The following is a 57,671-nucleotide window of genomic DNA, read 5'->3' as shown; positions in this document are numbered from 1 at the left end:
AGGAGATAAAAGGTTCCTCTGAGTGAATTTGTCTCTCTTTGAGAGATTTCTGAGGAAATAATTTCATTGCTTAGCAATATCGCTGTCGAACCTTCGATTTCCACTAGCTGTCGCCAGAGAGAACAAAGTTCCTCGAATATACTTATCGGTAAGGCTCGACGTAAAATAGAGGCTTGGGAAGAATTCATCAGCTTGGTGACGGCGAGAGGAAAACGGATACAATCTTTCATAGAATCTCTCGATTTCCCTATCCTATCCTGAAACCTAATATTTTTTAAAGAAAAGGAGTCTCAATGCACCGAATTGCTGCTACCCCTGGAGGTTGGAATCCTGAACAAGAAGGTGTTATCTTTATTGAACAAAATCCGGCTCCCATTGTTTTCCTAACAGCAGCAGATACGGATATTCAAAGTTTAGCTGCTTCTCTCCCCCATTTACCTGCTAAATTTCCCCAAATACGAGCAACTAATCTTTTACAATTACAACAACAATTGAGTATTGATAGTTATGCTGAGACGGTATTATCTCAGGCTAATGTGATTATTTTACGCTTATTAGGAGGCCGTTCTTATTGGTCTTATGGGTTGGAAGTTATTAAAGAAATTGCTGAATTAAATCAGATAACACTGTTTATTTTACCAGGGGATGACCGTCTTGATCCAGAATTAATGAGTCAGGCAACTGTCTCCTTAACTCAAAGTCATCAATTATGGAATTATTTGACTCAAGGAGGACAAGAAAACTGGCTCAATGGCTTAAAGTTTATTTCTGATCTTTCCTGGCATACTAATTATCATCCTCCTGGCCCTAAAAAGGTTCCTGATTTTGGTATTTATCAGCCTGAGATGATTCACTCTGAATCATCTAAAATGGTGGTAATTGTTTTTTATCGTTCCCATTATTTAGCAGGTAATTTATCACCGATTGATGCTTTATGTAAAAGCTTAGTTACCCAAAATTTAAGCCCTTTACCCTTATTTGTTTCTTCTCTCCGTGATCCAGGAGTTCAAGGTGATTTAATTAGTTATCTTCAATCTTTACCGACTAATTCTCTACAACTTGTGCTGAATACAACCAGTTTTTCTTTGGCTAAAATTGACCAGGATTCTGAGCATCACAATTTGACTAATTTATGGCAAAAATTAGATGTTCCTATTTTACAAGTTATCTTAAGTAGTGGAACCTTTGAACAATGGCAAAATAGTTTTCAAGGCTTACAGCCAAGAGATGTAGCGATGAATGTTGCTTTACCAGAAGTAGATGGTAAAATCATTACTCGTGCGGTTTCTTTTAAGTCAGTCAAAACGTGGAATGAGCAGTTAGAAACTGATGTCATTATTTATGAACCATCCCCAGATAGAATTAACTTTGTTACAGAATTAGCAGCAAATTTTATTAAGCTTAAAAATACTCCAATTTCCCAAAGAAAAATAGCTTTAATTTTAGCAAATTATCCCAATAAAAATGGCAGAATAGCGAATGGAGTTGGTTTAGATACTCCTGCAAGCTGTCTAGAAATTCTTAAGGCTTTACAATTAGCCGGTTATGAAGTTACAGAACTTCCAGAAACCGGAGATGAACTAATTAAACAGTTAACAAAAGGAATTACTAATGATCCTGAAGGGCAAGAGTTACGTCCCATTTATCAAGCAGTTTCTCATGAAGAATATAGCCACTATTTTCAAACTTTACCCCCTCAAATTCAAGAAGCAGTTACCAAGCGTTGGGACAAAATTTCAGAATTTAAAAATTGTTCATCTTTTCCTGTTTCTGGTATTCAATTAGGTAATATATTTATTGGCATTCAACCCTCAAGAGGTTATGATTTTGATCCCCGTTTAAATTATCATGCCCCCGACTTAGAACCCACTCCCCACTATTTAGCTTATTATTATTGGCTTAAACATCAATTTAAAGCCTCAGCAATTATTCATGTTGGTAAACATGGTAACTTAGAATGGCTACCCGGAAAAAGCTTGGCTTTATCATCAACTTGCTACCCCGAAATTACCCTAGGAACAATCCCTAATTTTTATCCCTTTATTGTTAATGATCCAGGGGAAGGATCACAAGCAAAACGTCGTTCCCATGCCATCATTTTAGACCATCTTACCCCACCTTTGACTCGTGCTGAATTATACGGTGATTTAGAACAATTAGAAACCCTTATTGATGAATATTATGAAGCACAAACTTTAGACCCCAAACGCTTAACAATTATCGGTGATCGCATCACCCAATTAGTCACTCAAACTAACCTAAACCAAGACTTAGAAATTAATACCTTAAATAGTGACTCTCTATCTCAATTTCTCACCCTCGCAGACGGTTATTTATGTGAACTTAAAGAGGCACAAATTCGAGACGGTTTACATATCTTTGGTCAATATCCTCAAGGTACTCAATTAAGAGACTTAATTATAGCAATTTCTCGTTCTCCAAGCTTAAATCGTCTCGGTTTAACAACTGCGATCACTCAAGATTTTAACCTAGATTTTAACCCCCTGACTGCCAACGCTAGTGAATCATTTTCTTGCTCAAATTTTTCTCAATTAATACCAGCAGAAATCTGTATAAAATTAAAACAGTGTCGTCTGATCGGTGATGTAATAGAAATCTTAGAAACTTATGTACAAAGTTTAGTTGAAACTCTCATCAATAATCAGGAAATTGAACAGATAAACCATTTACCTAGGACACAAAAAGAACTAAATTGGATACAAACTTTCTTACTGCCTAAACTGTATCAAACCCCTCAAGAAATCAGCAATTTACTGAGAGGATTAGATGGTAAATACATCCCCAGTGGTGCATCTGGGGCCCCCACCAGAGGCAGACCCGAAGTCCTCCCCACTGGACGTAATTTCTACTCAGTAGACATCCGTGCCATACCCACCCAAACCGCTTGGGATGTAGGCAGAAAAGCCGCAGAAGCTCTGATTGAACGCTATACTCAAGATAAAGGTGAATATCCCCAAACCCTCGCTATTTCCATCTGGGGAACCTCTACCATGCGAACGGGAGGCGATGACGTGGCGCAAGTTTTGGCTTTATTGGGAGTACAACCGATTTGGGATGGGATGTCCCGTCGAGTCGTGGACTATGAAATTCTTAGCCCGTCAGTGTTAGGGCGACCCCGTGTGGATGTAACGGTACGGGTATCGGGCTTTTTTAGGGACAGCTTCCCTAACCTACTACATCTAATGTACAACGCGATCGCTGATGTGTCAAGCCTAAATGAAGAAAAAGACATCAATCCTTTAGCGGCGAAAGTGCAAGAAGAACAGATATTTTGGCAGGAACAAGGGTTAACAGAAGACCAAGCAAAACTGAAGTCATGTTATAGAATATTTGGCTCAAAACCGGGTGCTTATGGGGCAGGTTTACAGGGATTAATTGAAGCACAAAATTGGCAAAATGATGATGATTTAGCTAAAGCTTATCTTAATTGGAGTTGTTATGCTTATGATAATAAAGGGGTAGGTCATGCTGTTCCTGAAGTGTTTCAAAAACGCTTAAAACAGTTACAAATTGTCTTACATAATCAAGATAATCGAGAGCATGATTTATTAGATTCTGATGATTATTATCAATTTCAAGGGGGTTTAACGGTTGCGGTAAGGGCGTTAAGTGGCAAAAATCCTCAAGTTTATTTTGGGGATAATTCTATTGCTTCTAATCCTAAAGTTAGGTTATTAAAAGAAGAAATTACTAAGGTATATCGTTCCCGTGTTATTAACCCAAAATGGATTAAAGGTGTTATGAGACATGGTTATAAAGGTGCTTTTGAAATGGCCGCAACGGTAGACTATTTATTTGCTTATGATGCAACAGCAAATTGTGTGGAAGATTTCATGTATCAAGGAGTGGCAGAAGCTTATTTATTTGATGAAGCTGTACAACAATTTATTCAAGACAAAAATCCTTGGGCTTTACGAGATATGGCAGAACGATTATTAGAAGCAAATCAACGGGGTTTATGGCAAACTGTTGATAGTAAAACCTTGGATAATTTACGGGATATTGTGCATCATGCAGAGGGTAAAATTGAGGGACAATAATTAATCGTCAAAGGATAGATTTGATGATTCCGAAACTATCAACGTTAATTGTAACCCCAAAGTCTCTAATAAATCAATAAAAGCGTAAATTTCTTGACCATCAGTTTGACTTAGAATTTCTGCTAATTTTTCATAAGCTAATTGAGCAGATTTACTTAGGTTATTTGTATTTTTGCGGGCGTTTATAATATCTTCGATGGTTAGTTTTAAAAGTCCAGTTAATCGCTCTTTTTCTTCTAATGCCATTTGAATATTTCCTGCTGCTCTTTGGGGGTCATTAAGGGCAATGTTTAGATAGTCTTGATAGTTTTTACTGGTTGGTGTTGTGACGTTTTGCATAGTCTTTCCAATAATTTTTAGCTTGATTAATGTCTTTCTTTTGAGTGCTTTTATCTCCACCACAAAGGAGTAAAATAATTGTTGTACCCAGTTGACTAAAATAGATACGATATCCAGAACCATAATCAATTCTGAGTTCAAAAACACCATCACCAACTGATTTATAGTCGCCCAAGTTTCCTAAACGAACTCGTCTTAGACGATGATCTATTTTGAGGATTGCTTTTTGATCGTTCAAACTGTTTAGCCATTCTTCAAAAGGACTTATTCCCTTTCGTGTGAGATAGAGTTGTATTTCTTTCGGTTGAACCTCCATTAATTTCTTAATATTATTACTAGGATTTACTGAATCTGTTTTTAATTATAACTAAAAATTCCTGATTTGAAGTAAGAAATATTTGTTAATGGTGGGCATTGCCCACCCTACCTGCAAAATTTTATTCAATTTTTTGGAGAAGATAATTCCCTGCTGCGAGTCCCGATAAAGTCGCTTTTTCTAAATTTAGGGACAAGTCAAGGGATGGCATAGCTGAAAATACATCTCCTGCCATTATTAATAAACCAGGTTGATCTAGTGGCAAATACAATTCTCCATAGACGGTTTTAGGGTGACTATAACGCCATCGATGAACTTGATAGTCAACCACTGTTGAACCTAACCAAGAAGTTGCTACTTTTAACAACTTTTCGACAACTAAAGAGTCCTCTGTATCCCAATTATTTTGACTAAATTCGGGTGTAGAATGCAAGGTAACAGCAAAACCTTCGGGAGAAATACCTTTCTTGTGATTACAAGCTATCCAAGCTAAAGAATAATCCTTAAGTCGTAACCCTCCTGGTTTTGGAATTAAACTCAATTTATCGAGTAATAATAAAACAGTCATACAAGGATAATAAGTAACTTGTTCAAGACGGGATTTTATTGGGGATGGTAAAGTTATGTCAGAGTCTTCAAGTAATGCTAAAGATTGGGGAATAGGAGGTGTCATGATGAGAATATTTGCTTGAAAACCATGTCCTTTTTCTGTTTCAATAGTCCAAGAGTCAGCTTCCCAGATAATCTTAATTACTCTTGTTTGAAGATGAACATCTAAGTCTTTAGCTAAATATTGTGCCAAATTACGATTACTTTCAACACCGCAATAGCAAGGCTTTTCAATATTAGTTAATTGTTTTGACCATTCCTTTATTATACCCTGTTCAAGCCATTGATCTACCCATTTTTGAAATTGGGGGTCACTGACAGTAAAAAACTGCGCCCCGTAGTCAAAAACGCCTTGACCATAGGATTCATTACGAATGCGACGAGTAGCTAAACGTCCACCAATTCCTCGTCCCTTGTCTAGAATTGTAACTTTTATTCCCTGACGTTGCAGCATATTTCCTGCAATTAATCCTGAAATGCCACCACCAATAATGAGGCATGATTTTTGTTCGTTAGTTGTAGATTTCATTTCTTTTATTTGACAAATGGGTTTATGATCAGGTAAAGCAATAATGATAATATCACCACAGGCAAGATGATTAGCTTGGGTCATTTTTATCCCCAATTATAGTTAATCCTTGATTTTTTAAGTATCTCTAAAGATATAGGCTGATTATCCGATGGTGCGTTATACTAAAGCTACAATATTATATCTTTATCTCGATATTTCTATTCTTAAACCTCAAGAATTTTTGACTCGCTATTTTAGTCAATAAACAAATTCTGGTGGGTTACGATGGATTTTAAACAATCAGTTATTTTCATAAATTCTTGCCACCTAACCCACCCTACTTGTTAATGAGAAACCGAATAAATTATGAGAAAACCAATTATTGGAGTTATGGGGCCAGGAGAATTAGCAACAGAGACAGACATTAAAAACGCCTACGAATTAGGAAAATTAATTGCTCAAGAAGGCTGGATATTATTAACAGGTGGACGCAATGTAGGGGTAATGGATGCAGCAAGCAAAGGGGCCAAAGAATTCGGGGGGTTAACTATCGGAATTTTACCTGATAATAATACTAAAAATCTCTCTGAGTTTATTGATATTCCTATTGTGACTGATTTAGGTAACGCTCGAAATAACATTAATGTATTATCTTCTGATGTTATAATTGCTTGTGGAATGGGGTTAGGAACTGCATCAGAAATAGCTTTAGCATTGAAAAATAATAAACCTGTTATTTTCTTAAATGAAAACCCAGAAAGTAAACATTTTTTTAAACAACTATCGCCTAATTTAGTAACTTTAGCAATTAATCCTCAAAAAGCTATTAATAATGTTCAAAAAATGCTTAATGACAATCATTATTCTTGATATTTCTTATCTTATTAAACTAAAATCAACCTAGTTTATCTCTAAGTTTATATATAGCAATCAGGTTTGGCGTTATGAGAAAATTAGGAGGATTTAACAGTGTTAAATCCCTACAAGGGTATATTGGTAGGGACATAATACCATTATGTCCTAGTATGTTTTTGCTTCTCACATATCATTACTGATTGCTATATAATCTAGATGATAGAATGAGCTATAATGGTTTTAGGGAAGGTCAAGAATAACGGTAAGGCATCATGAATATATCAACAGTACATAATCTCAAAGAATTGTATGAAATTGACGATTATCTATGGATCAGAGAAACCCTAAAATTGTTAAGAGAAAAAAGGTTTAATGAATTAGATTTAGAAAATTTAATTGAGGAGTTAGATGATTTAGGAAGCGAAAAAAAGCATAAAATAGAAAGCCTATTAGAACAGATTATTCGTCATTTGCTGATGATAGAATATTGGCATAATGAGAATGAAATAAATTATCGAAACTGGTGTGCGGAAGTGATCGGTTTTCGTACTCAAATTAATAGACGTATGACAACGAATTTCTATAATTATCTTGAGGAGAATCTTTCTATTATTTATAAGAAAGCACGTAAATATGTTTCAGTTAAATCAGGATTAGATACTTTCCCCCAAGAATGCCCCTATACAATACAACAATTGTTAGATGAAGATTGGTTCTGTGAAAAAATAAATCAAATGTAAGGATAAACACCAAAATCTAGAAAGTATATCTACTTAATTTGGATTCGGTAACGTTTTAAGCTAAGATCTAAGTATTAAGTTTTATTGCAGTCAGCCTCAGACCGTATTCATACGCAAAAGTCTGAGCAATGACAAACATAACTTAATAAATAATGATTAATCGAAGCAATCGACAGAGGATTGAACACCCATGGCTTACGAACTTCCTACATTACCTTTCGACTATACTGCATTAGAACCCCATATTTCTAAAAGTACCTTAGAATTCCATCACGATAAGCATCATGCAGCTTACGTCACTAACTACAATAATGCAGTTAAAGGGACTGATTTAGACAGTAAAACCCTTGAAGAAGTTATCAAACATATTGCGGGTGATGCTTCTAAACAAGGACTATTTAATAATGCTGCCCAAGCATGGAATCATTCCTTTTATTGGAATTGTATCAAACCTAATGGTGGTGGCACTCCAACTGGCGCATTAGCTGATAAAATTAAAGCTGATTTTGGTAGCTTTGAAAAGTTTGTTGAAGCCTTCAAAAGTGCAGGTGCTACTCAATTTGGTAGCGGTTGGGCTTGGTTAGTATTAGATAATGGTACCTTAAAAGTTACCAAAACCCCTAATGCAGACAACCCCATGACGGCTGGACAAATTCCCTTATTAACAATGGATGTTTGGGAACACGCCTATTATTTAGATTACCAAAATAAGCGTCCTGCTTACATGGATACTTTTGTTAGTAGCTTAATAAATTGGGACTTTGTGGCAGCTAATTATGCCAAAGTTGCCTAATTCTCTTAATTAAAAAGTCTCTTAGTAGGGTGGGCAATGCCCACCCTTATTTTTGGGGTAGGATTATGTTTATATAGCTAGTCTAAATTATTCGCGCACAAGTAAAATACATCCTGCCGGTGACAAGCTAGAAGATTGTTCCACATCAGCATAAAAATTACTATATACAACCGTTTATGACTAATTTACCAGATCCTAACACCCCAATGGGTTTATCCGATCTAGAGGCTGCCCAAAGACTCAAACAAGACGGTTACAACGAACTCCCCACCAGTAAACGAGGTGGCTTATTGGCGATCGCCTTAGAAGTCCTCAGCGAACCCATTTTCTTATTATTAGTCGCTTGTGGCATCATTTATTGGTTACTCGGAGACAGACAAGAAGCCTTGATATTGCTAGGTTTCATCTTCTTTATTATGGGGATCACCCTCTATCAAGACCAAAAAACCGAAAGTGCCTTAGACGCATTACGAGATCTCTCTAGTCCTCGCGCTTCCGTCATCAGAGATGGACAAAAACAACGCATTGCCGGACGGGAAGTGGTACGAGGGGATATTTTAATATTATCAGAAGGCGACCGTGTGCCAGCCGATGCCCTCCTATTCTCGTCTACTAATATAACCGCCGATGAATCCTTATTAACCGGAGAATCTCTCCCCGTTAGAAAAGTATCAGGAAACTCTCAAACCCCCATAGACCACCCAGGAGGGGATGACTTACCCTTTGTTTATTCCGGGACTTTGATCGTTCAGGGCCAAGGTATGGCCGAAGTTAAAGCCATCGGTCCTCAAACAGAATTAGGTAAAATTGGCAAAGCGTTACAAACCGTTACCACCGAAGACACCCCCTTACAACGGGAAACTAAAGATTTAGTTAATAAATTAATTTGGATTGCGATCGCCATTTGTCTGGCCGTAATTGTCATTTATGGTCTAACCAGAGGTAATTGGTTACAGGGATTTTTAGCCGGAATTGCCCTAGCAATGGCGATTTTGCCCAATGAATTCCCCGTTGTCTTGACCATTTTTCTGGCGTTAGGGGCCTGGCGAATTTCTCAAAATCGCGTTTTAACCCGCAGAATGCCGGCCGTTGAAACCTTGGGTTCTGCAACTGTTCTTTGTGTCGATAAAACAGGAACCCTAACCTTAAATCAAATGTCTGTGCATCAGATGGTTGCGTTTAAGGACTCCCCCTTTAATGCTTATAACTATGATTTGACCCTTCATGAACGAGAAGCTTTACCGGAAGCGGTTCATGGGTTAATTGAGTTTAGTATTTTAGCCAGTCAGAAAGATCCTTTTGATCCGATGGAAAAGGCATTTAAACAGCTAGGGGATGATTATTTAGCCAATACTGAGCATATTCATAAGAATTGGACTCTGGTGCATGAATATCCTCTCTCTCCTGAATTATTAGCCATGTCTAGGGTTTGGCAGTCATCAGATAACTCAAATTATGTCATTGCCGCAAAAGGGGCCCCCGAAGCGATCGCCGATTTGTGTCATTTTGATCCTAACTTGCGAGAAGAACTCTCTCAACACATTCAATGCCTTGCAAATCAAGGGTTACGGGTTTTAGGGGTAGCTAGAGGAAAAGGGGTTCATCCTGATGTTTTAGTCAAAAATGACCTTCCTCAACAACAACATGACTTTCAATTTGAATTTTTAGGATTAATTGGATTAGCTGATCCAGTACGTCCTACCGTAGCACAATCTATTAAAGAATGTTACACCGCAGGAATTCGAGTAGTGATGATTACGGGAGACTATCCAGGAACAGCCCAGAAAATTGCGCGAGAAATAGGGTTAAATGCCAGTAATTCAGTCATTACAGGGCAAGAACTGCAAGAAATGGGGGATAACGAATTACTCGGACGCATCCAAACGGTGAATATCTTTGCACGTATGGTTCCTGAACAGAAACTCCGTCTCGTCAATGCGTTGAAGAAAAACGGCGAAATCGTTGCTATGACAGGAGATGGGGTCAATGATGCCCCGGCCTTGAAGTCTGCTCAAATTGGTATTGCGATGGGTGGTAGAGGCACAGATGTCGCCAGGGAATCAGCAGATTTAGTGTTATTAGATGATGATTTTGCTTCTATAGTCCAATCAGTAAAATTAGGGCGGCGTATCTTCGACAATCTTAAAAAAGCGATGGCTTACACCTTAGCCATTCATGTTCCTATTGCTGGAATGTCTTTAATTCCGGTTTTATTAAAATGGCCCCTGGTTTTACTTCCTATTCATATTGCTTTTTTGCATTTAATCATTGATCCTGCCTGTTCCATCGTTTTTGAAGCTGAATCAGCCGAATACAATGTGATGAAGCGTCCCCCCCGTGACCCCAAAATTCCCCTATTTAGTCGTGAGATGTTGGGGTTAAGTGTGTTGCAAGGGGTTGGGGTATTGTTAATTCTTGTGATTATCTTTGCGATCGCCCTTTATCGAGGACAGGGAGAACAAGAGGCCCGCGCTTTTGCCTTTACTACCCTAATTGTGGCAAATTTAAGCTTAATTCTCACTAACCGATCTTGGTCAAGAACCATTGTAGAAACAGTACAAGCCCCGAATCCCGCTCTCTGGTGGGTTATTGGCGGTGCGATCGTGTTTATGGGGTTGGTGTTATATATTCCTTTTTTGCGTCACCTCTTTCGTTTTTCGACGCTTCATCCTCTAGATTTAGGGATTTGTTTAGTAGGAGGGATGATTAGTATATTGTGGTTTGAGTGGCTTAAAACTAGCAAAAAATCAAAATAATTACTATCAATAACAACAGGAAAGCAGAAAAGTAAACCAATCAATATAGTCGTTAAAGTTGCTTTTTGCACCTTCATTATCATTGATTTATTCTCCTATAAATCACAATTTAACTCTAAGGATGAATGGTTCCATCAGGCAAAATTGCCCCCCTTAAAATTGTCCCCGTTAACTTCACTAAAATTCGATTACCTGCACTCACTTTTGCCCCTGATAAATCCGCCTCACTTAAATCTGCCCCACTCAAATCCGCCCCGATTAAATTAACTTCCTGTAAATTAGCTTGACGTAAATTAGCTTGAAGTAAATTAGCCCGAAATAAATTAGCCCGAAACAAATTAGCCTGTTCTAAATTAACTTTATGCAAAAAAGTATCACTCAAATCCGCATAACTTAAATTCGCTTGAATGAGTGTTCTACCCGATAAATCTTTTTCTTTTAAATTAGCCCCCCTCAAATCAACTCCCGTTAAATCTCGATAATAAGGGCGTTGTGCTTGACTTTCAGAAGGACGACGATCACGATAAACAGAAGAAGGAGAAGGTTTTTCCTGACTCACTTGAGTACGACTCGACGGTTGAGATAATACTTGAATTGACTTAAGTTGTTCACGAGCGTGATTAATTTCTTGCAGTTTAGCCACCGCTTTAGCTAATAATCGCTCATTATCCTTCGGAAGACGATCAGGATGCCAAATAAACGCCAAGTCTCGATAGGCTTGGTTAATTTCCTCAAGGGATGCGCCTATCTGTAATCCTAACACTTTGTAATACCGTTCTAATTCTTTCATTACCACACTACTAGACTGACAATCTTACCAATGCAGAGGGGGGTTAGGAAGGTTGGGTAATTGGGGCGTGTGATCCCTGAATTGGCTATATCTTTCAGGATAAATGCTGTTTAAGAAAATGGGGCTTAAGAGATCAGAAAAATTTGGGCATTCTAGACTTATGTTAGAAAATGCTGAATTTTAATCATTGTCTTGGTACTAAAGTTCTATTGCACTATTATTCTAACGAATAAAAACCATAGTAATATTTGAGGATTTATTCAATGTTTTCAGAAAAAAGTGTTATCCCCAATGGAGTAAGAAATGAATTAGGGTCAATTATCCCTGAAAATTACTCATCTATAGACAGGCTTCAATCTTTAGTTGCTCAATCCTTTGATACCCTTGAAAGTATTCTTAATAATCCAGAATTTTCGGCACAAGATAAGGCAGCAGTCGCCCTAAAAATCTTAGAGATGGTGGGAACATCACCGCAATTAACCAACAGTCTCTCTCTGCCAAATGCTTGCTGTCAGAAGACTTCATCGCCATCCTCAACCTTGTTGCACTCAAATAATTTACCAGCAAAATACTATCAAATTGATAACTTTTTATCTCCAAAAGAAAACCAAAAATTGTTAGAAATTGCCCTTCAATATTCCGATAATTTTATCGGCTCTACCACCTCAACACAAGCCTCAGATTATCGGAAGTCTGCGGTGCTTTATGCAACATTTTTTCCTGAATTCTATCAAATTATTCGCCAGAAACTTTTGGGGATGATCGGGGGGATACTCAAACAATTAAATCATCCTTCATTTTCTATCAGTGAAGTTGAAATGCAGCTAACGGCGCACAATGATGGTTGTTATTATAAAATTCATAATGATTCTGGTTCCCCAGAAACTTGTACTCGTGAATTCACCTATGTCTACTACTTTTATCGAGAACCAAAATCTTTCTCTGGTGGAGAATTAAGGATTTATGAAACTGACTTACAAGAGACTTCTCTAGAAAGACATGAAAATTTCCAAATTGTTGAACCCCGTAATAATAGTATTGTCTTTTTTGATAGTCGCAGTAAACATGAAGTAATGCCCGTAAGTTGTTCTTCTCGAATCTTTGCAAATAGTCGCTTTACTATTAATGGATGGTTGCGCCGTGGAGAATAATTTATGTTCGCACTCCCTTAAAAATAGCTATATAATCGGTGACGAGATCGATTTATAAGGTTAAGCGAATGAATGTAAAAAATCTCGATACAGTCTGGGCGAAACGATTACTATGGGTGGGTATCGGGATTACCTTAACGATTTTTTTGGTTAATTTTTATTTGGTGGGGTTTGGAGTCTATGGGGACGGTATTGGTTATTATACGCCCCTCCGTTCCCTGGTTTTCGATGGCGATCTCAAAATTTCTAATGAATATGAATACTTATCTCACTCTGCCTCTAATTTTGGGGGTGGTGTGCGAGTGGATAAAGAAATCCCCGAATATAGTAAATATACTTTAGGTCTGGGCTTAGTCCTTTCTCCCTTCTTTGCTGTGGGACATTTCGCCACCTTGATCTTAAATGCTTTAGGGGTAGATGTGGCTGTCAATGGTTTATCTTGGCCTTATGAATTATTTTATTGTTTAGGTAGCATTGGGTTAGGCATTACGGGACTGGTAATTTGTTACAAAGGGGCCCGACGTTTTTTTAGTCATAATGCTTGTATTTTAGGGGTGGCAGGGGTTTGGTTTGCTTCTCCCCTCAGTTTTTACCTGACTTTAGAAACTTCGATGTCTCATGCTGTATCGCAGTTTTTGATTTCTATGTTTTTTTACATCTGGATAGCAACCCCTTGGCTTAAACAACGCCGTCAACAGGTTTTAATGGGACTGATTTTAGGGTTAGCAGGGTTTGTTCGTCCTCAAGATATTCTATTTGCTATTGTGCCTATTTTAACGGTGGTTTGGGGGCTGATTTCTCGATGGGTTTCTCAAAAGAGTGGAGGAAGTGTGGGAAGACAAGAAGGAATTTCAAAGACTAAGTTAATTTGGCCAGGGTTGAGTCCTTTAATGATTATTGGGTTGGTAGCAATTTTGATGCAGTTGCCCCAATTTTTGATCTATCAGTGGCAATTTGGCAGTTTTTTTGATATACCCTATTTACAGGAAGGAACAGCAGAAGGCCATCAAGGGAGTTTTCAATTTAGTAACCCCCAAATTCTCAATGTCCTATTTTCGGGGTTTCATGGCTTGTTTTCCTGGCACCCCTTACTATTGGTGTCAATTATTGGCTTAATCTTAGTTAGCCGCAAATTTCCTCAGTTAGTTGGCATTATGTTAACCGCTTTTGCCATGCAAGTGTATTTGGTCGCTGCTTGGTGGTGTTGGTGGCAAGGTTCGAGTTTTGGAGGGAGAATGTTTGCCAACTGTAGCTTTATTTTTGTGATGGGGTTGGCGGCCTTTTGGGATTATTTTCCCCGTCCGAGTTGGCAACGTTTCGGTTTAATCTCAACAGTATTTTTTATGATTTGGAATGGTCTATTGGGGTTACAGTATGACTCAGGGATGATTCCCTCAGAAGCTCCGGTAACGATGGGACAAATTATCCAGAATCAACTGTTTGTCCTTCCCTATTTCCTCAATCATGTCTTTAATCGTTAGGAAAAATACAATTTAATTTAATTTTGTCAATTTTTTGATACACTAGAGACGCAAGTAATTTTAGGAAATTCTTAAGATGGAAAGCGTCGCTTATATCTTAGTTTTAACCATGGCCCTCGCTGTGTTGTTCTTCGCCATTGCGTTTCGGGAACCCCCCCGCATCGAAAAATAAATTTCGATTATCAATTCAATTAAAGTTAACCCCTTTAATATACCTCTGAGCCGCGACTATTTTCCTGATTTGATTTCAAGCAGGAGAATAAAAACGGCTCAGACTCTTGTATTTTTTGTTACTCCGTTGAATTTTGAATTTTCGTCTTACTCTCCTCCCTCCTAATTTTCCGTTGCTACGGATAGTCTTATGGAATGTCCCTATTGTCAGCATACCAATAGTCGTGTTTTAGAATCTCGTTCTTCTGAAGGTGGACAAAGTATTCGTCGTCGTCGGGAATGTTTAAAGTGTAAACATCGCTTTACCACTTATGAGCGTATTGAATTTGTTCCCATTACTGTTATTAAACATGATGGCAAAAAAGAATCTTTTGATTCCTCGAAACTTCTGCGGGGAATGGTGAGAGCTTGTGAAAAAACAGGAATTTCTCATCAGCGTCTTGAAACCATTGTGGATGATATTGAAGCACAACTACAACAGCGTCCCCAACGAGAAGTGAGCAGTCAAGAAATTGGAGAGTTAGTGTTGAAATATCTACGGCAAGAAAATGAGGTTGCTTACATTCGTTTTGCCTCTGTTTATGGCCGGTTTCAAGGTATTAAAGATTTCGTCGCTACCCTTCATCAACTTCAGGAAGAAACACCCCCATCTAGCATTGCCCAATGGTCTAAAGCTGGTTCTCAAGCTTCCGAACCTGACCTTTCTCCTGCTTCCTATTTAACCTTAACTCATCACGGGTCAGATAACTCTATTTAAGCTGAATCATTTCTTTTTTGAGCCGCCAAACTAAAGTTTAGTGGTTGATTAGGGTTGATCCTATGGTAAGGTGATAGGTCAATCAGTCTAATAACATGATTCTAACATACTATGACGATTGCTCGGACGATTTGTTTGGGTTTTCTGGCGGTAATTGCTGTGGGAACCTTACTATTAATGTTACCATTTTCCAGCCATGATGGGAGTTGGACAAATCCGATTATTGCTTTATTTACCTCGACTTCTGCTGTCTGTGTCACGGGGTTAATTGTGGTTGATACGGGGACTTATTTTTCCTTTTGGGGTCAACTGATTATAATGCTTTTAATTCAAGTGGGTGGGTTAGGTTATATGACTACAACCACATTTTTAATTTTACTGGTGGGAAGACGCTTTGATTTGCGGCAAAAATTAGCCATTAAAGAATCTTTTGATCGCCCTTTTCTTCAAGGAAATAGTCAGAGTTTAATTCGTTCCATTATTGCCACAACTCTGCTGTTTGAGTTGGCAGGAGCAATTATTATGTTGAATGAATTTTCACAAAAACATGAAACTTTAGAGGCACTTTGGTTTGCTGTTTTTCATAGTATAAGTGCTTGGAATAATGCAGGATTCGCACTATTAAAAGATAGTTTAGTGAGTTATCAAAGCTCATTTTCAATTAATTTTGCCATTACAATGCTAATTATTTTTGGAGGAATTGGCTATCAAGTTATTATTGAAATGTATTTGTTTTTGTCTCATAAAATTACCCAAAAACAAGAAAGAATGATTTTTTCCCTTAATTTTAAAGTTGTCACCAGTACCACTCTACTATTATTGATTTCTGGAACTATTGTTTTTTTATTAATTGAATATAATAATACTGATACCTTAGCCCCCCTCAATTTTAAAGATAAACTATTAGCTGCTTGGTTTCAATCTGTGACCACAAGAACAGCAGGTTTTAACAGCATTGATATTAGTCAAATGACTATCGCTGGATTATTTATTACCATGGGATTAATGTTTGTTGGAGCGAGTCCTAGCGGTACGGGTGGCGGCATTAAAACGACAACCCTTCGCATTTTAAGTGACTGCACTCGCTCAGTTTTACGAGGCAATGATGAAGTGGTAATGTATAAGCGAGAAGTTCCTATTTCCTTAGTATTAAAGGCTGTTGCTGTGGTCTTTGGTTCAACCAATCTTGTTGTTTTAATCACCTTTTCTATTTCCTTCATTGAAGCAAGTTTAAACCCTGATTTTTTTGAGGTTAATTTTAACTCTCTCCAAGTCTTATTTGAGGTGATTTCTGCTTTTGCGACTGTGGGACTTTCAACGGGAATTACTGCTAGTCTTTCCCCATTCTCTCAACTTTTATTAGTCCTAACCATGTATACTGGAAGGGTAGGAGTTCTCTTGTTAATGGCGGCGATTGTGGGTGATAGTCGTCCGAGGGTAATTCAATATCCTGAAGAAACTTTGCTTGTGGGATAATTACTCACCCTAATCATCTCGATCAAAAAGTAATTCTCATACCATAAACATGAAAAATAAGCAAGTAATTATAAGTTTTAAAATGAAGATAGGGGGGTTAATTTGAAATCCTTAAAATTTTTAGGTAGTCTTCGTCAAGAAAGTCGTCAATTTGCTGTCATTGGTTTAGGACGTTTTGGACGTGCTGTTTGCCAAACCCTTCATAAACTGGGGTATGAAGTGTTAGGAACTGATATTAAAGAGTCTCTAGTGGCGCAGGTTTTAGCAGAAAAAATGGCCTCTAGTGCTATTGAATTAGATTCTACTAAACCCAATGCTTTAAAAGAAGCAGGAATCTTTGAATTTGATACGGTAATTATTGCCATTGGCAACTATTTAGAGGAAAGTATTATTACAACTTTAAATGCAAAGGAAGGTGGTGTTAAACACGTTATTGCTAAAGCATCCTCTGATATTCATGGTAAACTATTAAAGCGAGTTGGGGCTGATATGGTGGTTTTTCCTGAATATGATGCGGGTTGTGAATTAGCCTATAAATTGACGAAACCTGCTATCTTAGAAAGGTTCGATCTTGATCCCGATCATAGTATTGTTGAAACTCGTATTCCTGAAGAATTTCATGGGAAAAGTATCGAAGAATTAAAACTTCGGAGTCGTTATCGAATTAGTGTTTTAGCAATTGGGAAAGAAGATAAATTTAAGATTAATCCTGAACCTCAAGAAAAACTTAATAAAGATTTAGTCATGGTAGTTATTGGTAATAATAAAGATATTCAAAGATTACCAATTTAAGGGTCTAATTTTTCCCTAGCAATGGAGGTAGTATTTAAAAGAAATAAGGCAGCATTTTTGGCTATTTCTTCTGATAACTTAATTTTAGTTAAAGTAACTAACCCATCTTCGAGGAAAGAATCTCTTACTAAAACTTTGTCTCCTTTGTTGAATTCTGTTTCATAAAAAACCTCTTTGATACCCGCAGAAATGATTAATTTCAAACAAGAAATACAGGGTTCTAAGGTAACATAAATAACGGCTCCATTGGTAGAAATTCCGTGTTTTGCTGCTTGTGCGATCGCGTTTGCTTCTGCATGAACTGCACGGGAAGGTAAGCTACTCGAAGCATCACAACTACTTAACCCAGGATAGCAGAAACCTTGGGCTGTACAATGTGCCGAACCTGATGGAGAACCATTATATCCTGTGGCCAATAATTGTCTATCTTTGACGATAACAGCACCCACAGGAAAGGCCAAACAAGTTGACCTGGTGGCAGCCAATTTAGCTATCATGATAAAGTATTCGTCCCAGGTAGGTCTTTGTTCTTCTAGAAATGTCATTGATATTTTTAAATAGGTAGTTATTTAGGTTAAGGCAAAAATTTATCGACAGTCTTTTGTTGAGGAAAAACAACTTTGGCATCATCCCACATTTCGTCAGGAATAGGCTGACTATCTGGATCTTCTAGGGCATTTTTTTCAATTTCCTCATTGGTCATCCCTTTAACTTTATCCCAATCAGTTTGACCCTTCATTGTTGCCCATTCTTGACGGGACACTCTGGTAATATTTTCTTTTTTCACGCTGGTTAGCCCTCCTAGCACTGATAATTCTAATCAACCACAAGATTACTGATCTTGAATATACTGTTTACCAATCTTAATACATTGATAAGCTTTCTGTAATTCAATTCCTAAATATCCAATATGATCAGGTTGTATTGCAGGAGAAGCAGCGCAAATTTCTCGAATTAACTTGCTCGAATTTTTGCCAGAATAACAAGCAACAATTTCCCCACTTCCTGGAGTTGTTTGCTTAACCATAATTTGCCCATCTTCCACTTCAATTAAAAAGTTACCTGATGGATCAAAATAGTCTCGTTGACTAATAATTTTATTATATTGATTAGCAATTAATTTATCAACATTTTCCCAAGTATCATCATAAATATGTGCGCTTTGACTAATAGTAATTAATGGCCCCATCTGTAAATTATAGTCGGAACGCTTAGCAATTTCATCACGAATATGTTGTTGTAATGCTCTTAAACCCATTGCATTTGCAGGCCAAGCAGCAAACATATCATTACTGCGTAAAGTAGCAGTTAAAGACAATTCATTCTCCACAACTCTCATCCAAATATGATTTAAACAAGGACTTCCTCCTTTATCATGATCATTAACATCCCAAAGAGACATTACCCCGCTTGCTGCATCAATTTCACCAATCAATTTATTAATAACTTGTTCAATTTGATCCTTTTTAAACCAAGATCTTAAACGTTGACCATAAGTATATTTTACCCCTTCAGTATAAGGTGCATCATCTAAGATTTGGGGGATATATTCTTGAAGAAAAGAACGATCAATAGGTAAATAATTAGGATCAGGAAAATAAAACTCAGTAGGTTCATTAGTAATGACTGCTGTTAAGTCAATTAATTCTTGCCATTTTCCATCATAACCTGTCGGTCTAATAGTTCCGGTTGTTTTAATTCGATGTAATATTTTAACCCAAGTTTCTGCAATAGTTTTCCCTTCAATACGATGGCCATATCTTGGCCCAGGTAAAACCGTTGGAGTAGTTTCTAACTGAGGAAAAATTAAAGGACTTCCCCAAGGTTGCTTATTAGTTTGATGACTAAACTCTTTAATATAATTAACCGCTTCACTGATTAATTTTGCCTCTTTATATTCCAAAGATTGACGCAAAGTTTCTAACGCATCGGCAGATATTTCAATATCAATATATCCAGTAATATCAGAATTAATAACCCATGTATCTCTCCCTGTATCACTCTTTCCTTGACTAAACCCCTGTTGTAAAAAGTCTAATAAACATTGACATCCTCCTGCATTTTTGTCTTCTTTTGTTGCTTGTAAAATGACTAAAAACCTAACATGAGGATTAGCTAATAAATTACGAATTAAAGGACTAATTCCTCTGGTTGGACTATATAAATTACCAATAACTGCATAATCTTCGGGGTTTAAATGTTTAGCAACTGACTGTTTAACTGTCCATCCGGTAATAATAGCTGTTTGTCCATAACCACAAATTAATTGATTGGGTTTATAATGGGGGGTATAAGTAAATTGATAATTAGATGATGTAATAGTCATAGTTTTTCAATAGTCTGTACAATAATGTTAAGGGGTAAGGTGGGTTAGATGGCATAATTTTTTAACCCAATGAGCTTCATTATAATTTATTTTAACCCATCAATGACTAGCCGTAATTTTGTTTTAAGTAGGGGCAATTCATGAATTACTTTTACCCATAGCGTCTGTGGGTAAGTCCTATTAAGCTTTGTTTTATGATACTTTCTAATTATTGTCATCTTCAGGGAGATAGTCAGGGGTTAAAATTTCAGTTTTAGTAAAGGGACAAACTTCAGGAAAAGTATTAAGATTTAAACCAGTTTCTGCTTTAGCATATTTTCTTGAATTTTGATAACACTTGTCAAAAATATCATCAAAATACGGGTTAAAACTCGGACTGTCTTCTAAGTCTTCTAAAATTCTATTCCGATGTTCAAGAATAGAACATTCCCAACTTCCTGATCGTTTATTAGGTTGATATTTCCATTTTAACAGGTGCATCAATAATTGCTCTAAATTACTGCGAAATCCCTTTTTTTCACTTCTTCCCATTGCTTCAATTTCTTCTATTAAGTTATCAATATCTAATTGATCTAATTTTTTTTGTTTTAGCAATTTAACTGTTTCCTCTAACCAGAGATTAAAATCAGTTTCATAAAGGTTTTTAACTGCTTTCATATTTATTTATTCCCATTTAATATTAAATTGATTGTAGCATGATTACTTCTAAGGTTTGGCATTGGTGGGTTACGACGGATATTTAATTAAATAGTTTTTGTTTTAAGTTGTTCCCGTCTAACCCACCCTACAGAATACCTTAAATAAAATTCTTTTCAAGATAAGTAATAATTTCTTGCTGAATACTCTCTATTGTATTCTGTCCGTCCAATTTTAACATTTCACCATCGTAATTTTGAAAAATCTTATGATAATTTTCTCTCACTTGTTTTAATTTTTCTTCGGTTTCATAAACTTCGAGATAGGAATAATTATAAAGGCGAAATAAAGCAACATCTAAAGCAATATCAATATATATAACTAAATCTGGGTTAGGAAAGCGTTGATTTAATCCATAAACAAAGTCAAATTCTTCCTGATTATTACAATTATAAGCGAGGGATGAAAAATAGTAACGGGTGGCAATCACATGACTATTATCCTGTTGAATAAGTTTATAAACTCCATCGACATCATTGTATAAATGATAGTGTCTATCCGCAGCAAACAAGTAAGCCATTTGTTCATCAAATTTGGCTTGTTTTTTGATGGAAATACTTTGACTTTGCATCGCTTCACGGATTAATTTACCGATCACTCCATCTGTGGGTTCAGAACTAATAATTGCGGAATTTCCTTGATTAATTAAATAGGTTTTAAGGAGTTCTGCTTGAGTGGATTTTCCCGCTTTGTCAATTCCTTCTAAAACAATAAATAATGGTTTCATTATTTTTAAAATTTAAAACTGAGGTTTGTTTTTGTAGGGTTAATTCATGAATTCACTCTACAGGTAACATCTATGAGTACATCCTGAATATAATCTTTTGTGTAACTCAAGAATTTAAGATGGTGGGCAATGTTGATTAATCTATACAATATCTGTGAAAAAAGGTGAGTATTGCCCACCCGACAATTATTTTAGATTAGGCAGAAAATTGTTTACTTAAAACTAAAATCATCCCGACTAATGAACCAATTAATAATACCAAACTACTTAAAGAAGCAATAGCAAAACCGATCATTCTTTTTTCGGCAGCTTGATAGTATCCCCAAGCATATAAAATACGGCCAATAATCCAAAATGCCCCAACCCCAGATCCCCAAATAGGGTTAATATAGTAACAGAAAATCCATAATAAGGGCAGGAAAAAAATCATCTGTTCTAAGGTATTTTGTTGAACCCTTAACGCTCTTTCAAAGTTGGGATCACCGCTTGTTGCGGGTGGTTTAACATTATACTTAAATCTAGCACGACCCACATTAAGGGTGATAATGAAATAGACTGCTAATGCACCAACTGTCACTAAACTGGGGTAAATTTCCATGATTTTTTCAGGATAATTAAAGATGGATTCAATTTATATTTTACTACAATTTATGGGATTATTCAGAATTCAAAATAAAATAGCCTATAAACTTAGGCTTATAGACTATATCTTAAACTCTCCAATTTTTCTAATCCTGAATATATTCAATTCCCTGAATTAAAGCCATCTCAGCCCTCATAAATTCCCGTCCTAAATAGGCAGCATGGTCTAACATAGTAATAGGACAATCAGGATTTTCTTCAATAACTTTGATACATAATTCCTTAGCACTGCGTCCCTTAAACAGGGTTTCAGCCGTTCGGTTAACTTTCCCTTTTGCGGGAATAACTTTTCCGGTTGCTGGATCAACTGCTAACCCTTGATCATTAATTACATTCGTAAAATGTTTAGCACAAATTAACTGATTTTCTCGATCTACATAGATAATATAATAGCCCCCAGGATCAAGATCAATATGGCGTTTAGAAAATTCGTCATCAATTTGTTTAATTTTTTGTTGTAAGTCAGTCATAAACTTTTTGAGGGAATAGGGAATAGAGACTACTAATATTACTCGGTTTTACGGGCTACAGGGGGCGCAGGGGGTGCTGCTTCAGCGACAGGAGCCGCTACAGGTTCAGCAACTGGCGCAGGAGCAGTCTCAGGGGCTGCTTGAGGAGCAGTTGCCCTAGGGGAACGAGTGGGGGCCGAACGAGACGCTACTGAGCGTCTACGGGGGGCTGAGGTTTGTTCAGATGGTTCTGTATTACGACGACGACGGGAACGACGGGAGGAACGTCTTTCTTCACGGTTGGTATTAGACTGGGTTTCTTTTTCCGTTTCCGGCGGTTTAACCACTTGATAGTAAGCCTTTTTCGGTTTGAGGGGTTCTGCCTTAATGCTGCCTTTACGTCCATTTAAATGGGGTAATTTGGGAAAAGATTCAATTTCCATATGTTCCGTAGCTTCCTTCATAAACTCACCCCAAACGATGGCCGCAGTGGTACTTGCACCCCAAGTGGGCCGGTTATTATCATTCCCTAACCAAACCCCGGTTACTAATTGAGGAATATAGCCCACAAACCACAAATCTCTCGCTTTATCTGAGGTTCCGGTTTTGCCCGCGACGGGTCGGTTTCCTAGTTGGGCCGGAGTTCCTGTTCCCGACGTAACCACACCCCGTAACATCCAAGTCATAATGGCGGTAGTGTTGGCATCAATGGCTTGTGTAGGGGTAAACTTGGCTTGATAGAGTACCTTACCATGTCGATCTAAAATACGACTGATGCCATAAGCTTCTTGATGAACCCCCTTATTAGCCAAGGTTCCGTAAGCATTGGTTAATTCTAATAAATTGACTTCCCAAGCTCCCAATGCCAAGGAATAAGTCGGTTTTAGCTCAGATTTAATGCCCATACGATGAGCAATTCTGATAATAGGGTTCCAACCCACATTAACTAAGGTTTGAACAGCCACCACATTCAGAGAAGACGCGAGGGCCTGCTCCATGGTAACTTGTCCCCCACTATACTTGTCCCCATAGTTTTCCGGTTGGTAGCCGTCTACGATATAGGGAGCATTGGTATAGGAACGATAGGGAGAAAATCCTGCCGCGATCGCAGTAGTATAGACAAAAGCCTTAAAAGTTGAGCCTGGTTGCCGTTGAGCTTGAGTAACTCGGTTATATTGATGATTTTCGTAATCATTACCCCCCACCATCACCTTAATTTGTCCATTACGGGGGTCAACTGCCGTTAAAGCAGCTTGTTTATAGCCTTGCCAACGGCCATAACGGATGGCATTATCAATGGCTTTTTCCGCCGCTTCTTGCCATTGAGTATTGAGGGTAGTTTCAACGGTAATGCCTCCCGCTTTTAAAACATCTTCTGAGACGTATTTAGGCAGTTCTTTTTGAATATAATCGGTAAAATAAGGGGCTGTTCGCTCAAACCGTTTCGGTTGACTGGGTTTGAGGACAATGGGAGCCGCGATCGCCGTTTTTAATTCTGCTTGACTAATAAATTTCTGTTCTGCCATCCTTTGTAATACTAGGTTTCGTCTGGTGGTGGCAGCTTGTTTATTTTCTAGGGGAGAATAAACACTAGGTGCGGGAACAATACCTGCTAAGGTAGCGGCTTCTGATACGGTTAATTGGTCAACGGGCTTACTAAAATAGACCCAAGCGGCATCTCCTAAGCCATAGGCTCCCGATCCCAGATAAACTAAATTAAGATATCTTTCTAAGATTTGTTCTTTTTGTAGATTATTTTCGATTTTCTGAGCGAGGCGCATTTCTTTAAATTTACGGGTAAAACTGCGCTCTTGACTCAAAAATACAATGCGGGCTACCTGTTGAGTAATGGTACTACCGCCTTCTACCACTTCCCCCGCTTGGAGGTTAGAAAACGCCGCCCGCACAATACCCTGAATGTCTACCCCGTGATGATTTTCAAACCGACTATCCTCACTAGCGATGAAAGCGTTAATTACAGGTTGAGGAACTTGCCAAATTTTCAAATTTTCGTGGGTAACGGGACCAATTTCCCGTAAAATTTCCCCATCAGCCCCTTTAATAGTCAGGGTTTCAGGGGGAGCATAGACTAAGACATCTTCGACAGATTCAGTGATACTGCTTTCCAGTTGATAGATACTGTAACTTAAGGCGATCGCACTGGTACTAGCTCCCAATCCGATGCCAAAAAATAGCCAAAATCGAGGATGATGGCGCACTGAAGCGACATTTTTCAGGAAAATAACAGCTTGTTGAGAAAATGCTGTCAGTTGTGATGGTATAGGAGGAAGATTAACGGGAAATTTTCCTCCTTTCTCTCGTCGATATCTGCGTCTTGGCAAGGGTTTCGGCGGTGAGTTAATCTGGTCTAAAGGGTCTTTAGTTTCTTGGGGTGTTTGCTCTTTACTGTCCAATTTGTCCGCTATTGAGTGCAGTAAGTGACTAACCTGCTGCTTAAAATTTGAGCCAAACTGATTAAACACGACAACTCCTCGCACCTTGCTGTTTCGATTAGTTTAGATTGTAGAACAATTTGTTAACTACGCCACCTGATCCGTTTCTCATAGCATAGCAGTGAGGAGCAGAGGAAGTGAGACAATCTTTGCATTACGGCCCCCAAATTAACTATAATCAGTTGGTTTAATGCGTGAAAATTTCCCCCAACTATTTCTTATGGAAACCCTCACATCCCTTGGTTTTTCTACCTATACTCAATGGTCAGGAATTGCAACGATCACCTTTCTCTTTTTAGGGATTCTTGCCTTTATATTTAAGTGGGGAATTCGCTTCCGTTTAGTCGGAATTACGGGTTTTATGGCAGTTTTGACTGTTGGATTATTTGGGTTAGGATTAGGTCTATTTACCCGCACAGAAATTCCTGGAGCAGTTCGCTTTTCCCGTGTTTATGACAATGGAGCAAATCAAATGGTAATTGTGGTTAAACCTTCGATTACTGAAACAGAATTAGAAGCTACTTTAAAACAAGCTGCCAATGATTATTTTTCCTATGGAAGAACCGCAGGAGAAGATAATCAATTAACAATTCGTGTTCGCACTTTAATCCACCCTGAGCCTGGTGTAAGTATCCCTTTATATTTAGGACAAGTTAAGCGTTCTCTATCTGTTAGAGAAGACGAAAATCTCCAAATTGAAGTCTTTCAAGAAAGCTTAGCACAATTACCGAATGAGCAAGCAATTAATTAACTATCTAGGGGTTAATCGTTGATAGTTTAATACGATCTTGATCAAAAGAAATTGTTTGTTTACCCAGTTTGATTTTAGCAGTCATCCCCGAACCTGTAACCATTAATGGGGGTGATTTTCCTTTTTGAACTGTCATGATGATAAAAAATTCATTCCCAGCTGTTGCCATAATTTTACCCCCTGTTTCTGTGGGTTGATAGGTTATTTTTACTTGAGATGGTGCGATAAAAGTTCCTTGCATTGTTGACCCATTTTTACCTTGAATGGTAAATGTATTTGCATTAATTTTTACATTGCCTTTTGTGTGCATTACCCAAATCTTTTCCTTAAATTCTTCTGCTAAAATTGAACCAGTAAACTGATCAACAATGATAAATAAACCAGGAACTCCTGATTTTCCACTATAGTCAACAGCAAAGGAACGTAAACCAGAAATTCCCACAGAAGGCTTACTATTTTTGCGCCAAATTGTATTAGTTTGCAAACTCACAATGCCCGAACCATCAGGGTTTGATGTAAAAAAGATTGGTTTTGAGGAATTCCAGGGAGAACTATTAGGCATAAAAACAACATTTTCCTCTTGCCATTTTCCCTCAGAATTACCAGCGATTGCCCACTGTTCTCCTAACCCTAAAATGCGAAAACTTCCCACATCAGGAAAAGACCAACTTCCCCCAATAGATTGTTTTTTCAAGTAAATATTAGCCACAAAATCATTCTGATCTTGCCATTGATTACGAAAATTATAAAATCCCTTTTGTTGATCAAGAAAAACCCGCTCAAATAAGGCAATAGGATTTTGAGATTGCTCTTGATTTTTCTGGTTATAATAAGCTAAAACAAAAGGAGCTTGATAAGGACTATCCATACCGAAAGTTTGATTTCCCTGATCACCTAAATATTGTTCAAATATCCCCTTAATTCCTGGTAAAAATTCATCAGGAATAATCCCTAAACCTAGGGCAAAAAGAGATCCCCCCGCATAGTAGCGATGTCGTCCATAGGTAGCAACATTTAACTGCTTATTATCCGCTACCATTCGCATAACATAATGAGGTAAAATCCATTGAGCATGAGAACCTGTAACTAGATCTTTTCCCATCACATTGCCATAAGCTTGTAGAAAGGGAAAAACCGTCAAAACTAATGGTTCAGTGGTATAATGATCTCCCTCACTTCCTAACCCATGATCACCAATAGCTATGGTAAAATAACGTTTAAGATTACGCTCAGCCATTCGCATTAAAGGGTAGGTATTATGATTAGGAATAGAAGGTTCATTCATAATAGCTAAAGCTGCCAAACCTGCGGCACCTCTTGCTCTTGCATTCCAATTACTAGCAGCATTACTATTCCAACCCTTACTAGGGGAACTCCCTTTAATTAATTGAGTAGTTTGGCCGGCTAACCACTGAGTAACAATAGTGATTTTTTCTTCATTCCATAGAGGATAACAGAGATCATAAGCTAGGGCAACACCTGCAACAATGGCTGACTGTTCTAACAAACGGGGACTAGGATTTTCCATAGATTTTCTGACCAATTTCCAACCCATCTCTGCTGCTTTTTTATCCTCATTAAGTAGACCCAAAAAACAATATCCAGTGGCATGATATCCCCCATTAGGGACATAACCATCATAATAAATCGGTTGTTCTAATGTCTTTTTTAATTGGGCTAAAATTGCCTTTCCTATTGAGGTTTGAGACGTTTTTCTGAGACTCGATAATTCATGATTACGAAAAATCAAACGGGGATGTTCTTGAGGAGAAAGGGGAAGATGTTCAGCAACTGGAATCGGCCATAATGGGGTAATATTTCCTATCACACTTCCTTGTAAATAACGCTGATTAAAAGTACCTTGATAACTACCAACAATTTGATTTTTATGGGGAACTAATTCAAGATTATAGATCCCTTCTGAGGTTTTCGGTTCCCAAGGATGAAATTGAATTTGTATAGCAATTTTTAACCGCCAAGCATCCAGAGATCTTCTCAGTTCAATCGTTTTAATTTTAGGGGTTTCTAAACTATTACTTTGTAGCTTTCCTTGATGATCAACATCTTGATTAAACTTAGGTGCATATCCCCAGACTTCCGGTTCACATTGACCGCGATCGCAGACTAAATCTAGGGTAATATCTTGATAAACAGGTTTATCTTCCCAGAGTTTCCAAACCCCATGTTTAAGGGTTAAATGAAGATCACCAGAAAGTTGAGTCAGATCAAAGGGTTTAAGAGGAGGTGAATTTGAGCCTTGGAGAAATAAAAGTAAGGGAAATAGGAAAAGATAACGCTGTTTCATGGAAAAGTGTTAAAAGGAATAAGTAAAAAAATCTGGCTCTTCCAGACTGAGTGTGGTAGATTGATAATAAGGGTTTTGAACTTAACTTGACACCAATAATAGTAAACAGCCCCTGCGATCCTGTTTACTGTCTTAACTTTTATTGAAAATTCAGGAGAAATTGCTCCAAAACAGATAAACTCATTTTCAGAGCAATAATGGAGCAATTTTGTAAGTAATTATGGCATATTATTGGTTTAAAGCCTTTCATTTAATCGGTATTGTGGTTTGGTTTGCCGGTTTATTTTATTTAGTACGTTTGTTCGTCTATCATGCCGAAGCATCTGAGCAACCGGAACCTGCTCAGACCATTCTCAAGACTCAGTATGAAATTATGGAGAAACGACTCTACAATATTATTACGACCCCAGGAATGGCGGTGACAGTGGCCATGGCCATTGGCTTAGTTTCCACAGAACCCGATATCTTAAAATCAGGATGGCTGCATATTAAATTAGCATTTGTTGTCTTATTATTGGGTTATCATTTTTACTGTGGACGCATCATGAAGCAGTTAGACAAAGGGGAATGTCAATGGACAGGACAACAGTTTCGAGCCTTAAATGAAGCCCCAACCCTGTTATTAGTTGTTATTGTTTTATTAGCAGTATTCAAGAACAATTTACCTCTAGATTTAACCACCTGGCTAATTTTTGCTTTAGTGATTGCCATGGCAGCTTCCATTCAACTTTATGCCAAAAAGCGTCGCTTAGCGCAAGAGAAGTTAAGCTCATCTGTTGACTAAAATTAAGCAAATTTGAAGCTAATTGTTGATACCTAAGGGTTGATGGCAATTCATTAGAGAATGATTAACCATCAACCCAAATGGTTAGGGATCAGTATAAATACCCTTGACGATGAGATTACCAGAAATTTTATTAGGTTTAATTATTGCCTCAAAACTAATTGTTAAGTTTGGTAAAGAGTTGTCCACAGTTTTCTAAGGTCAGTGCTACTATACGAATAGGCACAAGGAAGTACACCAAACTTCTAAACGGAAAGAATTGATTAGGGTTTGTGCCGCCGCCCACTAATCAACGCAATGGTTTCAAACACCGACATCCTACACGAACAACGATGGTATTACCCGCAGCTTTTGAAAACGAGTTTTTAGGGAGGTGTAAGGGTGAGAACCATAATCAACACCTGAGTCGGCAAAAAGATGTTAGGAATGTGAGAGATTCATTGTGTCTTCAGTGTCAACTTTAGTCACTATCTAACGATTCATTTTAGATTTCTAGGAGTCCATATCCTTTGTACACTGATTAACCCGCCTCCGCAGGCGGGTAACTCGTTGTTTAGGTAAAAGGTGAAATAATTCCTGATCTCTAAGATTAGCTGAAACCATGAAAGTTAAATCTCGATTTAAATTAGATCAAAAAACTTATACCAAACTTTTAATTTCTTTAATTATTGTATTTTTTGTGTCTTCTTTGGTGACTAATAGAATCACAGGTCTGATTCTATCTTTATGTTTCTTACTCAGCAATTTATTCGTCTTAGAAGCTTTATCAATTAATCCCAAATTTTTAACTCTGTTGAGAATCATTGCCGGAACAGGATTTATTTTTGATATTTTTTACTTTCCTCAATATGAATATTTTTCTGAAAAACTATCCCTAATTGCTTATATTTGTTATGCGGCTTTCTGTTTAGCTGCCATTCTTGTTATTAGTAAAAGAATTTTTTCGACTAAAAAAGTCTCTCAGGATATTCTGAGAGGCGGCATCTGTGTTTATCTTTTACTTGGCTTATTTTGGTTTTTACTCTATCGTATTATTTTCCTATTTGATCACCAAGCATTTACCAATTTATCTGGCAATAATGTCGGTTATCAACTCTCCTATTTCAGTTTTACCACCCTAACCACCCTAGGCTATGGTGATATTACTCCAGTTCATAGTGTAGCTATGACCTTAACCAATGCTCAAGCAATCGTCGGACAATTATACCCCGCCATTTTTATTGCCAGATTAGTCAGTTTATATCAACATGATTCAGAGAATACTGATGAAAAACTTTAATTAATCTTAACGGAAAACATCAAAATTTCTTCCTGAATTCCTTTTAATTGTAGAGATTGAATCGGGGTGATTTCTTGAGGGGTTAAAAATTTAGCCACCGTTTCTGATACTAAAATCATGTCACTTTCAGCCACTTCTTGCAACCGAGCCGCAATATTAACCGCTTGCCCAATCGCCGTATAATCAGAGCGTTGTCCCCCTCCAAACATTCCTACCACCGCCATTCCTTGATGAATACCACAGCGAAACTGTACAGGGGACTGGACTAACCCTTGAGACTGCCATTGTTGATTTAAAGAGTCTAACTGATGGTGCATTCCTCTAGCAACCGCAATCGCCCGATGCACTTGTTCAGCAGGGGTTAAGTCTTCTGGCGCACCAAACAACGCCACCACTGCATCCCCAATAAATTTATCCACCGTTCCCCCAGATTGAAAAACTGCCACAGTCATTGCTTCTAAATACTGATTTAAGAGGGTAGCAACTCCTTGAGTTCCCAACTGATGAGACAGAGGAGTAAACCCCACCAAATCAGTAAATAAAATTGTCACTAAACGGGGTTCAGGGGTTAAATCTAAACTTAATTCTCCCGTCGCTACTTTATTAACAATAGAAGGGGGTAAAAACCGTTTTAAAACCGATTCTGTAAGGTATTGATTTAACTGTTTAACTTGTTGTTCACTGTGGCGTAATTGTTCAGCCTGTTGTTTCATTTTTTCGTAAAGTCTGGCCTGTTGAACTGCTATTGCTGCTTGAGAAGCAACTCCTTGAGCTAAACTAATTTCTGAGGATAACCAATGACGGGAACGAGCAATTTGTCTTAAGGAAATACTGCCAATAATTTCCTGATCCACGATTAATGGCACAATTAATAAGGCTTGAGCTTCTTGCCGTAAAGGTAAATCAAATTGATTCATCTCAGGATGGTTATCCATGTTTTCTAAGATGACAGGTTTTAGGGTGTGAAGAAGCTTTTGTAAAACGGGATTATTAGCGATGGGAACAATAGATTGAGGGAGGGGATTAATGCTGCCTTTTTGTCTATCATAAAGGCCAACACATTGCACAAATTGCTCCGTTTTTGTCCATAAAGAAAGGGCGCATCCATCCACTTCTAAGCCATCTCCTAATTCATGAGTAATAGCAGTAAAAATCATTTGGGGATCGAGACTAGAACGAATGGCAGCAGTAATTTTATTAATCAGGGTTTCTTGTCTTGCCAAGTTCCGAACTTGTTGATAAGCTTGAGCTTGGGAAATCGCCAGGATAATTTGTTCAGCCACCATAGCAGCGATTTGTATTTCTTCTTCTCGCCAATCATAGAAAAAACAACAATGATGTAAGCCTAAAACCCCTATCAATTCTTTTTTTAGGGACAGGGGAACCAATAAAGAAGCTCCAATCTTTGTTTGTTGATAGGCAGCTTTTATTTGCTGTTCTTCTTGGGTTTTAGGCTGCCGAAAAGGCTGATGATTACTGATACAAGAAATGATTTCAATACTATCTATTTTTTTTATAGTTTTTTCTAAAATCTCAAAATTAATAGGCACTTGAGATGATTTTGAAGGCCTTAATTTTTGAGAAATAAGACTATGAGTAAATAACCCATCTGACTGAAAGGAACGCAGGAGACACCAATCAACTTTTAACAGTTGCCCTAACTGATTAATCATTCGTTGTAAAGTGTCTTCTAAAGAAGCAGGAGTTAGCTGGTTCATAACAACTTACGCAGCTTTTGATAATCTCAGGCATCCATTAGTTTATCATAAACTTGTTGAAAAATTGCGTTTAAATTTGTGTTAAGATGCTCAAAAATAAAAAAAGCAATGGAAATTTTCATGGGAATTTTAGCCCGGTTGTCTAAATAGAGCAAAAGCCGACGTATAACCATGTAAAAATGTTTGTTTACCCACGGGGCCAATTTCTCCATTACAAAAAAATCCCCCCAAGGAAACCCCAGGAAAATAGTGAGAAAAACGTTCAGAATCAAAATTAGCTGTGCCGTATAAATTTTGACCCCTACCTAAACAAGCAAACATTAATGCCCCTTTAATGGAGGTAGATAAATTAGAGGATGACAGATAATTTTGCAGGAGCAGTTCTAAATCTTCAGCCGAAGTTTGAGCATCTCGTAAATGAAATTGAATCCGTTGTCCAGGACGAACGCGATCGCCAATGGCAATGGCTCCTAATCTGGGATCAACCCCCAATAAATTCCGAATTAAAAAATCACCGGCTTGCAATTCTAGCTGAAATTCATCCCGTACAATACCAATAAATAAAGAGTGTTGAGCTAACTGACGATCCGACTCATTTAAGGTTTCAATTAAGTTTCTCAAAACATCTAAGGGAGGCCGAATATTGCCATCTTGAGACAGTTCTAAAATAATATTCCGTTCCCCCTGCACCACCTGATAAGGTTGACCAATGGGACGACATCCTTGGGCCACAATCGCTTCTACTTCAATATTGCCACTTAAGGCCAGGCCAACCGTTCCTTGATGGTATAACCCTGAGCCTTGATCTCCGGTAGTATAATAAAATAAGGCACTAGGAACCCCCGTCATACTACTACTGGTTAATCCTCCCACTTTAATCGAGTCAGGATAAGCAAAATCCAAGCCCTCCAATAAATCATTAATGCGAGTCGAGAAGGCATCCGCAAGTAAAATAAAATGGGGTCGTTGTTGAGGAGAAACTCCAAGCAACTGATGCCAGGTTTCAGGAGAACTATCGAGATCAGGTAAACTTTCAGCATTCAGCAAAAATGGCTGAAGTGTCACATCCGGTAAATAACCCACACTTAAACTTAAGGCCGGATTATTTTCCAGTTCCTGCGCTTGCTCTTGCCCTCTTTGACCAATAATACCAGCCCCACCACAGCCGATTAAAACCGATAAAGGGAGTTTTTCTAAGATCAGAGGGACTAATCTTGTGTAATCACTGGCATAAGCAGAAGAAATAAAGACAATTCCCAAATCAGGAGGATGAGATAAAGATTGTTGAATTGTTGCAACCACTTCCGTTACGGCCCCCTCTAAAGAAGGACGGGTTGAGAGAGCATTAGTCCACTGCATTGATAAATGATCAGTCATGGAAACTTAAGGAATATAGACAATAAGGACAAACCAGAACCCTAGAGGTAGGGAAACCCGATACCTAAAAATCCTGTTTGACAGTCTAATCTATTCATAGCACGCTAAAATCCGTTAGGATAAATTAGTTTACTGACATCTAAAGTTAAAGTTAGACAGTTAGAGGAATCATGAGTAACATTAACGAACAAATTGAACAGGAATTAAGCAACGCCAGAGAAGTTTGTAGTGTCGAAGGCAGTACATCTGGTGATTGTGCCGCTGCTTGGGATGCTGTTGAAGAACTGCAAGCAGAAGCTGCTCACCAACGCCAAAAACAACCCACCCAGACATCCTTGGAAAAATATTGTGACGATAATCCTGATGCCGTTGAGTGCCGAGTTTATGATGACTAAAGAGGATGGGTTGCTCTAGTTGCCTTTTTTCCTTGTGATTCATCTTAAATCGTGCAGCAGTGAGAATTCCCAAATTTTCACTGCTTTTTTGTCTAGACTTGTTGCAAAAGTCAGGGACGGGGAACGGATTACCCTTTACAATAATTGAAGAATTTTTGAGGAATCCACAAACACCATGGAAGATCTTTGGTTTCGACCGTTAATCTGGACAGATTACCGATTAGCACTCTTATTTAATTTAATTATCCCAATTATCCTGACAATTTGGGCTTTTGTCAGACAAATGGATGCGATCGGACGTTTGCTCGTCATCTATTGGCGAGTGGCCAGTCTGTTAATGATTACTGTTTATCTGATGGCCCCTGGTTGGTTAGGGGAAAATACCCCCTTTCAAGCTTTTTCTGGACAAATGGGTTTTGTCACTGTCCTAGTTGCCCGTATTCTGATTCCTATTTCTTTGTGGTTTTGGGTAGATTTGAATGATGAAATCAAGGATCTACCCCCCAGTTTCCTCAAGTTAGTCTTAACCTCATGGCGTTGGGCAGTTACGGTTTATTCGAGTTTGGGGGCAATGGTTGATGTGCCTTTTCTTTCCTGTGCTGTTTCTCGCAGCACCTTAGAAACGCCATCTTGTCAAGTTTGGCTTCAAGTTCCTGTGGGTTACTGGTCAATTGTTCATCAAGATGCAACACCTGGATTTTTAGCCTTTTTGGGCTTACTGGGACTCTCTATTTATGTTCTTTATTTTGCCTATTTTTTGTTAATTCGACTGGGAAAACAGGGCAGATCGGCTTTAGAACAATAATTTAACAGGGGTTATAAGAATTATTGGGTTTGAAAAGAATTTTGGATCATTTTTTTCTCAACCCTTTCCGTTAGTCGATCAAGTTCTGTCATTTCCCCCTCACTCAGTCGCCAACCCAAAGCTCCTAAATTTTGTTCCATCTGTTGAACGGTTTTTGCTCCAGGAATGGGGATAAAACCCTGACAAATACACCAATTAATCGCCACTTGTGCCATGGTTTTCTGACGAGTTAATGCGATCGCCTTTAACCCATCTAAGAGGGGACGAATTTTCGGCAACATTTGTCGGAAAAATATCCCCCGCAACCCTTTAGGAAACGGCCCTTGTTCTGTATAGTTTCCCGTTAATAATCCTAACGCTAAGGGACTATAAGCGATTAATTGAATGCCCAACTGATCACAAACTTCCTTAAGCCCTAATTCAGTCACAGGATAAGTGGATAATAAGGAATATTGAACCTGTAGGGTGACAATGGGAATATTTCTGGCTGCAAATTTCTCATATACCTGTTTAAGACGTTTTGGCCCATAATTAGATAAGCCCACCCCTTTAACTAACCCTTGTTCATAGAGATCTCCCAAGCCATCTAATAAGGGCCCTTCTTGCCAAGGGGCATAATTTGCTGTTGGCCAGTGCATCTGCACTAAATCAATATTTCTGCCTAAACGCTTAGCTGAGGCTTTTCCTGCCTTTACCATAGCCTGACGAGTCCATCGCCAGGGATAAGCCGCCAATTTCGTTGCTAGACAAATTTTATCCTGATTGGGGCCTTGATAGGCTTGGGCAAATTTTCCTAGTAAACTTTCACTGCGTCCGTTGAGTTTCCCCGTCCCGTAAGAATCCCCTGTATCAAATAAGATAACACCTTGACTCACCGCCAGATTAAATACCTGCTGTAGTGTCTGATCCATAGTTTCATCATAACCCCATAGTAGACGATTTCCCCAGGCCCAAGTGCCACATCCCATGGGAGAAAGAGATAAAGATGGGTTGATAAAAATTGGGGTTTCTTGGTGATTTTCTGATAATTTCGCTGACGGTTGGGTTTCCATCTTGTTGAATCTAGGGGTAATTATTGAGTGACGAAACTCACTTTAAAAGTGTAGCAAGCTCACTGCTTTTAAGATTAAAAAGGCGTAAAATTTTTAAAGATTCTTAAAACAGACCTAGTGAGAGGGCTATGATGATGAATTTATCAGATCGGGAAGTTAGACAAAAGTTTTTACAATGTAACTATTCAGTGCTATCTAGTTGTTTTTGGCATTTTCGTCAAGTACAAGGGGATGGGATGTTAGTAATTATTGTGGATGAATATGATGGAGCAATTAGTTTGGATTATGAAACAGATCTCGCTCAATTATTTTCTGAAAGAACCTTAAAAAACAAAATTACTCCCAAGCTAGAATCCTATAATTACAATCAAGAATTATTAGTAGGTTTTCAGTTAAAACAAGAAAGACAAGCTAATGTTGATAATTGTATCTTACATTCCATTGGCTCAAGTAATTTTCCTGTCAAATTAGCCGCAGAAGTCGCTAATACTTTATTCAAACAACTCTACTCAGAATCTACTTTATGTGCTGCTTAATGCTATGCAAACAAGTGTATAGAATACAGGGACTCAGTTGTTATAGAATATATAGCGTTTCTCAATAAGTATGAGATAGTCCCTAATTTTTTCTCCTGTTTCCTAAAATTAAAAACCTTTGTTCCTCATCTACATAACAACTGCTTTATTTTCAGAAAAAGTACAGGGACTAAACTCATAACCTGTTGTATTCTGGGTAATTACCTGATCTTAATACTGAGGATTTGCAGCTTCTATCAAATAAAAATCTCCATTCTTTTTATAGACTAGAACCCGTTCACCTCGATCAACTGAACTACTGGGATGATGAAATTTTAATTTTGTTTTATCTGCTAATTCCACAAATAAAATACTGCCATAAGGGCCAGAAACAACCCCAACCACTGTCCCGACTAAATAAGGAGAATTACCATTGATTCCTTGGGTAGCTGCTGTTGTTTCTCCCTGAGATTGATTCATGGTTTGGGCTGTGGTTATTTGCACAGCAGAAGTTAGGGCGATAATTGGTATTATCCCGATCAAAAAGCGATTCATTTTAATTCCCTCAATTTGGGATGACTGAGGTATTAAAGTTAATTTTTACCTCAGTTGTGAACAATTCCTTTCTCTACCTCCACTCTAAAAGCAGTCCTTAAAGCCAAGCTATAAAAAGAAAATAAAATCCAGTATTTATCTGTCTATTTTTAAGAGTTAATTCAGTTTTATTTTTACTAATATCTAGTAAGGTAAGTTTTAAGGACACACTTTTATTGCCTCTTCCCTAAAACCCAGAAACTTTGTACCCCATCAATCAATACTACTCGGTTGAGTCCGAAAGCTTTATCATAAGGGGTGTGTGGGAAGTGTGCGAGATGTGGAGGGGGAATTAAACAAATAGCCAGGTTTTTGTCTTTAACCCCTTCCTTCTTCCCCCCTCTTCCCTTCCCCGTCTCAACAGACAACCCGGTTAACCGAGCAGTATTGCCCCATCAAGATGAGATCTACTATATGACTAACAAGTATTTTGCTACCGTTGCCAGAGGGTTAGAAGAAATTGCGGCTCAGGAATTAGAAAATTTGGGGGCAACAGCAGTTAAACCTGAGTTTACTGGCGTTCATTTTCAAGGGGATAAAACTTTACTTTATAAGGTTAATTTATGGTCAAGAATAATTTTTCGAGTTTTAGTTCCTATCCAAACCATACCTAGTGCTGACTCAACTCAACTTTATGACAGTGTTCAACAAATAGATTGGACTGAATATTTACAACCTGATCAAACATTTGCGGTCAATTGTACAGGCAGTAATCAACAATTAAATCATAGTCATTTTACCGCATTACAAATCAAAAATGCCATTATCGATCAACAACAAGATCGGTATAAAGAAAGGTCTGATATTGATATTAGAAATCCTGATATTTTAATCAATGCTCATATTTATGAAAATCATTGTTTTCTTAGTTTAGATAGTTCAGGAGAAAGTTTACATAGAAGAGGATATCGCCCCGCCATGGGACTTGCCCCTTTAAAAGAAACCTTGGCTGCTGCTATTTTAGATCTAGCTAATTGGACACCAGATCTTCCTTTTTTAGATCCGATGTGTGGCTCAGGTATTTTACCCATAGAAGCCACCCTAAAAAGCTTAAATATTGCCCCTGGTTTAGCTAGAGATTCCTTTAGTTTTCAGCATTGGTCTGATTTTGATTCCCAATTATATGATACCATAATTAAAGAAGCGATCAGTCGTCAAAATCATCAATTAGAAGCCCCAATTTTTGGTAGTGATCAAGATTTAGAAGTGCTTCAACAGGCCAAAATAAATGCTAAAAAATGCAACATTGATCATCACATTAAATTAAGACAAATTGCTTTAGAAGAAATTGAAGCACCGACAGATCAAGGTATCATCATTTGTAATCCTCCCTATGGTAAACGCTTGGGAAATACGCAAGAATTAGGAACGTTATATACATTATTAGGAGATGTTTTTAAACAGCGTTTTAAAGGATGGACAGCTTATGTTTTAACAGGAAATAAAGAATTAAGTAAAAAAATTGGATTGAGAACAGCCCGTAGAATTCCTGTTTATAATGGTTCCCTTCCCTGTACCTTGCTTAAGTATGAATTGTATTAAGTATGAATTGTATTAAGTATAAATTGTGTTTTTTGTTGTAGGAGAAATTCATGAATTGCCCTTACTTAACCCAATTAACCGGAGTCATTTTAACCGTTTCCTTAAAATTTGTACAAGATAGTTCTGTTCCTAACCAAGTTCCTAAGAGGGCTAAATCTTGCTCAAAAATTGCTTGAAGTTTATCAATATTTTCAGGGGTTAATTCTGGTTTTTGTTTCATTGTCCAAAGACTTCTTACCCAATTCCGAAAAGTTTTCGGAATCAACCACTGTCGTAGTTGTTTTAACCCTGGTGTTTCAACAATCGCATCTCGCCAACCACTTTTAATCATCCGTTCACTGGACACATTACTCGCATTCAGTTCGACATCCCATTGGGGTTGATTTGGATAGCCAATAAATTGACAAATTCTCTCTAATTCTTCTTGAGGATAGGTTAACATTCGCTCAAAAAAGATCGGTAAAATTTTATCTTGTCCAAAGGTGTCAAAATAGGGTTTTAATTGTTTTGTATATAAACTATAGTCAATTAATTCAGGATGTTTCTCAATGGCCTCATTAATCTCTACTGAAATCACCCGTTGACTCCATTCATGAGTATATTGAGAAACCAACCGATCAATGGGATGACGCATCACATAAATAAACTTAGCATCTGGCAGATATTTTTGTAATCGTTGAATGGTCTGGGGATAAGTCGGTAATTTTGTATAATGGGTACTCGATTCACCACACAAATCATCAGGTTTGGCTTCCTTAAAATGGGACAAATACCAATCAATTCCTTGTTGATATTGATCATCATCACTAAAAAAATTAGGTTCTTTAAGCTCACTCATAAAGATACCCGATTGTAATGCGAGTTGTTCATGTAAAGAACTGGTGGCGCATTTCATGGCACCAATAATAATAAAATCAGGCAGTTTTTTCATGACTACTAGAGGGTAAAATAGGCTGTTTAAAAGGATCTTGCCAATTCATCCAAATATCTTGTTCGGCATACTCACAAATATGGGTGGCCCGATTAAATTCTCTCACCCAAGCAATACACCGTCCGATTAACCAAAAAATATTGGCGATCCATAAGCCAATTTTTCCATAAAATTTGGCAAAATAACGAGAACGAGACGCATATAAATAGGGACGAGGACGCTTACGGGCAGCAACTTCTGCTTTAACGGAACCGCTACCACCGCGCAGATGAACGACCCTAGCCATCGGCCAATGAAGAACTTTCCAGCCCACATCTCTTGCACGACGACAATAGTCCACATCATCAAAATACATGAAATAATCTTCATCCATCAAGCCAATTTGCTCAATGACTTCCCGTCGAATTAACACACAAGCGAAACTTGTCCATTCTGGTTCAAATGGTGTGTCACTGACAGGAATGGAAACGTCGTAATCCTTCAATAACAGGGTAACGGGGCCAGTTGCGGCGGCATCAATTAGCTGACTGATAGGAGAATGATAACGAAAACAGCTTATTTGGGGGGTTTCATCGGGCCATTCTAAACGGGGACTAATTAATCCCGCTTCAGGATGCTTAGCTAAGGCTTCTTCTAAACTGGCGATCGCCCCCGGTCTAACAATGGTATCACTATTGAGTAACAGATAGGCTTTAGCTGTAATTGCTTTAATGCCAATATTGTTACCCGCAGAAAAGCCCCCATTTACCGGAGAGGGGAGCAAAGTTACCCAAGACTGCCAATGATTATCTGCAATGGCTTGCTTTAAAATAGGAACGGACTCATCCCCGGAATCATTATCGACGACCATGACACGATGTCGATTAACTTCGATTTGAGGTTGTAGAGACTGTAAACAGTCAATTACCAAATGGGGAGTGCGATAGTTAATAATGACAATTGCGAGATCCATTTTGGTCTAAGTTTGTTCACATTTATCAGGATATCATTCCGGTCAACATAATGGTTAAAATTATTGAGCGTCAGTCTTTAGGGATGCAAACGGTTTACGATATTGGGGTAGAAAATGACCATAATTTTCTCTTAGGGAATGGGTTAGTTGCCTCTAATTGTTTCAACAAATCCCATTCTACGGCCTATGCTTATGTTACCTATCAAACCGCTTATTTAAAGGCTAATTATCCCGTTGAATATATGACTGCTTTATTGACGGCCAGTAGTGACAATCAAGATAAGATCGAAAAATATCGAGAAAACTGTCAAAAAATGAAGATTGATGTGCAACCTCCCGACATCAATCGTTCTCAGAAAGATTTTACCCCCATCGGACGAAAAATTCTTTTTGGTTTATCGGCGGTGAGAAACTTAGGAGAAGGGGCGATTGAAAATATTCTGAAAGCAAGGGAAGAAGCCGCAGGAAATTTTGAATCTTTGGCAGATTTTTGTTCTCGTGTTGACTTACGGGCGGTCAATCGACGGGCCTTAGAAACCTTAATTTATTGTGGGGCATTTGATAAACTGAATGCCAATCGCAAGCAATTAATTAATGATGTAGAATTAGTAATTTCTTGGGCGCAGAAACGGGCTAAAGATAAAGAGAGTGGTCAGATGAATTTACTAGATTTACTAGGGAATGACTCATCAAATAATCAAGAGACTGAGCATCAATTTGATCAAGCTCCGAGTTCTCCCTCTGTGGCTGATTATTCTTTACAAGACAAATTAAAATTAGAAAAAGAACATCTCGGATTTTATGTATCTGAACATCCTTTAAAATCGATTAGTAAAGCGGCTCACATTTTATCGCCTATCAATTTAAGTGAATTGGGAGAACAGAAATCTCGCAAAAAAGTTAGTGCTGTTGTAATGATAAATACGGTCAAACAACATATCACTAAAAAAGGTGATCAAATGGCTTTTTTAACCCTAGAAGATGTGTCAGGACAGGTTGAAGGGGTTGTTTTTTCTGATGCGTATCAACAAATTAAGGATTTATTAATTGAAGACACTCACTTGATTATTTGGGGAAAAGTTGATCATCGAGATGAGAAAGTTCAGTTACTGATTGAAGATGCAGAAGTGGTTGAAAGTGTTAAAATGGTGATGATTAATTTAAGCTTAAAACAGGCAATGGATAATAGTTGTAATCATAGTCTAAAAGCAATCTTGCAGGAGTATTCTGGGGATAAAAATAAAGCTAAAACTCCAGTTATTGCCACTATAGGAAATGGTAAAAATAAACAATTAATTCGCTTTAATCAAAATTATTGGGTACAAAATTCAGAGACGGTAATTAATGCTTTAAACCAGGCTAATTTTCAGGCTTATTCGGCTCCTTTGGTTCCTCAGTAGTTAAAGGTCATCTAACTATTAACTGTCAACTGTCAACTATCAACTAACTTATGAATTCTTGGTTTTCTCGTTCCCAAAAAATCCTAATTACTTGGTTACTTATTTTAGTCACAGGTTGGCTAACGATCAAAACCTTAAGTTATGTGGGGGGATTAATTAGTTTGATCCTAACAGCTTCTTTAATTGCTTTTTTACTCAATTATGCTGTCCTTGCTCTTAAACCGATTATTCCTCGTTCATTGGCCGCTATTTTAGTCTATTTAGGGGCTATTTTTATCCTGGGATTGTTAGCCATAACCTTACTTCCTCCCGTGGCAAATCAAGCGAGACAATTAATTACTAAATTGCCCAGTTTATTAGAAGAAGGACAACAACAATTAGTCACTTTTCAAGCTTGGAGTGATACGCGGAATTTACCGGTTGATGTTGAATTTTTGACCTCACAATTGTTAACTCGTGTTGAAGATCAAGCCAAAAATATTGCTTCCACTGGATTTGGGTTAGTTGTTGGTACCTTTAATTGGTTTATTGACTTAGTTGTTTTGCTGGTTATTTCCTTTTATATGTTATTAGATGGTGAACGCTTATGGCGCGGGTTAACGAGCTTTTTTTCCCCAAGTATTCGCAGTGTTTTGACCAAAACTTTAGAAAAGAATTTACAACGCTTTTTCACGGGTCAATTATTGTTAGGATTATTTATGGCAATCAGTCTTACCATTGTCTTTAGTATTCTGAAAATTCCGTTTTTTCTCCTGTTTGCTATCTTCATTGGGGGGATGGAAATTATTCCTTTTATTGGAGCAACTTTAGGTATTGGAACTGTTGCGATTATTTTAACATTTATTGATTGGTGGTTAGCCTTACAAGTCTTAGCTATTGCTATAGGAATTCAACAAATTAAAGATAATTTAGTGGCCCCTAGAATCATGGGAAATTTAACGGGACTTCCTCCTGTGGTGATTTTTATTGCCTTACTATTAGGAGCAAAAATTGGTGGACTTTTAGGGGTTATTTTGGCCATTCCCTTAACGGGTGTGATTAAAGGTTTAGCAGAAATTATCGGTGATCCCACCTTACCCCCACAAACAGGTAGTTTGTTTCATAATCCATTTTCCCAAATCGTTGATCAAGAGGTTAATCAAATACCAGGAAATCAAGATTGACCGAAAAATCAGGGGTTCAAGCCCCGCCGTTTACGGCGCACAGTCTCAATATTTTATGTTATACTGAGTTTACGCTCACAAGTCTTGCGTCAAATGATAGTCTACGAGTTCAAAGTCAAAGGAAAAAAACATCAATACCAAGCTATCGATGAAGCCATAAAAACGGCTCAATTCGTTAGAAACAAATGCTTGCGTCATTGGATGGATAGTAAGAATGTTAGTCGTGCTGAGCTTTATCGGTACAATACAAAATTACGTTCTGAATTTCCCTTTGTTAAAGACTTGAACTCTCATGCAACTCAGGCTTCTGTTGAAAGAGGCTGGTCATCCATAGCTAGATTCTTTGATAATTGTAAGAAGCAAATTCCTGGGAAAAAAGTGGATTCGCAACTCGCCGTCGCACGGCGAGATTATGGAAACCAAGCAGGCTATCCATGTTTTAAGAAAAATGCTCGTTCAGTCGAGTATAAAACCAGTGGATGGAAACTTTTAGATCCTAAACATATAGAGTTTACTGATAAAAAAGGAATCGGAAAACTCAAGTTAATTGGGACTTGGGATTTGGCTTTTTACCCACAAAACAAGATTAAAAGAGTTAGGTTAGTGCGTAGAGCAGACGGTTATTACTGTCAATTCTGCATCTCTGTTGATGTAAGAGAAGAATTACCTCCAACCCAGAAAACCATTGGTTTAGATGTTGGTTTAAAGGAATTCTACACTGATTCAATGGGACAGACTGAACCTAACCCTAGATTTTATCGTCAAGGGGAAGAACGACTAAGATTTTATCAACATCGGGTTTCTCGTAAAAAGAAAGGCTCAATCAACCGAAAAAAAGCCATTAATAAGCTTGGTCGTAAACACCTTAAAATAATTAGGCAACGTGAAGAACACGCTAAGAGACTAGCCCGTTGCGTAATCCAATCTAACGATTTGGTCGCCTATGAAGATTTGAGGATTAAAAACTTAGTTAAAAACCATTGTTTAGCACCCCCCTCTGCCCCCCTTAGTAAGGGGGGTTGGGGGGTTGATGCTGGTTGGTATCAATTCAGAAAATGGTTAGAATATTTTGGGGTAAAAATGGGGAGGGTAACTGTTGCTGTTAACTCTGCATATACTTCTCAAAATTGCTCTAATTGTGGTGCTGTTGTTAAAAAATCCTTATCTACAAGAACCCATATTTGTGCTTGCGGGTGTCAATTAGATCGTGATGAAAACGCAGCTATTAATATTCTTAATCGAGCCTTGGGTACGACGGGTCACGTCGGAACCTGGATCTTAGATCCGAACGCTTCAGGAGATTTGTCCTCTACTGTTGTTGGTTCGTCCTGGGACAGCAAGACGGGTCGTTGATTGAAAATCCCCGTACCTTTAGGTCGGGGAGTGTCAAATCTGCCATTCCCATACAGGAGACGGGATAGCTAAAAATGTTAAGGTGAGACTAGAGCAGGGATTTATGGCCGTTGTCCGTTGAGGAGGTGTGGGGGGAATTTTTGTTCAGTGAAGTCTGATGACACCAGGATCAACTCCAGTATCTTTTCTATTTAAGAGGTAATTATGCAATTATCATCTGATTCATTTTACAAAGCTGTCCAATATCTCGACAATCATCCAGAGTCGATCAGAATTAAAAAATTAATTTTTTGTATTTGTAAACAATCTTGGGAAAATGATATCAATATTCTCAATAGTTTTCCCTTAGAAACTTTGATCAAAGAATTAATTCAAGAGCAAAAAACTGTTGAACAATTGACCCTATCTCTTTATAAACTGGTTAAAACCCTTAACCGTCCTAAAGTCTATGCCGGGGTTGCCAAAGCGATTATTGAGCAATTGGGCCCTATTTATCGGAACATGGCCAAACCCACAGAGGTCATGACTCTAGAACCTGAGCTACAAGGGGCTGAACAGACTCATGTTTCTGATGCTACCTTCCTCTTAGAACAGGCTCTGAGAAATTTAAATAGTCATCCAGAAACGGCAAGAATTCATAAATTAATTTATGCTATTGGTAAAAATAGTTGGGAAAATGACTTAAATCGGATTCAGCAATATGGTTTAAAAAACTTAATTGTGGAAATCTTAGAGATTTATCCTTCCAAAAAAGATCTAGAATTCGCCTTTTTACAATTAGTCGAAAATATTAATAAAAAGAATTTATATTTAGCCATCTCTAAAATTATTTTGAATCAAATTGGCGGATTATATGACAACTTACCAGGGGAAAATGATCCCATGTTGCCAGAGCAGTCCTCAAGCTATAGTACCCAAATTATTGCCATCAATACGACTCAAAATTATGCTAACCTCCAAACTTCCTCAGCATCAGCTTTTGAAACCTCTGTGATTGATATCACCTCAGAACAAATGGTCACTGAGTTAAAACAGGTACAAGCAGTCCCGCCGTCACCGTCAAAAACCTATGATATCTTTGAATTGCGCCTAGAAATCATGCAATATACCAACCCATTACGGGCTAAAATACTGTTATTCTCCCTACTGTTTCACCCTTGGGATCGCAGTGGACAGGATTGGTCAATGCTGAGAAGTTATACCCTCGATGATTTATTAGAACAAATCCTCCAAAGTGGCCGCCCCATGACAGATATTGAAGCCAAACTCTACCATGCCGCCAAATCTCTCAATGATCCCGACTCTCATCTCCAAACAGCCAGCACCATTGTGGAAGCGATTAAACCCTTCATTTAATTTATTATGAAAGCCAATGAACTTATTGAGCGTTATGCTGCGGGAGAAACCCTCTTTCATGGATTGAAATTACCAGGAATCAACTTAGTCGGGGCAGATTTAATCGGCATTATCCTCAATGAAGCAGATTTACATGGGGCTAATCTGCTTTTTGTTTACTTTAACCGCGCTAACCTGACTCAAGCAAATTTAGTAGGGGCAAATTTAAGCGGTGCCAATCTCAGTCAAGCGGATCTCAGTGGGGCTGACTTACGGAGTGCGACGTTACATGGGGCCCTCTTACAAGGGGCAAACCTTAGAGATACAGACATTACTCTAGCCAACTTTTTAGACGCAAATCTCATCTCGGCTGATTTACGGGGGGCTGACTTAAGCGGGGCCACCCTTACCGGATCTTGTTTTCGGGGGGCTAATATGCGTCAGGAAAAGAAGGGCTATTACACAAACTTACAAGCGGCTAATTTGGCCAGGGCCGATTTTCAAGGGGCAAATATGAAAGGGGTTGATCTCAGTCGCGCTAACCTGGTTGGGGCTAATCTGAAAGAAGTAAATTTGCGGGATGCGGATTTACGCAAGGCAGATTTAACTAATGCTAATCTCAAAGGGGCCTTGCTCACCGATGCCAATTTAACCGGGGCTAAACTCACCGATGCTAACTTAACCAATGCTAACTTAGTGCGGGCCCAACTTTCCCAAGCAGAATTAGCTGGAATTAATGCTAAGGGGGCTGTGATGACTCATGCGGTGCTAAATCGTGCTAATCTCAATCAGGCTAATTTAAGCTTAACTCGGATGAATCATGCGGATTTGAGTCGGGCTAATTTATCTGGGGCGAATTTAAGTGAGGCCGATCTCGTGGAAGCCTTTTTTGCTAGAGCAAATCTGATGGGAGCTAATCTGACTAATGCTAATTTAACTAGGGCAGAATTAATGAGTGCTAATCTGGCCGGGGTGATTTTACGCGGGGCCACCATGCCTGATGGGAAAGTTCATAAGTAATAAGTAATAATTAATAAATACCAAGGTAACAAGCTTTAATTACTATGAAATTTCAGGAAATTGTTGACAGTTTACATCCGTTAGTAACTGAACATAGTTTGACGACGAATAGTGAGAATAACCCAGAAATTACTGGAGTCGCTGCGGTGAATGAAGCAGTAACAGGAAACCTCAGCTACATTGAAGGGCCAAAGTTTGCCGCGATGATCGGAAAAACCGCCGCCAGTGCCTTGATTTTGCCCCATGATGAGGCTTTACAACAACAAGCAACACAATTCGGTATTGCTTGGTTAACTACCCCAGAACCCCGTTTAACCTTCGCTCACGCTATTAAATTATTTTATCGTCCCTTCCATCCTGCCCCTGGTATTCATCCCACGGCAGTCATTGATCCCACGGCAAAAATTGGTCAAGATGTGTTTATTGGCCCCCATGTAGTAATTCAAGAGGGTGTAACCATTGGCGATCGCGTTTGTCTGCATGGCAATGTGGTCATCTATCCTGATGTAACCATTGGCGATCGCACGATTCTTCATGCTAATTGTACCATCCATGAACGGGCCCAAATTGGATCTGGTTGCACGATTCACAGTGGGGCAGTAATTGGCTCAGAAGGGTTTGGCTTTGTTCCGACTCCTGATGGTTGGTTTAAGATGGAACAATCAGGCTATGTCATCTTAGAGGATGGGGTAGAAATTGGCTGTAATAGTGCAGTTGATCGCCCGGCGGTGGGAACGACGCGCATTGGACGTAATAGCAAGCTGGATAATTTGGTTCATATTGCCCATAACTGCCAAATTGATGAAAATTGTGTCATGGCGGCCCAAGTGGGGTTAGCAGGAGGCGTAACCCTCGGTAAACGGGTGATTTTGGCGGGACAGGTAGGGGTTGCCAATCAAGCTAGAATTGGGGATGGGGCGATCGCTACGGCGCAAACAGGTATTCCCAATGATGTTGCTGCTGGTGAAATTGTCTCTAGTAGTCCGGCAGTTCCTAACAAATTATATTTAAAAGTGTCTGCTATTTATAAGCGGCTTCCTGAGATGTATCAAACCTTAAAAAGTTTACAAAAGAAATTGGAATAAAATAACTCCTCCGAACTCCTAAAATCGAACTTAGGTTGAATGAGCTATAGTAGGGTTGAATCTTAATTTTAAAGGAAGCTAATGATTAATCAAATTTCACTAACTATGGCCACTTTTGCTCTCAGTGTAGGGATACTTAATGTTAATCCATCGTATGCCGCAAAAATAGAATATGATTTAAAATTTTTTGATGACTCTGGCAACCAATTAGGTTCTGGTGGGTTTAGTTACGATTCAAATACGACTTTTTGTGCTCCTGCTAATGATCCATCTTCTTGTGCCTACTTGGAATATATACCCATAGAAACTCTGATCGAAAATGGAGAAGCTACCGCATCCGAGGGTAAATTAATTAGTTTTGATGCCAAAATACAAGGACATGAGTGGGTATATGATTTGGGAGAAAAGGCAGATATCTGGTGGGATACAGAATTCAATATCCCTAGGCAAATATCTCACAACAAAGTATCAGGTCTGTATGGTTATCTAGAGAACTTTTGGTCATTCGGTGATAGATATGGCTACGAGGATGGGATTGTCTTATATATTTGGAGCGATGGGTCATGGCGTCAATCCTTAAATTTTTATCCAGATCCTCCTCAGGATGGAGGTACTTGGACAGCAACAAAGAAACCGGTTCCAGAGCCTCTGACTTTTCTCGGTGCAGGAATAGCTCTGGGGTTTGGAGGTTTTTTTAGGAGGGAACTCTCGAAAAAGAAACAAAAAAAAATAAGCCCAACTGACTTAACCTGACAATCTGAGTTCGACGAAACTAGGTTATGGTGAAATTGGCGATTGTATTAAGTGCCTAAACAAAATTAATTGCACTGCCAAATTGATGAAAATTGTGTCATGGCGGCCCAAGTCGGGTTAGCAGGGGGCGTAACCCTCGGTAAACGGGTGATTTTGGCGGGACAGGTAGGGGTTGCCAATCAAGCTAAAATTGGAGACGGGGCGATCGCTACGGCTCAAACAGGTATTCCCAATGATGTTGCTGCTGGTGAAATTGTCTCTAGTAGTCCAGCAGTTCCTAATAAATTATATTTAAAAGTATCTGCTATTTATAAGCGGCTTCCTGAGATGTATCAAACCTTAAAAAGTTTACAAAAGAAATTGGAAGAAAGGGAATAGGATTAAATATCATTGAGTTTAACCCTGAAAGGTTAAGTTAGACAAACAAAGCCTGTTTTCCCAGGCTTATAATTAGGCTGTGTAGACAGTCTTTGTTTTTATAGCATAAGGCTTGAGCCTGTATACAAGTATTAATTCTACTATTTTTTATGCTTCAGTTACACAAAATCAAGGATTTTTTATTTATAAAATTCATTTGACAAAATGTTGAAATTACGTATAAAATATTTCCATTATAATTTTTTCTGATGATCAAATAATCAAATAATATGAACTGGGACAATGACTCAATTGTAATTTATGCTAATTTTCCATTTCATGTAGAAGATTGGTCGCCGTTATCTGTAAATAAAGGTGTTGGAGGAAGCGAGGAAGCGGTAATTTACTTAAGTCAAGAATTAGTTAAGTTAGGCTATCAGGTTACTATTTTTAATAGATGCGGTGAGATGGAAGGGAAATATAATGGTGTAGTTTATCAGTCTGCTGATAAATTTAATCCCCAAGATAACTTTAATGTCTTAATCTTTCATCGTGCTTGGATACAACCAATGCAAATGAAAGTTAAAGCCAGAAAAACTGCTGTCTGGATGCACGACAACCCTCAATTATTTTCTCCAGTAGAAGATTCTCAGAAATCAGAATTTTTAGCCAGTTTTGACAAGTTATTTATGCTTTCAAATTTCCAGACATCTCTTCTCCCAGAATGGATTCCTGAAGACAAGATATTTTTAACAACTAATGGTATTAATCTAGAAGATTTTAGTTTAACAGGAATTACTAGGAATCCCAAGAGACTAATTTCGATTAGTGATTATACAAGAGGAATTGAACATTTACTAAATCAATGGGATAGGGTTCTCCAAGAAGTGCCAGATGTTGAATTACATATTTTTTATGGTTGGCAAGGAATTGATGCTTTAATCAATTCACCTTATATTGAGAGGTTTCCACAATTACCAGATAAAAAGAAACGAATTTTACAACTTTTTGAGCATAAAAATGTCTATGAACATGGCAGAATTGGACACAAGGAGTTAGTTAAAGAATTATTTCAATCGGGAATCTGGGTTTATCCTTGTCATACGGCTGCGGAAACTTTCTGTATTAGTGCTTGGAAAGCGCAAGCTGCTGGTTGTGTTCCTGTGGTGACAACTTGTGCAGCTTTAGATGAAACTGTGAAATCAGGTATCAGAATTAAGGGGCCTGCTGGCGATGAAGAAACTAATAATGCTTTTATTGAAGCAGTGATAGACTTGCTAAAAAATCCTGAGAAACAAGAATCTTTAAGACGGGAAGCATTAGCTCTTAAAGATTCATTTGGTTGGGATAAAGTCGCTCAACAATGGCATGAGAAATTTATATCCACTTGATAAGGATAAATGTAGGTTGGGCCGAGGTTTTCATCATCAAACTTACCAACTAAAAAAGATTTTTAACACATTTTCCAGACGACCTGACCAAGATTCTTCACTATGTTGACCGATTCCATCTTCAACAATAAATAGGTTTTCATTGTATCGATAACCAAAGTCTCGCAGCAATAAATCTCGCATTTCTCGACCCCTTGCTGTGGCTCTTTCTTCAATAAAAGAATTGTGAAATCCTCCCTCACGAATTAATCCCCAATCTAAATAAATTTTAGGTTGTAAACTGATATCTTTTAAAGTATTAGAACCTTCTAGAAGTAAGGCAGAATATTCAAGAGATCCTAAAAATCCTCCTGATAATTCTAATAGAGAAAAATCAATTGTAGAATCTAATCCTACCCAAAAAGAGGGAGAAAGAGCCGCCACACAACGGAATTTTTCAGGATATCTAGTCGCGGTATAAAAAGCAGCTAATCCTCCATGAGATGACCCTAATAACATTGAATTATAGGGATCAGGAAGGGTTCTATAATTAGAATCAACAAACCCTTTTACTGACTCAGCAACATAGTTAGAATAATGCTCTAATCCTCCCCATTCTGAACCCCAAACAGGAGCGTGAGTGTATTCGTAATCGCGGTTAATAGGACAAATAGCAACCACAATCACTTTACGAATTTGATTGCCTAAATATAGTCTGGTTAAAATTCCTGACACATTCCAAGTTTTATGATAAGCACCCCCAGGAAAAAAAGCAGTATCCCCATCATTCATATAAATAACGGGATAGTGTTCATGGCTATATTCATAGTTTCTTGGTAAGAAAATATGAATTCTACGTGGTTGCTTATTGGGGCCACCAACTTTAAAATTATCATAAGTATGAAAGTAACCGGCCCAATGTCCTCGGTCATGATACCAAGCGTCTTGTCCACCTTTTGTAAATTGTTCAGCCATGGGTTATGTCAGTTATCAATTTTTGAATTTTTTACCAATCTTACCATTATTTAAGGTTAGTTTTGGGCTTGCATTTTAGCACGGATTTCTTCAACTCGTTTGCGGTTAAGTCCCAAATCAGATTTTCCAAGACGAGAAGCTGAGCGGACATGAATGACATTTTCCTTGGGATCAAGATAAAATTCAACATCATCAACATATCCCATTAATGGGGTTTTAAATTCAGCATAAAGGTAGTTATCAGTTGCTTCAATAATGGTAGTTCTTTCCATACTTTCAACAATTTTTTTTAATTCGGAAATTGCCAGAGAGGGAAGGGGAGCAATTTTTGATTGAGTATCTGAACTCTGACTATTGACACAATTAGGGGTTCCTGGACAAGCGGTCAATTTACTATCTTTAACACCTAAATTATTGGGTCTGGTTCCTGAAAAATTAAACATGATTGTATCTGCTTGTATTCTCAAAAGTCGTCACAGGTCATCTTAAATTCTTCATTTTTTGAAAATGAAGATAATAGATACACCGCAACTGTGCCTTCTTAGTTTATCAAATGATTGACTCATAGACCTCTTGTAAAAGAGACTTTGGCAAAAAGTAGAGAATAGGGAACAACATTGATGGTGATACTGAAGAAATTGAGGAAACACCTGAAAGCCTTGCCATCGTCTCTATAATAGGTAAGCTAGAATACGCATTAACAAGCGATCGCCGATTCCAAACCTATGACTCAAAAGCCACCCCTAAGTCAAATATTAACCCAAGCGGTTCAACAAATAGCAAAGGCAAACCTTGGCCCATCAGTGCTGAAAAAAGGGGCAAAAGTGCCAGAATTAAGGGTAAAAGAAGACGAAAAAGAAGAAGCGAAAACCTATCCTTTAATTGGCGATCGCTATATCATCGGACGCAGTTCGAGATCCTGTGATATCAAGATACTAAACCCCGTTGTTAGTCAAGTTCATTGTTCCCTGCACCGCGATCAAAAGAACCCTCGTCACTTCATCCTCAAAGACGAAAACTCTACCAATGGAGTTTATGTCAAACGAAAACGACTAGATAATTTACCCCTGCGTCATGGGGACATTATCACCTTGGGCCCCCCAGAATTAACTCATGCAGCCACCCTAACCTATCATAATCCCCCGCCAACATGGATGGTTTGGTTGAGATACGGACTCTATGGCACTGGATCACTCTTAACTTTACTCATTGTCTGGTTGATCTGGGAAACCAGTAAAATTGCTGTGCGTCCCCTACCTTCTGGAGTTAGTGGCCCCGTTGTCGTTTATGCAAGGGATCAAGAAACCCCCCTAAACCCCATTAGTAGCGATACTCACCAAGAAATTAAGAATTTAAAAGATTTTTCTCCCTATTTAAGCAAAGCTGTGATTGCTTCCGAAGATAGCCGCTTTTATTGGCATTTTGGGGTTGATCCCTATGGTATTGTTCGGGCCTTAGTCATTAATCTAAAAGATGATGGTATTCGTCAAGGGGCCAGTACCTTAACCCAACAGTTGGCCCGTAGTTTGTTCCCCGAAGTGGGACGACAAAACACCGCAGGGCGCAAATTAAGGGAAATGATCGTCGCTGTCAAATTAGAAGCGGTTTATAGCAAAGATTTTATCTTGAAAACCTATCTCAACCGTGTCTATTTAGGGGTAGGAAGCTATGGGTTTGAAGATGCGGCCCAATTCTATTTTGACAAATCTGCCACTAAACTGAATATTTCTGAAGCAGCGACCTTAGTGGCCATGTTACCGGCCCCTAATTTATATAACCCCGTCCAAGACTATGATACCGCCGTACAATTACGAAATCGAGTGATTAGTCGCATGACCGCTTTAGGGATGATCTCCCCAGAAGAAGCGGCCCGGGCCCGGCGATCGCGTATTGATATTAGTCCCAAGGCCCGAAAAGCCCTCGCTAACAGCATTGCACCCTATTTCTATGGTTATGTTTTTGAAGAGTTACAGGACTTATTAGGGGATGAAGTGGCCAAAGAAGGTAACTTTATTGTAGAAACTGGCCTTGATATTAAACAACAAGCTAAAGCCGAAAAAAACTTAGGGGAAACAGTAAAAACCCAAGGGCCTAATTATGGCTTTTCTCAGGGGGCCATGGTAACTTTAGACACCAAAACAGGAGAAATATTGGCTTTAGTGGGGGGAACAGACTATAAACAAAGCCAGTTTAACCGGGCCACCCAAGCAAAACGCCAACCAGGTTCAACTTTTAAAGTGTTTGCCTATGCTGCGGCTTTAGAACAGGGGATCTCCCCAGGCAAGTCCTATTCTTGTGGGGGAATACGTTGGCAAGGACAAGCTTATAAACCCTGTGAAAGAAGTAGCGGGGCCGCGGATATGTATCGGGGTTTGGCCCAGTCTGAGAATACTATTGCGCTCCAGGTGGCGCGAGAAGTGGGGTTAAACCGTGTGGTAGAGATGGCCCGACGGTTGGGGGTGAAATCTGAGTTAAAGGCGGTTCCTGGCTTAGTTTTAGGGCAAAGTGAGGTAACGGTCTTAGAAATGACCGGGGCCTATGCTGCTTTTGCTAATGATGGGGTTTGGAACCGTCCCCATGCTATTCGTCGTATTTTAGATGGCAGTGACTGCACAGATAAGAATAATTGGCAAACTTGTCGAGAAATTTATACCTTTGACCACGATAATAGCGCGACGCAACAAGCTATGTCTCCCCCAGTGGCTCAAACCATGACCACCATGTTACGGGGTGTCGTTAGCAGTGGCACGGGGCGATCGGCTAGTATTGGATTGGGGGAAGCGGGAAAGACAGGAACCACTAATAAAGCGGTGGATCTCTGGTTTGTGGGCTATATTCCCAGTCGTCAGGTGGCTACGGGTATTTGGTTGGGTAATGATGATAATTCGGCAACTAGGGGAAGTAGTGGTCAAGCAGCCGCTTTGTGGGGTAGTTATATGAAGGAATTACCGGATTAGGGATAACAAGGGAAGTGGTTAACTTCCCCCATAAATTCAACAACTTTTAACCCTTTTCAACCTCTGCTACCATTAACAAAGTTTTCAACACAGAATCAGGGTTTAAACTCATGGAATCAATGCCTAATTCTACTAAGAATTGAGCAAACTCAGGATAGTCACTCGGCCCCTGGCCACATATCCCAATTTTACGCCCTTTTTCTTTAGCCGTTTGTATGGCTGATTTAACCATTCGTTTGACGGCTTCATTCCTTTCATCAAACAATTGAGAAACTAAGGCAGAATCCCGATCTAACCCTAATGTAAGCTGGGTTAAATCATTAGAACCGATGGAAAAACCGTCAAAGATTTCAGCAAATTGATCTGCTAAAATGACGTTACTCGGTAACTCACACATTACATAAACTTGCAACCCATTAACCCCTTGTTTAAGGTCATGTTTTGCCATTTCTTCGATTACTTTTTTGCCTTCTTCTGGGGTGCGACAAAAGGGAATCATGGGGATAACATTGACTAATCCCATATCATCTCTTACGGTTTTCATGGCCTGACATTCTAATGCAAATGCCTCCCGATACATGGGATCATAATAACGAGAAGCCCCCCGCCACCCAATCATGGGATTATCTTCTTTTGGTTCAAATTGTTGTCCTCCTAATAAGTTAGCATACTCATTAGATTTGAAATCAGACATCCGTACAATCACAGGTTTGGGATAAAATGCGGCGGCAATTGTAGCAATACCCCGCGCTAATTTATCGACGAAAAATTGTGGCTTATTGTCATAGCGTTTGGTTAATTCAGTGACTTGTTCTTTAACATCTTCATCCTCTAATTCATCAAATTTCATCAAAGCTAAAGGATGGGCTTTAATATGATTGGCTATGATAAACTCTAGACGAGCTAAACCTACACCGTCACAAGGAATTCCTGCTAAAGAAAATGCTTGTTCTGGGTTGCCCACATTCATCAAAATTTGGGTGCGAGTGGTGGGTAAATTATCCAAAGGGGTTTCTTGAATTTCAAAGGGCAATAATCCCTCATAAACCTTTCCTTCGTCTCCTTCTGAACAAGAAACAGTAATTTCTTGACGGGTTTTGATTTTATCCGTCGCATCACCACATCCCACAATAGCCGGAATTCCCATTTCACGGGCTATGATAGCGGCGTGACAGGTTCTACCCCCCTGATTAGTCACGATCGCACTGGCCTTTTTCATAATCGGTTCCCAGTCAGGATCGGTACGATTAGTAACAAGGACTTCCCCTGGTTTAAATTGTTCAATTTTGCTGGCTTCTAAGATAACACGGGCTTTCCCTTGGCCGATCGCCGCCCCCACACTGCGCCCAATGGCGATCACGTTACTATGGTCTTTTAATTGGTAATTTTTCAGGATATTTGCCGCTTTTTGGGATTGTACGGTTTCAGGACGGGCCTGGACGATGTAGAGTTCTCCCGTGCGGCCATCTTTGGCCCATTCAATATCCATCGGGGTATAAATTCCCCTGACTTGGGAATAATGATCTTCAATGATACAAGCCCATTTACCAAGTTTTAAAATTTCCTCATCAGTTAAACAAAATTGCTCTTGATCCTGGGGCAAAACTTCTACATTTTTTGTCAGCTTGGTTCCTCCCGTATCGTAGACCATTTTAATAGCTTTTGTGCCAATTCGTTTTTCTAAAATGGGACGAAAACCTTGTTTTAAAGTTGGTTTGAAGACATAATATTCATCGGGGTTAACCGATCCTTGAACCACATTTTCTCCTAACCCGTAAGCTGCGGTAATTAGGGCAGCATTTTTAAACCCAGTTTCCGTATCAATAGAAAACATGACTCCTGCTGAAGCTAAATCTGATCTCACCATCTTTTGAACTCCCACAGAAAGGGCAACTTCAAAGTGATCAAAATGTTTATTTTGACGATAAGAAATAGCCCGATCTGTAAACAACGAAGCAAAACATTTATGACAAGCTTCTAAGACTCCTTTTACACTATGAATATTGAGGTAACTTTCTTGTTGTCCGGCAAAACTCGCTTCTGGTAAATCTTCGGCCGTAGCACTGGAACGCACGGCAACATCAAGGTTTTGGGTTTCAATTTCACATTCTTCGCGGTATTTAGCATTTAACTGACTACAGTCATTACGATAGCGATCGCATAATTTTTTGTAAGCTTCTGTGATCGCTTTTTGTAAATCCAGAGGAAAGGGAGTATTTAAAATTAAGGAACGAGCTAATTGCCCTCTTTCCTGTAAATTGGTCACATCATTAACATCTAAATCCGCAAACAAATCCCTTAATCTTGACTCTAAACCAGCAGATTTTATAAAATAACGATAGGCATAAGCGGTTGTTGCAAATCCCGTGGGAACGTTCACTCCTTTCGATTGCAATTGTTGGATCATTTCACCAAGGGATGAATTTTTTCCCCCTACTAAACCCACGTCATGAGTACCAACTTCTTCAAACCAAAGAATAAATGTCGTTTCTCTGTTAGTTGTTGAAGTGATTTCAGAGTTGACAGTTACCATAAATATTTGACCCTAATTCTTATCTCTATTTTAACGAGTTTTTACCCTAATCGTTATCTTGTTAATTTTTGTCAATATAATATATTTAGTGTTGACAATTTTCCAGAAATATACTATATATGATCTTAAGAAAATTTGAGAGAACAGACAGTAACTATCTGAATCACAGCAAAAGCGTTTAGTTGAAATTCTGGAAATAGCAGAATTAGATGATAACTTAAGTCAACTTCTCCATGAAATTGACAAAAAACTTAGTCAAAAATCGAATCTCTTAGATGCAGCAAGTCTTGCTGAATATGAAAATCAAAGAGCAAAAATCAGGAAATCATTAGTCAGTGAGATCCATTAAAAATTATGATTACAGTCACCCGTAAACGATTTACGATAGAAGAATATCATCGATTAGGGGAATTAGGGTTTTTTCACGAAGAAGAACAAGTGGAGTTAATTCGGGGAGAAATTATTACCATGCCAACGAAAAAAACTCCTCACTCAGTTTGTAATACCCGTTTAATCACTCAATTAGTTCTACTTTTAGGAGAAAAAGTGACGATTAGGGGTCAAGAACCCATTATTATTGCTCCTGATAGTGAACCCCAACCTGATGTGGTGATTGCCATTAATAAACCTGATGACTATCTATCTTCTCACCCTTGTCCTGAAGATATTTTATTGCTCATCGAAATTTCAGACTCGACTTTAAAATATGATAAAAAAACTAAATTACCCCTATATAGTGAAGCCAGAATTCAAAATTATTGGATAATCAATTTAGTTGATAATTATCTAGAAACCTATCAACAACCTTTTCAAGACTTACAAGGTAACTTTAATTATAGAAATAAACTAATTATCCTACCCGATACTACGGTTGCAATTCCAGAGTTTCTCGATCTATATTTAGAATTAAATAGGATATTTCCTAGCAGATCTCAGCAAAGTTCCTGACATCGAAATTAGAAACCTGTCCCCCTAAGCTGTGACTGGATTATATATTCTTGGAGATGTCTAATAAACAAGGGACAAATTATTGAGAAATGTTACAGGCGATCGCTGATCAGAAAGGTATTTTTGAGCTACTCTCTAAACTGTAAGCCTTTCAGAGATTAGGTCCCTCAATCAACCTTCCCTTGTTATGAAACTTTTTAAACCACAGCGATGGCTAAATATCGCGATCGCCCTGCTGCTTCTAACCTTCTTGGCCTTCTGCGAGAAACTGCTCAAAGAAGATCCCGAATACTTTGTGTTTAACGGTGCCTCAAAAGCTCTGGCGACCCAATCGCCCCTTCGTGCCAAAGTCGGTGAAACGATTCGCATTTTCTTTGGTGTTGGGGGACCGAACTATATTTCATCCCACATTCCGCACATCTTTCGTCCCAAAAAAGATTATGGCTTGGAACCCCGCTAGAACTCAGTGGGCAAACAAATGAACTTATGACGGGGTTGCAAGACATAATCTCAACCTGACTTGATTAAAGC

At 38.4% G+C, this 57,671-nt stretch carries 52 protein-coding genes and 1 pseudogene (1 of these 53 running past the window's edge); 30 read left to right on the top strand and 23 right to left on the bottom strand.

From position 1 onward, the window contains the following. On the bottom strand, positions 1-188 hold the 5' end (the start) of the coding sequence (locus VB715_RS13695; RefSeq protein WP_323301912.1) for an ATP-binding protein. 2,107 nt of this gene lie to the left of the window's left edge; only the first 188 of its 2,295 coding nucleotides appear in the window; its start codon is at positions 186-188; the stop codon falls past the left edge of the window. Between the two features lie 105 nt (positions 189-293). Here VB715_RS13695 and cobN point away from each other — a divergent pair, with 105 nt between their 5' ends. Beyond that, positions 294-4,061: a cobaltochelatase subunit CobN gene (gene cobN / locus VB715_RS13690; protein ID WP_323301780.1), complete on the top strand. Its 3,768-nt coding sequence runs from the start codon at positions 294-296 to the stop codon at positions 4,059-4,061. Here cobN and VB715_RS13685 read toward each other — a convergent pair whose 3' ends face one another. The 3 genes from VB715_RS13685 to VB715_RS13675 all read right to left on the bottom strand — a co-directional run bounded on the left by VB715_RS13685 (position 4,062) and on the right by VB715_RS13675 (position 5,938). Next, the gene (locus VB715_RS13685; protein ID WP_323301779.1) at positions 4,062-4,400 is read right to left on the bottom strand and encodes a transcriptional regulator; all 339 of its coding nucleotides are present in this window, start codon (positions 4,398-4,400) and stop codon (positions 4,062-4,064) included. Further along, a complete protein-coding gene (locus tag VB715_RS13680) occupies positions 4,372-4,716 on the bottom strand; it encodes a type II toxin-antitoxin system RelE/ParE family toxin (RefSeq protein ID WP_323301778.1) in 345 nt (114 codons plus the stop codon). Before VB715_RS13680 ends, VB715_RS13685 begins: the two co-directional genes overlap by 29 nt. Positions 4,717-4,837: 121 nt before the next feature. Further along, positions 4,838-5,938, bottom strand: coding sequence for an NAD(P)/FAD-dependent oxidoreductase (locus VB715_RS13675; RefSeq protein ID WP_323301777.1), 1,101 nt, complete (start codon positions 5,936-5,938; stop codon positions 4,838-4,840). Positions 5,939-6,202: 264 nt separating this feature from the next. On the opposite strand from VB715_RS13675, the gene VB715_RS13670 reads away from it, so the two are divergent. From VB715_RS13670 to VB715_RS13655, 4 genes are all read left to right on the top strand, one after another. Then, entirely contained in the window at positions 6,203-6,706 is a 504-nt protein-coding gene (locus VB715_RS13670) for a TIGR00725 family protein (protein WP_323301776.1), read from the top strand. A 257-nt stretch (positions 6,707-6,963) separates the two neighbouring features. Further along, entirely contained in the window at positions 6,964-7,431 is a 468-nt protein-coding gene (locus VB715_RS13665; RefSeq protein ID WP_323301775.1) for a DUF29 domain-containing protein, read from the top strand. 190 nt (positions 7,432-7,621) lie between these two features. Then, positions 7,622-8,224 carry a superoxide dismutase gene (locus VB715_RS13660; protein WP_323301774.1) on the top strand — a complete coding sequence of 201 codons (603 nt, stop codon included), beginning with the start codon at positions 7,622-7,624 and terminating at the stop codon, positions 8,222-8,224. Positions 8,225-8,400: 176 nt separating this feature from the next. Further along, positions 8,401-10,980 carry a cation-translocating P-type ATPase gene (locus VB715_RS13655; RefSeq protein ID WP_323301773.1) on the top strand — a complete coding sequence of 860 codons (2,580 nt, stop codon included), beginning with the start codon at positions 8,401-8,403 and terminating at the stop codon, positions 10,978-10,980. Positions 10,981-11,095: 115 nt separating this feature from the next. On the opposite strand, the gene VB715_RS13650 is transcribed toward VB715_RS13655, so the two are convergent. Beyond that, entirely contained in the window at positions 11,096-11,770 is a 675-nt protein-coding gene (locus tag VB715_RS13650) for a pentapeptide repeat-containing protein (protein ID WP_323301772.1), read from the bottom strand. 263 nt (positions 11,771-12,033) lie between these two features. Here VB715_RS13650 and VB715_RS13645 point away from each other — a divergent pair, with 263 nt between their 5' ends. The 6 genes from VB715_RS13645 to VB715_RS13620 all read left to right on the top strand — a co-directional run bounded on the left by VB715_RS13645 (position 12,034) and on the right by VB715_RS13620 (position 17,598). Continuing rightward, positions 12,034-12,921 carry a 2OG-Fe(II) oxygenase gene (locus VB715_RS13645; RefSeq protein WP_323301771.1) on the top strand — a complete coding sequence of 296 codons (888 nt, stop codon included), beginning with the start codon at positions 12,034-12,036 and terminating at the stop codon, positions 12,919-12,921. Positions 12,922-12,989: 68 nt separating this feature from the next. Further along, positions 12,990-14,402 carry a hypothetical protein gene (locus VB715_RS13640; protein ID WP_323301770.1) on the top strand — a complete coding sequence of 471 codons (1,413 nt, stop codon included), beginning with the start codon at positions 12,990-12,992 and terminating at the stop codon, positions 14,400-14,402. A gap of 76 nt (positions 14,403-14,478) precedes the next feature. Beyond that, positions 14,479-14,574 (top strand): photosystem II reaction center protein T, encoded by a 96-nt coding sequence (locus tag VB715_RS13635; protein ID WP_010873362.1) that lies wholly within the window; start codon positions 14,479-14,481, stop codon positions 14,572-14,574. Between the two features lie 189 nt (positions 14,575-14,763). Then, the gene (nrdR, locus tag VB715_RS13630; protein WP_323301769.1) at positions 14,764-15,330 is read left to right on the top strand and encodes a transcriptional regulator NrdR; all 567 of its coding nucleotides are present in this window, start codon (positions 14,764-14,766) and stop codon (positions 15,328-15,330) included. A 111-nt stretch (positions 15,331-15,441) separates the two neighbouring features. Next, complete coding sequence (locus VB715_RS13625; protein ID WP_323301768.1) at positions 15,442-16,806, top strand: TrkH family potassium uptake protein; 1,365 nt, start codon at positions 15,442-15,444, stop codon at positions 16,804-16,806. A gap of 102 nt (positions 16,807-16,908) precedes the next feature. After that, positions 16,909-17,598, top strand: coding sequence for a TrkA family potassium uptake protein (locus VB715_RS13620; protein ID WP_323301767.1), 690 nt, complete (start codon positions 16,909-16,911; stop codon positions 17,596-17,598). Here VB715_RS13620 and VB715_RS13615 read toward each other — a convergent pair. The 8 genes from VB715_RS13615 to VB715_RS13580 form a co-directional block, all read right to left on the bottom strand. Next, positions 17,595-18,143, bottom strand: a complete 549-nt coding sequence (locus tag VB715_RS13615; RefSeq protein WP_323301766.1) for a dCMP deaminase family protein — start codon at positions 18,141-18,143, stop codon at positions 17,595-17,597. The genes VB715_RS13620 and VB715_RS13615 overlap by 4 nt on opposite strands. A 29-nt stretch (positions 18,144-18,172) precedes the next feature. Then, positions 18,173-18,385 (bottom strand): hypothetical protein, encoded by a 213-nt coding sequence (locus tag VB715_RS13610; RefSeq protein WP_323301765.1) that lies wholly within the window; start codon positions 18,383-18,385, stop codon positions 18,173-18,175. Between the two features lie 45 nt (positions 18,386-18,430). Beyond that, entirely contained in the window at positions 18,431-19,924 is a 1,494-nt protein-coding gene (locus VB715_RS13605; RefSeq protein ID WP_323301764.1) for a thymidylate synthase, read from the bottom strand. Positions 19,925-20,128: 204 nt separating this feature from the next. Then, positions 20,129-20,581, bottom strand: coding sequence for a DUF29 domain-containing protein (locus tag VB715_RS13600; protein WP_323301763.1), 453 nt, complete (start codon positions 20,579-20,581; stop codon positions 20,129-20,131). A gap of 139 nt (positions 20,582-20,720) precedes the next feature. Next, positions 20,721-21,347 carry a dTMP kinase gene (gene tmk, locus VB715_RS13595; RefSeq protein WP_323301762.1) on the bottom strand — a complete coding sequence of 209 codons (627 nt, stop codon included), beginning with the start codon at positions 21,345-21,347 and terminating at the stop codon, positions 20,721-20,723. Positions 21,348-21,543: 196 nt separating this feature from the next. Then, positions 21,544-21,945: an MAPEG family protein gene (locus VB715_RS13590; protein ID WP_323301761.1), complete on the bottom strand. Its 402-nt coding sequence runs from the start codon at positions 21,943-21,945 to the stop codon at positions 21,544-21,546. A 130-nt stretch (positions 21,946-22,075) separates the two neighbouring features. Beyond that, entirely contained in the window at positions 22,076-22,459 is a 384-nt protein-coding gene (locus tag VB715_RS13585) for a DUF4346 domain-containing protein (RefSeq protein WP_323301760.1), read from the bottom strand. A 38-nt stretch (positions 22,460-22,497) separates the two neighbouring features. Next, positions 22,498-24,921 (bottom strand): penicillin-binding protein 1A, encoded by a 2,424-nt coding sequence (locus VB715_RS13580; protein ID WP_323301759.1) that lies wholly within the window; start codon positions 24,919-24,921, stop codon positions 22,498-22,500. 190 nt (positions 24,922-25,111) lie between these two features. On the opposite strand from VB715_RS13580, the gene VB715_RS13575 reads away from it, so the two are divergent. Beyond that, positions 25,112-25,642, top strand: coding sequence for a Ycf51 family protein (locus tag VB715_RS13575; protein ID WP_323301758.1), 531 nt, complete (start codon positions 25,112-25,114; stop codon positions 25,640-25,642). Between the two features lie 4 nt (positions 25,643-25,646). Here VB715_RS13575 and VB715_RS13570 read toward each other — a convergent pair whose 3' ends face one another. After that, a complete protein-coding gene (locus VB715_RS13570) occupies positions 25,647-27,947 on the bottom strand; it encodes a hypothetical protein (RefSeq protein WP_323301757.1) in 2,301 nt (766 codons plus the stop codon). Between the two features lie 220 nt (positions 27,948-28,167). Between VB715_RS13570 and hemJ the strand changes: the two genes are divergently transcribed. Together hemJ and VB715_RS13560 are read left to right on the top strand one after the other, a co-directional pair. Beyond that, entirely contained in the window at positions 28,168-28,731 is a 564-nt protein-coding gene (hemJ, locus tag VB715_RS13565; protein ID WP_323301756.1) for a protoporphyrinogen oxidase HemJ, read from the top strand. 601 nt (positions 28,732-29,332) lie between these two features. Further along, positions 29,333-30,010 carry a potassium channel family protein gene (locus VB715_RS13560; protein WP_323301755.1) on the top strand — a complete coding sequence of 226 codons (678 nt, stop codon included), beginning with the start codon at positions 29,333-29,335 and terminating at the stop codon, positions 30,008-30,010. Here the strand turns inward: VB715_RS13560 and VB715_RS13555 are convergent. Together VB715_RS13555 and VB715_RS13550 are read right to left on the bottom strand one after the other, a co-directional pair. Then, positions 30,007-31,728 (bottom strand): GAF domain-containing protein, encoded by a 1,722-nt coding sequence (locus tag VB715_RS13555; protein ID WP_323301754.1) that lies wholly within the window; start codon positions 31,726-31,728, stop codon positions 30,007-30,009. The genes VB715_RS13560 and VB715_RS13555 overlap by 4 nt on opposite strands. Positions 31,729-31,857: 129 nt before the next feature. After that, on the bottom strand, positions 31,858-33,105 hold the full coding sequence (locus VB715_RS13550) for an FIST signal transduction protein (protein WP_323301753.1): 1,248 nt from the start codon (positions 33,103-33,105) through the stop codon (positions 31,858-31,860). Positions 33,106-33,275: 170 nt separating this feature from the next. On the opposite strand from VB715_RS13550, the gene VB715_RS13545 reads away from it, so the two are divergent. Next, the gene (locus tag VB715_RS13545; protein WP_323301752.1) at positions 33,276-33,500 is read left to right on the top strand and encodes a Calvin cycle protein CP12; all 225 of its coding nucleotides are present in this window, start codon (positions 33,276-33,278) and stop codon (positions 33,498-33,500) included. A gap of 175 nt (positions 33,501-33,675) precedes the next feature. Then, positions 33,676-34,305: a DUF3177 family protein gene (locus VB715_RS13540; RefSeq protein ID WP_323301751.1), complete on the top strand. Its 630-nt coding sequence runs from the start codon at positions 33,676-33,678 to the stop codon at positions 34,303-34,305. Positions 34,306-34,325: 20 nt separating this feature from the next. On the opposite strand, the gene VB715_RS13535 is transcribed toward VB715_RS13540, so the two are convergent. Next, positions 34,326-35,357, bottom strand: a complete 1,032-nt coding sequence (locus VB715_RS13535; protein ID WP_323301750.1) for an aldo/keto reductase — start codon at positions 35,355-35,357, stop codon at positions 34,326-34,328. A gap of 131 nt (positions 35,358-35,488) precedes the next feature. Here VB715_RS13535 and VB715_RS13530 point away from each other — a divergent pair, with 131 nt between their 5' ends. After that, entirely contained in the window at positions 35,489-35,893 is a 405-nt protein-coding gene (locus VB715_RS13530; RefSeq protein ID WP_323301749.1) for a hypothetical protein, read from the top strand. A 210-nt stretch (positions 35,894-36,103) separates the two neighbouring features. Here the strand turns inward: VB715_RS13530 and VB715_RS13525 are convergent, their stop codons facing one another. Next, entirely contained in the window at positions 36,104-36,427 is a 324-nt protein-coding gene (locus VB715_RS13525) for a hypothetical protein (RefSeq protein ID WP_323301748.1), read from the bottom strand. 453 nt (positions 36,428-36,880) lie between these two features. On the opposite strand from VB715_RS13525, the gene VB715_RS13520 reads away from it, so the two are divergent. Beyond that, on the top strand, positions 36,881-38,008 hold the full coding sequence (locus tag VB715_RS13520) for a class I SAM-dependent RNA methyltransferase (protein WP_323301747.1): 1,128 nt from the start codon (positions 36,881-36,883) through the stop codon (positions 38,006-38,008). A gap of 61 nt (positions 38,009-38,069) precedes the next feature. Here the strand turns inward: VB715_RS13520 and VB715_RS13515 are convergent, their stop codons facing one another. Together VB715_RS13515 and VB715_RS13510 are read right to left on the bottom strand one after the other, a co-directional pair. Next, entirely contained in the window at positions 38,070-38,939 is an 870-nt protein-coding gene (locus VB715_RS13515) for a sulfotransferase (RefSeq protein ID WP_323301746.1), read from the bottom strand. Beyond that, complete coding sequence (locus VB715_RS13510) at positions 38,923-39,891, bottom strand: glycosyltransferase family 2 protein (RefSeq protein ID WP_323301745.1); 969 nt, start codon at positions 39,889-39,891, stop codon at positions 38,923-38,925. The genes VB715_RS13515 and VB715_RS13510 overlap by 17 nt, the downstream gene beginning before the upstream one ends. 50 nt (positions 39,892-39,941) lie before the next feature. Between VB715_RS13510 and VB715_RS13505 the strand changes: the two genes are divergently transcribed. The 9 genes and pseudogenes from VB715_RS13505 to VB715_RS13465 all read left to right on the top strand — a co-directional run bounded on the left by VB715_RS13505 (position 39,942) and on the right by VB715_RS13465 (position 49,748). After that, positions 39,942-41,291 carry an OB-fold nucleic acid binding domain-containing protein gene (locus VB715_RS13505; protein WP_323301744.1) on the top strand — a complete coding sequence of 450 codons (1,350 nt, stop codon included), beginning with the start codon at positions 39,942-39,944 and terminating at the stop codon, positions 41,289-41,291. 50 nt (positions 41,292-41,341) lie between these two features. Continuing rightward, the gene (locus tag VB715_RS13500) at positions 41,342-42,454 is read left to right on the top strand and encodes an AI-2E family transporter (protein ID WP_323301743.1); all 1,113 of its coding nucleotides are present in this window, start codon (positions 41,342-41,344) and stop codon (positions 42,452-42,454) included. Between the two features lie 93 nt (positions 42,455-42,547). Further along, positions 42,548-43,807 carry a transposase gene (locus VB715_RS13495; RefSeq protein WP_323301742.1) on the top strand — a complete coding sequence of 420 codons (1,260 nt, stop codon included), beginning with the start codon at positions 42,548-42,550 and terminating at the stop codon, positions 43,805-43,807. A 204-nt stretch (positions 43,808-44,011) separates the two neighbouring features. Next, on the top strand, positions 44,012-45,163 hold the full coding sequence (locus VB715_RS13490; RefSeq protein WP_323301741.1) for a hypothetical protein: 1,152 nt from the start codon (positions 44,012-44,014) through the stop codon (positions 45,161-45,163). A 6-nt stretch (positions 45,164-45,169) separates the two neighbouring features. Continuing rightward, positions 45,170-46,162, top strand: coding sequence for a pentapeptide repeat-containing protein (locus VB715_RS13485; protein WP_323301740.1), 993 nt, complete (start codon positions 45,170-45,172; stop codon positions 46,160-46,162). Positions 46,163-46,206: 44 nt separating this feature from the next. Then, the gene (lpxD, locus tag VB715_RS13480; RefSeq protein ID WP_323301739.1) at positions 46,207-47,247 is read left to right on the top strand and encodes a UDP-3-O-(3-hydroxymyristoyl)glucosamine N-acyltransferase; all 1,041 of its coding nucleotides are present in this window, start codon (positions 46,207-46,209) and stop codon (positions 47,245-47,247) included. An 81-nt stretch (positions 47,248-47,328) separates the two neighbouring features. After that, positions 47,329-48,000, top strand: coding sequence for a PEP-CTERM sorting domain-containing protein (locus tag VB715_RS13475; RefSeq protein WP_323301738.1), 672 nt, complete (start codon positions 47,329-47,331; stop codon positions 47,998-48,000). 72 nt (positions 48,001-48,072) lie between these two features. Further along, a pseudogene (locus VB715_RS13470) lies at positions 48,073-48,378 on the top strand (UDP-3-O-(3-hydroxymyristoyl)glucosamine N-acyltransferase); the annotation flags it as partial. 269 nt (positions 48,379-48,647) lie between these two features. Further along, a complete protein-coding gene (locus tag VB715_RS13465) occupies positions 48,648-49,748 on the top strand; it encodes a glycosyltransferase family 4 protein (RefSeq protein WP_323301737.1) in 1,101 nt (366 codons plus the stop codon). A gap of 42 nt (positions 49,749-49,790) precedes the next feature. Here the strand turns inward: VB715_RS13465 and VB715_RS13460 are convergent, their stop codons facing one another. Together VB715_RS13460 and VB715_RS13455 are read right to left on the bottom strand one after the other, a co-directional pair. Then, positions 49,791-50,702 (bottom strand): alpha/beta hydrolase, encoded by a 912-nt coding sequence (locus tag VB715_RS13460; RefSeq protein WP_323301736.1) that lies wholly within the window; start codon positions 50,700-50,702, stop codon positions 49,791-49,793. A gap of 56 nt (positions 50,703-50,758) precedes the next feature. Continuing rightward, complete coding sequence (locus VB715_RS13455) at positions 50,759-51,145, bottom strand: DUF1499 domain-containing protein (protein WP_323301735.1); 387 nt, start codon at positions 51,143-51,145, stop codon at positions 50,759-50,761. Between the two features lie 282 nt (positions 51,146-51,427). On the opposite strand from VB715_RS13455, the gene VB715_RS13450 reads away from it, so the two are divergent. After that, positions 51,428-53,659 (top strand): PBP1A family penicillin-binding protein, encoded by a 2,232-nt coding sequence (locus VB715_RS13450; protein ID WP_323301734.1) that lies wholly within the window; start codon positions 51,428-51,430, stop codon positions 53,657-53,659. Between the two features lie 46 nt (positions 53,660-53,705). Here VB715_RS13450 and ppsA read toward each other — a convergent pair whose 3' ends face one another. Beyond that, positions 53,706-56,192 (bottom strand): phosphoenolpyruvate synthase, encoded by a 2,487-nt coding sequence (gene ppsA, locus VB715_RS13445; protein WP_323301733.1) that lies wholly within the window; start codon positions 56,190-56,192, stop codon positions 53,706-53,708. 354 nt (positions 56,193-56,546) lie between these two features. Between ppsA and VB715_RS13440 the strand changes: the two genes are divergently transcribed. Then, the gene (locus VB715_RS13440; RefSeq protein ID WP_323301732.1) at positions 56,547-57,140 is read left to right on the top strand and encodes a Uma2 family endonuclease; all 594 of its coding nucleotides are present in this window, start codon (positions 56,547-56,549) and stop codon (positions 57,138-57,140) included. Between the two features lie 187 nt (positions 57,141-57,327). Continuing rightward, entirely contained in the window at positions 57,328-57,600 is a 273-nt protein-coding gene (locus tag VB715_RS13435) for a hypothetical protein (protein WP_323301731.1), read from the top strand. Positions 57,601-57,671 lie beyond the last annotated feature (71 nt).

This window comes from Crocosphaera sp. UHCC 0190, from assembly GCF_034932065.1.
Taxonomy (GTDB): domain Bacteria; phylum Cyanobacteriota; class Cyanobacteriia; order Cyanobacteriales; family Microcystaceae; genus UHCC-0190.
Note: the sequence above shows the minus strand (reverse complement) of the source record. Positions and strands in the feature narration are given on the sequence as shown.

Coding starts and splice junctions, on each gene's coding strand:
- VB715_RS13465 (WP_323301737.1), top strand. CDS start 48,648: ATGAACTGGGACAATGACTCAATTGTAATTTATGCTAATTTTCCATTT.
- VB715_RS13435 (WP_323301731.1), top strand. CDS start 57,328: ATGAAACTTTTTAAACCACAGCGATGGCTAAATATCGCGATCGCCCTG.
- VB715_RS13460 (WP_323301736.1), bottom strand. CDS start 50,702: ATGGCTGAACAATTTACAAAAGGTGGACAAGACGCTTGGTATCATGAC.
- VB715_RS13560 (WP_323301755.1), top strand. CDS start 29,333: ATGAAAGTTAAATCTCGATTTAAATTAGATCAAAAAACTTATACCAAA.
- VB715_RS13675 (WP_323301777.1), bottom strand. CDS start 5,938: ATGACCCAAGCTAATCATCTTGCCTGTGGTGATATTATCATTATTGCT.
- VB715_RS13570 (WP_323301757.1), bottom strand. CDS start 27,947: ATGAAACAGCGTTATCTTTTCCTATTTCCCTTACTTTTATTTCTCCAA.
- VB715_RS13520 (WP_323301747.1), top strand. CDS start 36,881: ATGACTAACAAGTATTTTGCTACCGTTGCCAGAGGGTTAGAAGAAATT.
- VB715_RS13665 (WP_323301775.1), top strand. CDS start 6,964: ATGAATATATCAACAGTACATAATCTCAAAGAATTGTATGAAATTGAC.
- VB715_RS13650 (WP_323301772.1), bottom strand. CDS start 11,770: ATGAAAGAATTAGAACGGTATTACAAAGTGTTAGGATTACAGATAGGC.
- VB715_RS13670 (WP_323301776.1), top strand. CDS start 6,203: ATGAGAAAACCAATTATTGGAGTTATGGGGCCAGGAGAATTAGCAACA.
- VB715_RS13505 (WP_323301744.1), top strand. CDS start 39,942: ATGGTTAAAATTATTGAGCGTCAGTCTTTAGGGATGCAAACGGTTTAC.
- VB715_RS13640 (WP_323301770.1), top strand. CDS start 12,990: ATGAATGTAAAAAATCTCGATACAGTCTGGGCGAAACGATTACTATGG.
- VB715_RS13680 (WP_323301778.1), bottom strand. CDS start 4,716: ATGGAGGTTCAACCGAAAGAAATACAACTCTATCTCACACGAAAGGGA.
- VB715_RS13495 (WP_323301742.1), top strand. CDS start 42,548: ATGATAGTCTACGAGTTCAAAGTCAAAGGAAAAAAACATCAATACCAA.
- nrdR (WP_323301769.1), top strand. CDS start 14,764: ATGGAATGTCCCTATTGTCAGCATACCAATAGTCGTGTTTTAGAATCT.
- VB715_RS13615 (WP_323301766.1), bottom strand. CDS start 18,143: ATGACATTTCTAGAAGAACAAAGACCTACCTGGGACGAATACTTTATC.
- VB715_RS13530 (WP_323301749.1), top strand. CDS start 35,489: ATGATGAATTTATCAGATCGGGAAGTTAGACAAAAGTTTTTACAATGT.
- ppsA (WP_323301733.1), bottom strand. CDS start 56,192: ATGGTAACTGTCAACTCTGAAATCACTTCAACAACTAACAGAGAAACG.
- VB715_RS13485 (WP_323301740.1), top strand. CDS start 45,170: ATGAAAGCCAATGAACTTATTGAGCGTTATGCTGCGGGAGAAACCCTC.
- VB715_RS13625 (WP_323301768.1), top strand. CDS start 15,442: ATGACGATTGCTCGGACGATTTGTTTGGGTTTTCTGGCGGTAATTGCT.
- VB715_RS13525 (WP_323301748.1), bottom strand. CDS start 36,427: ATGAATCGCTTTTTGATCGGGATAATACCAATTATCGCCCTAACTTCT.
- VB715_RS13550 (WP_323301753.1), bottom strand. CDS start 33,105: ATGACTGATCATTTATCAATGCAGTGGACTAATGCTCTCTCAACCCGT.
- tmk (WP_323301762.1), bottom strand. CDS start 21,347: ATGAAACCATTATTTATTGTTTTAGAAGGAATTGACAAAGCGGGAAAA.
- VB715_RS13545 (WP_323301752.1), top strand. CDS start 33,276: ATGAGTAACATTAACGAACAAATTGAACAGGAATTAAGCAACGCCAGA.
- hemJ (WP_323301756.1), top strand. CDS start 28,168: ATGGCATATTATTGGTTTAAAGCCTTTCATTTAATCGGTATTGTGGTT.
- VB715_RS13660 (WP_323301774.1), top strand. CDS start 7,622: ATGGCTTACGAACTTCCTACATTACCTTTCGACTATACTGCATTAGAA.
- VB715_RS13575 (WP_323301758.1), top strand. CDS start 25,112: ATGGAAACCCTCACATCCCTTGGTTTTTCTACCTATACTCAATGGTCA.
- VB715_RS13635 (WP_010873362.1), top strand. CDS start 14,479: ATGGAAAGCGTCGCTTATATCTTAGTTTTAACCATGGCCCTCGCTGTG.
- VB715_RS13500 (WP_323301743.1), top strand. CDS start 41,342: ATGAATTCTTGGTTTTCTCGTTCCCAAAAAATCCTAATTACTTGGTTA.
- VB715_RS13440 (WP_323301732.1), top strand. CDS start 56,547: ATGATTACAGTCACCCGTAAACGATTTACGATAGAAGAATATCATCGA.
- VB715_RS13645 (WP_323301771.1), top strand. CDS start 12,034: ATGTTTTCAGAAAAAAGTGTTATCCCCAATGGAGTAAGAAATGAATTA.
- VB715_RS13655 (WP_323301773.1), top strand. CDS start 8,401: ATGACTAATTTACCAGATCCTAACACCCCAATGGGTTTATCCGATCTA.
- VB715_RS13535 (WP_323301750.1), bottom strand. CDS start 35,357: ATGGAAACCCAACCGTCAGCGAAATTATCAGAAAATCACCAAGAAACC.
- VB715_RS13605 (WP_323301764.1), bottom strand. CDS start 19,924: ATGACTATTACATCATCTAATTATCAATTTACTTATACCCCCCATTAT.
- VB715_RS13600 (WP_323301763.1), bottom strand. CDS start 20,581: ATGAAAGCAGTTAAAAACCTTTATGAAACTGATTTTAATCTCTGGTTA.
- VB715_RS13510 (WP_323301745.1), bottom strand. CDS start 39,891: ATGGATCTCGCAATTGTCATTATTAACTATCGCACTCCCCATTTGGTA.
- lpxD (WP_323301739.1), top strand. CDS start 46,207: ATGAAATTTCAGGAAATTGTTGACAGTTTACATCCGTTAGTAACTGAA.
- VB715_RS13585 (WP_323301760.1), bottom strand. CDS start 22,459: ATGACTGACTTACAACAAAAAATTAAACAAATTGATGACGAATTTTCT.
- VB715_RS13590 (WP_323301761.1), bottom strand. CDS start 21,945: ATGGAAATTTACCCCAGTTTAGTGACAGTTGGTGCATTAGCAGTCTAT.
- VB715_RS13455 (WP_323301735.1), bottom strand. CDS start 51,145: ATGTTTAATTTTTCAGGAACCAGACCCAATAATTTAGGTGTTAAAGAT.
- VB715_RS13540 (WP_323301751.1), top strand. CDS start 33,676: ATGGAAGATCTTTGGTTTCGACCGTTAATCTGGACAGATTACCGATTA.
- VB715_RS13685 (WP_323301779.1), bottom strand. CDS start 4,400: ATGCAAAACGTCACAACACCAACCAGTAAAAACTATCAAGACTATCTA.
- VB715_RS13450 (WP_323301734.1), top strand. CDS start 51,428: ATGACTCAAAAGCCACCCCTAAGTCAAATATTAACCCAAGCGGTTCAA.
- cobN (WP_323301780.1), top strand. CDS start 294: ATGCACCGAATTGCTGCTACCCCTGGAGGTTGGAATCCTGAACAAGAA.
- VB715_RS13555 (WP_323301754.1), bottom strand. CDS start 31,728: ATGAACCAGCTAACTCCTGCTTCTTTAGAAGACACTTTACAACGAATG.
- VB715_RS13515 (WP_323301746.1), bottom strand. CDS start 38,939: ATGAAAAAACTGCCTGATTTTATTATTATTGGTGCCATGAAATGCGCC.
- VB715_RS13475 (WP_323301738.1), top strand. CDS start 47,329: ATGATTAATCAAATTTCACTAACTATGGCCACTTTTGCTCTCAGTGTA.
- VB715_RS13490 (WP_323301741.1), top strand. CDS start 44,012: ATGCAATTATCATCTGATTCATTTTACAAAGCTGTCCAATATCTCGAC.